General features: G+C 60.1%; 49 protein-coding genes, 4 tRNA genes and 1 pseudogene (1 of these 54 only partly in view). 22 read left to right on the forward strand and 32 right to left on the reverse strand.

Annotation, left to right across the window (positions count from 1 at the left end; translation table 11 throughout):
- Positions 1–13 precede the first annotated feature (13 nt).
- The 6 genes from TU73_RS22520 (at position 14) to TU73_RS22545 (ending at position 7,242) form a co-directional block, all read left to right on the forward strand.
- Positions 14–421, forward strand: coding sequence for an ExbD/TolR family protein (locus TU73_RS22520; protein ID WP_003237138.1), 408 nt, complete (start codon positions 14–16; stop codon positions 419–421).
- A gap of 2 nt (positions 422–423) precedes the next feature.
- Positions 424–1,152, forward strand: a complete 729-nt coding sequence (locus TU73_RS22525; RefSeq protein ID WP_057014062.1) for an energy transducer TonB family protein — start codon at positions 424–426, stop codon at positions 1,150–1,152.
- A gap of 23 nt (positions 1,153–1,175) precedes the next feature.
- Complete coding sequence (locus TU73_RS22530; protein ID WP_057014063.1) at positions 1,176–3,461, forward strand: TonB-dependent receptor; 2,286 nt, start codon at positions 1,176–1,178, stop codon at positions 3,459–3,461.
- Between the two features lie 24 nt (positions 3,462–3,485).
- Positions 3,486–4,133 (forward strand): MotA/TolQ/ExbB proton channel family protein, encoded by a 648-nt coding sequence (locus TU73_RS22535; RefSeq protein ID WP_057014064.1) that lies wholly within the window; start codon positions 3,486–3,488, stop codon positions 4,131–4,133.
- Positions 4,134–4,189: 56 nt separating this feature from the next.
- Positions 4,190–5,407 (forward strand): phospholipase D-like domain-containing protein, encoded by a 1,218-nt coding sequence (locus TU73_RS22540; protein WP_057014065.1) that lies wholly within the window; start codon positions 4,190–4,192, stop codon positions 5,405–5,407.
- A gap of 95 nt (positions 5,408–5,502) precedes the next feature.
- The gene (locus tag TU73_RS22545; protein ID WP_057014066.1) at positions 5,503–7,242 is read left to right on the forward strand and encodes a dipeptidase; all 1,740 of its coding nucleotides are present in this window, start codon (positions 5,503–5,505) and stop codon (positions 7,240–7,242) included.
- 33 nt (positions 7,243–7,275) lie between these two features.
- On the opposite strand, the gene TU73_RS22550 is transcribed toward TU73_RS22545, so the two are convergent.
- Entirely contained in the window at positions 7,276–8,937 is a 1,662-nt protein-coding gene (locus TU73_RS22550; protein WP_057014067.1) for a M24 family metallopeptidase, read from the reverse strand.
- A 77-nt stretch (positions 8,938–9,014) separates the two neighbouring features.
- On the opposite strand from TU73_RS22550, the gene pdxR reads away from it, so the two are divergent.
- Positions 9,015–10,505 (forward strand): MocR-like pyridoxine biosynthesis transcription factor PdxR, encoded by a 1,491-nt coding sequence (gene pdxR / locus TU73_RS22555; RefSeq protein WP_057014068.1) that lies wholly within the window; start codon positions 9,015–9,017, stop codon positions 10,503–10,505.
- 6 nt (positions 10,506–10,511) lie between these two features.
- On the opposite strand, the gene gltS is transcribed toward pdxR, so the two are convergent.
- The 3 genes from gltS to TU73_RS22570 form a co-directional block, all read right to left on the reverse strand.
- Positions 10,512–11,723 carry a sodium/glutamate symporter gene (gltS, locus tag TU73_RS22560; protein WP_057014069.1) on the reverse strand — a complete coding sequence of 404 codons (1,212 nt, stop codon included), beginning with the start codon at positions 11,721–11,723 and terminating at the stop codon, positions 10,512–10,514.
- A 162-nt stretch (positions 11,724–11,885) separates the two neighbouring features.
- Positions 11,886–12,173 carry a hypothetical protein gene (locus tag TU73_RS22565; RefSeq protein ID WP_056846288.1) on the reverse strand — a complete coding sequence of 96 codons (288 nt, stop codon included), beginning with the start codon at positions 12,171–12,173 and terminating at the stop codon, positions 11,886–11,888.
- A 55-nt stretch (positions 12,174–12,228) separates the two neighbouring features.
- Complete coding sequence (locus tag TU73_RS22570) at positions 12,229–13,332, reverse strand: polyamine ABC transporter substrate-binding protein (RefSeq protein WP_057014070.1); 1,104 nt, start codon at positions 13,330–13,332, stop codon at positions 12,229–12,231.
- A 138-nt stretch (positions 13,333–13,470) separates the two neighbouring features.
- Between TU73_RS22570 and TU73_RS22575 the strand changes: the two genes are divergently transcribed.
- The gene (locus tag TU73_RS22575; RefSeq protein WP_056846287.1) at positions 13,471–14,262 is read left to right on the forward strand and encodes a helix-turn-helix transcriptional regulator; all 792 of its coding nucleotides are present in this window, start codon (positions 13,471–13,473) and stop codon (positions 14,260–14,262) included.
- Positions 14,263–14,341: 79 nt separating this feature from the next.
- Here TU73_RS22575 and TU73_RS22580 read toward each other — a convergent pair.
- The 4 genes from TU73_RS22580 to TU73_RS22595 form a co-directional block, all read right to left on the reverse strand.
- Positions 14,342–14,417: transfer RNA gene (locus TU73_RS22580), tRNA-Gly, on the reverse strand.
- Between the two features lie 3 nt (positions 14,418–14,420).
- Positions 14,421–14,496 (reverse strand) — tRNA-Glu (locus TU73_RS22585).
- Between the two features lie 105 nt (positions 14,497–14,601).
- A tRNA-Gly gene (locus TU73_RS22590) sits at positions 14,602–14,677 on the reverse strand.
- 3 nt (positions 14,678–14,680) lie between these two features.
- A tRNA-Glu gene (locus TU73_RS22595) sits at positions 14,681–14,756 on the reverse strand.
- A gap of 357 nt (positions 14,757–15,113) precedes the next feature.
- On the opposite strand from TU73_RS22595, the gene TU73_RS22600 reads away from it, so the two are divergent.
- On the forward strand, positions 15,114–15,884 hold the full coding sequence (locus tag TU73_RS22600; RefSeq protein ID WP_057014071.1) for a hypothetical protein: 771 nt from the start codon (positions 15,114–15,116) through the stop codon (positions 15,882–15,884).
- Positions 15,885–16,153: 269 nt separating this feature from the next.
- Positions 16,154–16,966: an alpha/beta fold hydrolase gene (locus TU73_RS22605; RefSeq protein ID WP_057014072.1), complete on the forward strand. Its 813-nt coding sequence runs from the start codon at positions 16,154–16,156 to the stop codon at positions 16,964–16,966.
- Between the two features lie 36 nt (positions 16,967–17,002).
- Here the strand turns inward: TU73_RS22605 and TU73_RS29675 are convergent, their stop codons facing one another.
- The 4 genes and pseudogenes from TU73_RS29675 to TU73_RS22620 form a co-directional block, all read right to left on the reverse strand.
- A complete protein-coding gene (locus TU73_RS29675) occupies positions 17,003–17,884 on the reverse strand; it encodes a methyl-accepting chemotaxis protein (protein WP_414860425.1) in 882 nt (293 codons plus the stop codon).
- Positions 17,864–19,003 (reverse strand): annotated as a pseudogene (locus TU73_RS29680) (HAMP domain-containing protein); the annotation flags it as partial. The gene TU73_RS29675 and the pseudogene TU73_RS29680, both read right to left, overlap by 21 nt.
- A gap of 80 nt (positions 19,004–19,083) precedes the next feature.
- Positions 19,084–20,496 (reverse strand): aminotransferase-like domain-containing protein, encoded by a 1,413-nt coding sequence (locus TU73_RS22615; RefSeq protein ID WP_057014074.1) that lies wholly within the window; start codon positions 20,494–20,496, stop codon positions 19,084–19,086.
- A gap of 200 nt (positions 20,497–20,696) precedes the next feature.
- Positions 20,697–21,458, reverse strand: a complete 762-nt coding sequence (locus TU73_RS22620) for an SDR family oxidoreductase (protein WP_057014075.1) — start codon at positions 21,456–21,458, stop codon at positions 20,697–20,699.
- A gap of 228 nt (positions 21,459–21,686) precedes the next feature.
- On the opposite strand from TU73_RS22620, the gene TU73_RS22625 reads away from it, so the two are divergent.
- Entirely contained in the window at positions 21,687–22,694 is a 1,008-nt protein-coding gene (locus TU73_RS22625; RefSeq protein WP_057014076.1) for an NADP-dependent oxidoreductase, read from the forward strand.
- Positions 22,695–23,206: 512 nt separating this feature from the next.
- Here TU73_RS22625 and pyrF read toward each other — a convergent pair.
- The gene (pyrF, locus tag TU73_RS22630; protein WP_034118948.1) at positions 23,207–23,905 is read right to left on the reverse strand and encodes an orotidine-5'-phosphate decarboxylase; all 699 of its coding nucleotides are present in this window, start codon (positions 23,903–23,905) and stop codon (positions 23,207–23,209) included.
- A 260-nt stretch (positions 23,906–24,165) separates the two neighbouring features.
- Between pyrF and TU73_RS22635 the strand changes: the two genes are divergently transcribed.
- Positions 24,166–24,930, forward strand: a complete 765-nt coding sequence (locus tag TU73_RS22635) for a response regulator (protein ID WP_057014124.1) — start codon at positions 24,166–24,168, stop codon at positions 24,928–24,930.
- A complete protein-coding gene (locus tag TU73_RS22640) occupies positions 24,930–25,964 on the forward strand; it encodes a sensor histidine kinase (RefSeq protein ID WP_057014077.1) in 1,035 nt (344 codons plus the stop codon). Before TU73_RS22635 ends, TU73_RS22640 begins: the two co-directional genes overlap by 1 nt.
- A 5-nt stretch (positions 25,965–25,969) precedes the next feature.
- On the opposite strand, the gene TU73_RS22645 is transcribed toward TU73_RS22640, so the two are convergent.
- The 9 genes from TU73_RS22645 to TU73_RS22685 form a co-directional block, all read right to left on the reverse strand.
- Positions 25,970–27,034: an AI-2E family transporter gene (locus tag TU73_RS22645; protein ID WP_057014078.1), complete on the reverse strand. Its 1,065-nt coding sequence runs from the start codon at positions 27,032–27,034 to the stop codon at positions 25,970–25,972.
- Positions 27,035–27,106: 72 nt separating this feature from the next.
- Complete coding sequence (locus TU73_RS22650; protein WP_057014079.1) at positions 27,107–27,925, reverse strand: DUF4892 domain-containing protein; 819 nt, start codon at positions 27,923–27,925, stop codon at positions 27,107–27,109.
- 102 nt (positions 27,926–28,027) lie between these two features.
- Positions 28,028–28,882, reverse strand: coding sequence for an alpha/beta hydrolase (locus TU73_RS22655; RefSeq protein ID WP_057014080.1), 855 nt, complete (start codon positions 28,880–28,882; stop codon positions 28,028–28,030).
- A complete protein-coding gene (locus TU73_RS22660) occupies positions 28,879–29,682 on the reverse strand; it encodes an alpha/beta fold hydrolase (RefSeq protein ID WP_057014081.1) in 804 nt (267 codons plus the stop codon). Before TU73_RS22660 ends, TU73_RS22655 begins: the two co-directional genes overlap by 4 nt.
- A gap of 97 nt (positions 29,683–29,779) precedes the next feature.
- On the reverse strand, positions 29,780–30,223 hold the full coding sequence (locus TU73_RS22665) for a hotdog fold thioesterase (RefSeq protein ID WP_057014082.1): 444 nt from the start codon (positions 30,221–30,223) through the stop codon (positions 29,780–29,782).
- A gap of 30 nt (positions 30,224–30,253) precedes the next feature.
- The gene (locus TU73_RS22670) at positions 30,254–31,903 is read right to left on the reverse strand and encodes an AMP-binding protein (RefSeq protein WP_057014083.1); all 1,650 of its coding nucleotides are present in this window, start codon (positions 31,901–31,903) and stop codon (positions 30,254–30,256) included.
- 340 nt (positions 31,904–32,243) lie between these two features.
- The gene (gene sixA, locus TU73_RS22675) at positions 32,244–32,693 is read right to left on the reverse strand and encodes a phosphohistidine phosphatase SixA (protein ID WP_057014084.1); all 450 of its coding nucleotides are present in this window, start codon (positions 32,691–32,693) and stop codon (positions 32,244–32,246) included.
- The gene (locus TU73_RS22680) at positions 32,690–33,037 is read right to left on the reverse strand and encodes a DUF4389 domain-containing protein (RefSeq protein ID WP_057014085.1); all 348 of its coding nucleotides are present in this window, start codon (positions 33,035–33,037) and stop codon (positions 32,690–32,692) included. Before TU73_RS22680 ends, sixA begins: the two co-directional genes overlap by 4 nt.
- Before the next feature lie 9 nt (positions 33,038–33,046).
- Positions 33,047–34,072: an NAD(P)H-dependent glycerol-3-phosphate dehydrogenase gene (locus TU73_RS22685; protein ID WP_057014086.1), complete on the reverse strand. Its 1,026-nt coding sequence runs from the start codon at positions 34,070–34,072 to the stop codon at positions 33,047–33,049.
- Between the two features lie 195 nt (positions 34,073–34,267).
- On the opposite strand from TU73_RS22685, the gene TU73_RS22690 reads away from it, so the two are divergent.
- The 5 genes from TU73_RS22690 (at position 34,268) to fabB (ending at position 41,217) form a co-directional block, all read left to right on the forward strand.
- Positions 34,268–36,391 carry a TonB-dependent receptor plug domain-containing protein gene (locus TU73_RS22690; RefSeq protein ID WP_331714007.1) on the forward strand — a complete coding sequence of 708 codons (2,124 nt, stop codon included), beginning with the start codon at positions 34,268–34,270 and terminating at the stop codon, positions 36,389–36,391.
- Position 36,392: 1 nt separating this feature from the next.
- Positions 36,393–37,322 carry an ABC transporter substrate-binding protein gene (locus TU73_RS22695; protein ID WP_057014088.1) on the forward strand — a complete coding sequence of 310 codons (930 nt, stop codon included), beginning with the start codon at positions 36,393–36,395 and terminating at the stop codon, positions 37,320–37,322.
- Entirely contained in the window at positions 37,319–39,220 is a 1,902-nt protein-coding gene (locus TU73_RS22700; protein ID WP_057014089.1) for an ATP-binding protein, read from the forward strand. The genes TU73_RS22695 and TU73_RS22700 overlap by 4 nt, the downstream gene beginning before the upstream one ends.
- Positions 39,221–39,469: 249 nt before the next feature.
- Positions 39,470–39,985, forward strand: coding sequence for a 3-hydroxyacyl-[acyl-carrier-protein] dehydratase FabA (fabA, locus tag TU73_RS22705; RefSeq protein ID WP_003210552.1), 516 nt, complete (start codon positions 39,470–39,472; stop codon positions 39,983–39,985).
- Positions 39,986–39,996: 11 nt separating this feature from the next.
- Positions 39,997–41,217 (forward strand): beta-ketoacyl-ACP synthase I, encoded by a 1,221-nt coding sequence (fabB, locus tag TU73_RS22710; RefSeq protein WP_057014090.1) that lies wholly within the window; start codon positions 39,997–39,999, stop codon positions 41,215–41,217.
- A gap of 152 nt (positions 41,218–41,369) precedes the next feature.
- Here the strand turns inward: fabB and TU73_RS22715 are convergent, their stop codons facing one another.
- Complete coding sequence (locus TU73_RS22715) at positions 41,370–42,395, reverse strand: amidohydrolase family protein (protein WP_057014091.1); 1,026 nt, start codon at positions 42,393–42,395, stop codon at positions 41,370–41,372.
- Positions 42,396–42,532: 137 nt separating this feature from the next.
- Here TU73_RS22715 and TU73_RS22720 point away from each other — a divergent pair, with 137 nt between their 5' ends.
- Together TU73_RS22720 and TU73_RS22725 are read left to right on the forward strand one after the other, a co-directional pair.
- The gene (locus TU73_RS22720) at positions 42,533–42,949 is read left to right on the forward strand and encodes an OsmC family protein (RefSeq protein ID WP_057014092.1); all 417 of its coding nucleotides are present in this window, start codon (positions 42,533–42,535) and stop codon (positions 42,947–42,949) included.
- 64 nt (positions 42,950–43,013) lie between these two features.
- Positions 43,014–43,880 carry a pirin family protein gene (locus TU73_RS22725; protein WP_057014093.1) on the forward strand — a complete coding sequence of 289 codons (867 nt, stop codon included), beginning with the start codon at positions 43,014–43,016 and terminating at the stop codon, positions 43,878–43,880.
- A 98-nt stretch (positions 43,881–43,978) separates the two neighbouring features.
- On the opposite strand, the gene TU73_RS22730 is transcribed toward TU73_RS22725, so the two are convergent.
- From TU73_RS22730 to TU73_RS22745, 4 genes are all read right to left on the reverse strand, one after another.
- Positions 43,979–44,707: a dienelactone hydrolase family protein gene (locus TU73_RS22730; RefSeq protein ID WP_057014094.1), complete on the reverse strand. Its 729-nt coding sequence runs from the start codon at positions 44,705–44,707 to the stop codon at positions 43,979–43,981.
- A gap of 66 nt (positions 44,708–44,773) precedes the next feature.
- A complete protein-coding gene (htpG, locus tag TU73_RS22735) occupies positions 44,774–46,678 on the reverse strand; it encodes a molecular chaperone HtpG (protein WP_057014125.1) in 1,905 nt (634 codons plus the stop codon).
- Between the two features lie 89 nt (positions 46,679–46,767).
- On the reverse strand, positions 46,768–47,220 hold the full coding sequence (locus TU73_RS22740) for a PaaI family thioesterase (protein ID WP_057014095.1): 453 nt from the start codon (positions 47,218–47,220) through the stop codon (positions 46,768–46,770).
- The gene (locus tag TU73_RS22745) at positions 47,217–47,693 is read right to left on the reverse strand and encodes a PaaI family thioesterase (RefSeq protein WP_057014096.1); all 477 of its coding nucleotides are present in this window, start codon (positions 47,691–47,693) and stop codon (positions 47,217–47,219) included. The genes TU73_RS22740 and TU73_RS22745 overlap by 4 nt, the downstream gene beginning before the upstream one ends.
- A gap of 157 nt (positions 47,694–47,850) precedes the next feature.
- Here TU73_RS22745 and TU73_RS22750 point away from each other — a divergent pair, with 157 nt between their 5' ends.
- Entirely contained in the window at positions 47,851–48,108 is a 258-nt protein-coding gene (locus tag TU73_RS22750) for a hypothetical protein (protein WP_057014097.1), read from the forward strand.
- 89 nt (positions 48,109–48,197) lie between these two features.
- Here the strand turns inward: TU73_RS22750 and TU73_RS22755 are convergent, their stop codons facing one another.
- Positions 48,198–48,938, reverse strand: coding sequence for a DUF599 domain-containing protein (locus TU73_RS22755; RefSeq protein ID WP_057014098.1), 741 nt, complete (start codon positions 48,936–48,938; stop codon positions 48,198–48,200).
- Between the two features lie 517 nt (positions 48,939–49,455).
- Here TU73_RS22755 and TU73_RS22760 point away from each other — a divergent pair.
- Positions 49,456–52,920 carry a dermonecrotic toxin domain-containing protein gene (locus TU73_RS22760; RefSeq protein WP_156421245.1) on the forward strand — a complete coding sequence of 1,155 codons (3,465 nt, stop codon included), beginning with the start codon at positions 49,456–49,458 and terminating at the stop codon, positions 52,918–52,920.
- A gap of 88 nt (positions 52,921–53,008) precedes the next feature.
- Here TU73_RS22760 and brnQ read toward each other — a convergent pair whose 3' ends face one another.
- The 4 genes from brnQ to lpdA form a co-directional block, all read right to left on the reverse strand.
- Positions 53,009–54,322, reverse strand: a complete 1,314-nt coding sequence (gene brnQ / locus TU73_RS22765) for a branched-chain amino acid transport system II carrier protein (protein ID WP_057014100.1) — start codon at positions 54,320–54,322, stop codon at positions 53,009–53,011.
- A 428-nt stretch (positions 54,323–54,750) separates the two neighbouring features.
- The gene (gene sucD, locus TU73_RS22770; RefSeq protein ID WP_003190013.1) at positions 54,751–55,632 is read right to left on the reverse strand and encodes a succinate--CoA ligase subunit alpha; all 882 of its coding nucleotides are present in this window, start codon (positions 55,630–55,632) and stop codon (positions 54,751–54,753) included.
- Positions 55,632–56,798, reverse strand: a complete 1,167-nt coding sequence (sucC, locus tag TU73_RS22775; RefSeq protein WP_003190011.1) for an ADP-forming succinate--CoA ligase subunit beta — start codon at positions 56,796–56,798, stop codon at positions 55,632–55,634. The genes sucD and sucC overlap by 1 nt, the downstream gene beginning before the upstream one ends.
- A 204-nt stretch (positions 56,799–57,002) precedes the next feature.
- Positions 57,003–57,225, reverse strand: the 3' portion of a protein-coding gene (lpdA, locus tag TU73_RS22780) for a dihydrolipoyl dehydrogenase (protein ID WP_014717733.1). It continues 1,214 nt past the right edge of the window; only the last 223 of its 1,437 coding nucleotides appear in the window; the start codon falls outside the window, past its right edge; the stop codon is at positions 57,003–57,005.

The raw sequence follows: 57,225 nt of genomic DNA on the forward strand, positions 1-57,225 counted from the left end.
ACGGGGTAACGGAATGAGAACCTGGGACGAACCCAAGAAACGCAAGGCGCACATCGAGCTGATCCCGATGATCGACGTGATGATGTTCCTGCTGGTGTTTTTCGTACTGGTGAGCTTGAACGTGATTCCCGCGCTCGGCATGAAGACGCAATTGCCCAGCGCCAGCAGTTCACAGCAGCTCAAACCGCAAAACAAATTCATCCTCACCCTGGGCCTGGAAGGCCAGTTGCAACTCGATGGCAAGGACCTGACGGTGGATGCCTTGGTGCCGGCGTTGAAGGCCGCCGAAAAGCCCGATAGCAAGTCGACGATCATCGTCAACAGTGACAAAGGCGTGGAAGTCTCGCGCCTGGTGGAAGTGATGGACACCCTGCGCCTGGGTGGCTTCACCTCCGTATCCATCGCTACGCGTAAGTCCTGATCATGTACGTGCTGTTTCGTGCGCGTCAGCTGCTGGGCAGTGTCCCCGCCGTGATCGCCCTGGTGCTGATTGCACTGGGTATCCAGTCCCAGACCTTGAAGGTCGAGCCGGTGTATGACGAGTCGGCGGTCGAGTTGGCATTGGTCGAACCGGAGCCGGAAGTCGTCTCGGAACCGGTGGTGGAGCAAGAGCCGCCACCGCCGGTGATCGAAGACGAGGAGGCCGAGCCAGCGCCACCGCCACCGCCACCCAAGCCGCTGCCCAAACCCGAACCCAAGCCCAAGCCAAAACCGCTGCCCAAGCCGGTGGTTGCCAAGGCCGTGCCCACGCCGCCGGTGGCCGCAGCCAAACCCGTTGCGCCCGTGGCAGCCCCGACAGCGCCTGTGGCGCCGCCAGCCCCGCCTGCGCCGCCGAAAGTCGATGGCCAGGCCCTGGAAGGTGGTTACCTCAAAGGCTTGCGCAACGAACTGGACACCTACAAGCAGTACCCCACCGGGCGCCAGGCGTCCCTCGAACGCCCGAGTGGCGAGGTGGTGGTGTGGTTGCTGGTAGATCGCCAGGGTCGCGTTCTCGACTCCGGCGTACAAAGCCCGGCCTCAAGCATGCTGCTCAACCGGGCTGCCACCAACAGCTTGCGGCGCATCAAGCAAGTCAAGCCGTTCCCCGAGCAAGCCTTCGGGGGGCGCAACGAGCAACGCTTCACCGCCACCTTCAACTACAGCGTGCAATAAGCACCCGACCCAGGACGACAGTGATGAAGTTCACCCGTATTCATCTGGCACTCGTTGCCGCGACCAGCATGACCCAGGGAATGGTCATGGCAGATACCAGCGACAGTGACGTCGGCACCATTGGCGTACAAGGCAAGGCGACCGCCGGCGGCGGCTATATGGTCCCGGAGGAGAGCATCAAGGGCCGCTCCACGGTAACCAAGGAGGCCCTGGACAAGCAGGCCGCGACGGGCAACGCCATCGACAAGCTCAAGTACACCCCGGGCTTGAACATCTCCAGTGAAGACAACACCGGTCTCTCGGGTTTTCGCTTCACCATGCGCGGCATGAACTCCGACCAGGTGGGCATGTCGGTGGACGGCATGCCGATCAACGACTCCGGCAACTATGCGCTGTACTCCAACCTGCTGGGCGACCCGGAGAATATCGACCAGATCTTCGTCACCCAGGGCGCATCGGAAGCCGACGGCCCGCACATCGGTTCCAGCGGCGGCAACATCGGCATCGTGACCATTCGCCCGACCAAGGAAACCGGCGCCTTCGTCAAGCAAGTCGTCGGCAGCAACGCCACGCGCAAGACCTTCGCCCGCCTCAATACCGGCGAGATCAATGGCCTGAGCAACTGGCTGTCGGTGTCCCATACCGAAGGGGAAATGTGGCGTGGCTCAGGCGCGGTGCGCGCTGACAAGGTGGAGTGGAACAGCTTCTTCGACGCCGGCAACGGCAACACCGCCAACCTGATCCTCAAGTACCACGAGCAGGACAACAACAGTTACAGCCAGTTGACCAAGGCGCAGTTCCAGCAGAACGGCCGCAAGTACGATCCCTACCCGGCGACGCCGAGCGTGGGCAGCAATGGCAAGTACAACAGCTACTACGCCCTGGCGCAGAACCCGTTCCAGACCTTTACCGCCGTGCTCAACACCCAGTTCAAACTGGCCGACAACCTGGCCCTGTCGGTGATCCCGTATTACTACTGGGGCAACGGCAGCGGCGTCGGCTCGTCCGCCTATGCGCTCAACCGCGGCTCGAACCAGGGCGGTGTGTTCGACCTCGGCAACCTGCCCACCGCCGCGCAATACAACGCCGATGGCACGCCGAACAGCGGCGTGTATTACCGCCCTTCGCGCACCCAGACCTGGCGTCCGGGCATCACCACCAAGCTGACCTGGGACCTGGGCGACCACAGCCTGCAGTTCGGCTACTGGTACGAGCGCGCACGCCAGAGCCAGACCCAGCCGTTCATTCCGCTCAAGAGCAATGGCAAGCCGGTCGATACCTGGCCCGACTCCAACAGTGCCATCGTCGATGCCAACGGCAACCAGATCCAGGGGCGCGACCGCTTCACTGTCACCCCGGCGCAAAAAGTCTGGGCCCAGGACACCTGGTACATCAACCCGGACTGGACCTTCATTGCCGGCCTTGCGTACATGAACGTCGAGCGTGACGGCACCAACCACGGCAGCCTCACCGAGCAGCCGGAAAAACGTAACCAGACCTATAATAAACTGCTGCCCAACGTCGGTCTCAAATACCAGCTGGACGAGCGTGACCAGCTGTTCTACAGCCTCTCGCGCAACATGCGCGTACCGCAGAACTACGCGCTCTATGACAAGGGCGCCGACTCTATCAACCTCGAGCCGGAAACCAGCTGGAACCACGAGTTGGGCTGGCGCTACAGCGGCGACGACATGAGCCTGGCCGCCACCCTGTTCTACATGGACTTCAAGAACCGCCAGGTCTCATCCAAAGACATCAACGGCGACGCCGCCGACATCAACGTCGGTGCGGTCACCAACAAAGGGTTGGAGCTGGAATGGAGCGGCCAGTTGCCTCACCACTTCAACTACTACACCTCCTACACCTACACCAAAGCCGAGCAGCAAGACGACATGACCGTCTACAACGCCGGCAAAGCCATCGTCTTGCCCACCAGCGGCAAGCAGTTCGCCAACGTGCCCAAGAACATGCTGGCGGCCAACATCGGTTATGACGACGGGCGCTTCTACGGCACCTTCGGCGGCAAGTACACCAGCAAGCTCTACGGCGACCTGACCAACGACGAAGCCATTTCCGGACGCACCGTATTCAACCTCGGCGCCGGTATCTACCTGCCGGTGGACAAGAAGGTGGTCAAGGACGCAACCCTGCGCCTGAACGTCGACAACCTGTTCGACAAGAAGTACCTGGACGGCGTGTACACCACCAAGACCAACGCGGCCAGCTACAGCGGCTTTCGCGATGGCGACCCGGCGTACATCGTCGGCCTGGACCGCACCGTAACGGTTTCGCTGGAAGCGAATTTCTAAGACTGACCCAAGAGGAACACCATCATGGATATGAACCTGCTCCACGACGTCACCTTCTATGTGATGTATGCGGCGATGGCCATCGCGATCTTTATCGCCATCGAACGCGGCATCTACTTCGCCTATGTGCGCCGCCAGGCCCGCGCCCTCACCGACGCCCTGGGCCCCCAGGTACACAGCGAACGCGACTTGCCGGACAGCCTGACCCGCCGCCACAGCCTGCCGCTGAACATGGTGTTGCCGGTGCTGGCGCAGAAGGCATCGAATGGCTCGCGCAAAGACCTCGATGATGAAATCGAAACCCAATACCTGAAGACCCGCGCCCCCTTGGCCCGTAGCCTGTGGATCATCGAGACCATCACCACTGCCGCCCCGCTTCTCGGCTTGCTGGGTACCATTCTGGGCATCATCGACACCTTCAAGGCATTGGCGACGGCAGGGGTTTCCGACCCAGGGCAGATATCCGGTGGTATCGGCACGGCCTTGTTCGCCACCGGCCTGGGCATCGCCATCGCGCTGTTCTGCGTGGTGTTCCACAACTTCTTCCAGGACAGCCTGGAACGCATCAACGACCAGTTGAAGATCCTGCTGATCCGCGCCGCCAGCGGCGCCCGCGAGCAGGCCGAAGCGCCACACCGTGTGCCGACCCCGTTGCACAGCCGCACGGCATGACCCGCCGGGCGGGCGCGTCATGCACCCGCCCCTTCTTTTTGTCCGATGAGACGCTTATGTCCCTTTCGATGAAGTTGCGTATCACAAGCCTCGCCGGCTTGCTCCTTAGTCCGCTGGCCCAGGCGGACTTTTCCATTCCAGGGTTTGAATTGGTGCATACCGTGCCGGTGGACACCACCCTGGACACTGGCGATCTGCGCCAGACCGGCGCGGTATGGATCGAGTTGTTCGACGGTGCGAAAAGCCGCATTGATATCGGCCAGTTCTACGCCGCCGATCATCCCGGCTCGGTCATGGACAAGGTCATCGAGCACCTTGAGGCTGCCGGCAAGCGCGGTGTGAAAATCCGTTTCCTGCTGGAAGAAAAAGGCCTCAAGTTATCGGAAGCCGCCACCCTGGAACGCCTGCGTGCGATTCCCAACCTGACCTTCCGTGTGCTGCCCTACGGGCAACTGAGCGGCGGCATCATCCACGCCAAATACCTTGTGGTGGATGGCAAGCAGGCATTTATCGGTAGCCAGAATTTCGACTGGCGCTCCCTGGAACATATCCACGAAACCGGGCTGCGGATCACGGACGAGACGGTGGTGAGCCAGGTCCAGGCGATCTTCGATCAGGACTGGCAAGCCCAGGCCGCCCTCGCCGATAAACAACCGGTGCCGCTGCCGGCCACCGGCCAAGAGCCTGCACGTGTCGGCAATTACCTGGTGGCCAGCCCGCAACGCTACAACCCGCCCGGAGTAGGCGACTCACAGCTGGAACTGCCACGCCTGCTGGGCGAAGCAAAAAAAGAAGTGCGCGTGCAATTGCTCGACTATGCGCCGCTGTCCTACGGCCCGGATCGGACCCGGCCGTACTACGCGGTGATCGACAACGCCGTGCGCGCCGCAGCTGCCCGTGGGGTATCGATCAAACTGATGGTGTCCAACTGGAACACTGACAAGCTGGAATTGCCCTACCTCAAGAGCCTGGCGGTGCTGCCCAACGTCGAGATCAAGATCGTCACGCTGCCTGAGGCCAAGCAAGGCTTTATCCCCTACGCGCGGGTGATCCACAGCAAGACCATGGAGATCGACGGGCAAGTGGCGTGGATCGGCACCAGCAACTGGCTGGGCGGTTATCTGGATAACTCGCGCAACCTGGAGGTGGTGATGCGCAGTGAAGCGATGGCCAAGCGTGTGGGAGCGTTGCATGAACAATTGTGGGATGGGCCCTACGCTAGAGCCTTGAACGTGACTGATGAGTACCCAGCGCCTCATCCTGGCCAGCATTGACCTTGGGCACCTGAGTGATGGTAGTGTGTGGAAATGTTTCTGCCTTATCCGTCAGAAACGCCCTATTCACTACCTGCAAAGGAATGCCTCTAGCCATGCACTTTCCATTGAAAAAACTGGTGGCTGCCACCCTGTTCGCTACCAGCCTTGTGGCGGTCACCACCCCTGCGCTCGCCAACATAAGCGCCGAACAAAGCGCGGCGATCCTGAAGAGCTTTAGCGACACCTCAGTCACCGATTTCCGCAGTTTCCTCGGCACCCTGGCCAAGGGCGATCTGGGCAAGAGCAGTGACGTCGGCCCGGCCATCAGCACCTTTCTCGACAACAAGCCCCTGAACGCCGAGCAGCAGAACGAAATCAACCGCCTGCTCGGCATCTACACCCGGGCGAAGTACGGCAAGGCGGCCCTGGAAACCCTGCGTGAACTGGTGGAGATCCCGACGTTCAATGTAGACGGCCTGCCACAGTACAAAAACCCGGAATTCCTCAAGATCGCCGACAAGATCCAGGCCCTGGCCAAGTCCTTCAACCTGAACTTCCGTAACGTCGATAACCGTGTGTACGAAATCTCCCTGGAAGGCAGCGGCGACGAAGTCGTCGGTGTCCATGCCCACGCCGATGTGGTGCCGGTGACCCCGGAGAATTGGGTACTGCAAGACGGCACCAAGCTCGACCCGTTCAAGGTCACGCTGATCGGCGATCGCATGTATGGCCGTGGTACCGAGGATGACAAGAACGGCATCGTCGTGGCGATGTACGCCATGAAGGTGATCAAGGAAGAAAAGTTGCCGCTGGCGCGCACGTTCAAGCTGCTGGTGGACACCACCGAGGAAACCTCCGGTGACGCCATTCCTTACTATTTCGAACGCAATCCCGTGCCGCAATACAACCTGGCGCTGGATGGCGGCTATCCGGTAGTGATCGCCGAAAAAGGCTCGGGCACCGTCATGGCCACCTTCCCGGTGCGCAAGGGCGAAGGCCAAGGCGCAGAAATCATTTCGATGACTGGCGGCAAGGCCACCAACCAGATCCCTTCGGCCTCGGTTGCCACGCTGGTCAGCGATAATCCCGCTGAGTTGGCCGCCAGCCTGCAACAGGCCGGGGCTGACTATGCCAAGCGAAATGGCGGCAATTTCAAGGTGACCGCCCAGGTCGACGGCAAGGACGTCAAACTCACCGTCACTGGCGTATCTGCCCACTCCTCCGAACCTGAATCCGGGATCAACCCGGTGGCACGCATGCTGGAGTTGATCCACAGCGTCGACGGCAAGATCGCCCTCAAGCACAACCACATCACCGACGCCGCCCACTATGCGGCGGACAACTGGGGCCTGGACTACCTGGGCGGCAAACTGGGCGTGGGCTTTGCCGATGACTTCATGGGGCCGCTGACCACCTCGCCGACCTTTGTCGGCCTGGATGACAAAGCCTTCAAGCTGGCGGTCAACCTGCGTGCGCCGAAGGGCAAATCGCCGGAAAAACTCAAAGCCGAAATCGCCGAGAAGTTGAACGCCTGGGACAAACGCACCCAGGTCAAGGTGGACTTTACCTACTCGCTGGATACGCCGATGTACCGTAACCCTGAAGGTGAATGGGTCAAAGCCTTGCTGGCGGTCGCCACGGAAAACCTCGGCATGACGCACAAGTTCGGCACCTCGGCCGGCGCGACCTCTGTGCATGACCTGCCCAATGGTGTGCAGTTTGGCCTGGCGCGACCTGAAGAGAAATACACCGGGCATACCGACGGTGAGTTCAAGACCGTCGAGCAGTTTTTGCTGGACCTGCAGATTGTCACTGAAATGATGGGCCGAGTTGGTCAACTGCCCAAGCTCTGAGCGCAGCGGGAGCCCGCCGCAATGGCGGGCTCGTCAGGCTTGCAGCATCAGCATATCCTCAAAAAAACCACCGACCGGCTCCGTGGGATGGCACAGCTGGATTTCCAGCACCCAGGCCATCTCACTCGGTGGGATTTCCAGCTCCGCCAGCACCTTGCTTTCGAACAGCGCATGGGGAAAATCCGCAAGGCGGTGCCCTGCGAGGTTGCGCGCCAGCCTCCAGCCCTTGGACTCGGCGCTCTGCTCGGCGAAGTCATAGAGTTCACGTCCGGTCAGCCCGCGTAGCCAGGCTTCACGGGTTTCATCAAATACTTCATGCAGGGCTTTTTTACAGGCCAGGTGCAACGGCAAATCACCGAACACAAAGGTGTCGCCGTAGTCGCCTTCGTAGCCATCCCACACCGGGCCCAGGTCAACCACGGCGATGTCCGTGGCGCGCAGCCTGCGTTGACGGTCAATGCCTTCACGGGGTGGGCGCACCGTGTCGGCGCCAAAGCGAATGTAGGTTGGATGCCAGGTGTGGGACGCGCCCATGGCGTGCAGTTGCTCGGCAGCCATATCGAGGGCTTCGCCCGTGGTCATACCCACCTTCAATTGGCTGGCGATCGCCGCCAGGGCACGGATGGACTGCTCACGTGCCGCGAGCATGCCGTCCAGCGAGTAACGTGGGCCGACTTTTTCCCAAATCGGGTCCAATGGCTTGGAGGGCACTCCCGCACTCGAACGGCCACTGGGCACAAAGGCTTCCGCGACAAACCGGTGGCTGGGCAAGCCCGCTTCCAGACAAGCCGCACGTGTCTGGCTGATCATCGCGCCGTTACCGCAGGCATAGACCTGGGCAGCCTGCCAGTGATGACCATGACCCAGTGCAACTTCCTGCACCCGGCCCTCTGAGGCCAGTACCGGATGCCAGCGAAAACGCGGGTGGTCCATGATCATCCTGTCCAAAAACACACGGTCATAAAAATCTGCCGGCTGCGCACCGCCCCAGTACAACGTCACCTCCACATCGCGTTTCAAGGCGGTCAGCAGAATCGGCTTGATACCCGCGTAACCTGTGCCCGTGGCGAACAGCACGACCGGCGCACCGTCATCGTCCTGCCAGGTGCAGGCACCAAAAGGCCCTTCCAGTTGCAACAGGTCGCCGGCTTCAACGGCGCCCAGGAAGGTCTCGGAAAACAGCCCGCCGCTCACCCGACGAATCTGGAACCCCAGGCGCCCATCGCTTTCGGCCGGCAGGTTGGCGATCGAGAAACAACGCGAATCACCGTCGACCAGGCGGAACTTGACGTACTGTCCCGCTCGCACCGCCAGCGGCATATCCGGCATCACGATCAACTCGATGACATCCGGACTGAGCGCACGCTTGCCCAGCACCGTTGCCTCGACCACGAGCGCGGGCGTGTCCAGCGACCAGCCGGGAATTTCCAGGCGCATGTTGGAGCAGGCATGGCTCTGGCACAGCAGCATTTCATTGGCTGCCAGCGGGTAGGACGGCGCCGGCCCCCCCGGGTCCAGTTGCTTGGCACGGTACGCACCGTCGGCCACTACCACCTTGCACGATCCGCACGCGCCACGCCGGCATGAAAACGGCACGGTCAAGCCGCTGGCGAGCATTGCATCCAGCAACAGTTCATCGCCGGCTTCAAAGGTTTTCCCCGAGGGGGCGAGTTCGATGACATGGCGCGTGTTCATAAGGACCTCGGGATAAGTGAGACCTGATTGTTGCGCTAGACTAGGCCCATTAGAACCTCCAGATTTGGATAATTCAGATGGTCCAGATGCGCAAATGGCGCCCCTTGCTCAAGCTCGACGAAGATACCCACCAGGCGTCCTACCGCAAGATTGCCGAGGGCCTGGTCAGCGCGATCCTCGAAGGCCGCCTGGCGCCTGGAACCTTGCTGCCGGGCACGCGGGAAATGGCGCAGTTGCTCAACGTCAACCGCAAGACCGTGATCCTGGCCTACGAAGAAGCCATGACCAAAGGCTGGCTGATCAGCGAGCCGCGCCGTGGCACCTTCGTCAATGCGCAACTGACGCCCAAACCCATGCCCAGTGCTGCGCAACCGTCCTTCGCGCCGCCGCTGCTGGAGCAGCCGGTAGTGCCGTATTTCACCCACAACGCCCAAGTGGTCGCTCTCCAGCATCGACAGGGTGCGCTGTTTTTCGACAATGGCACCAGCGATCACCGTTTGCTGCCCCAGGCCGTTTTGCATCGCTACTATCGTCATGCATTGCGCAACAGTTTTGCCTCCAACACCTTGCGCTACGGCAGTGAGGGCACCGGCTACCATTTGCGTTGCGCCCTGGCCGACATGCTGCGAAATAATCGCGGGTTGGCGGTGAATGCCGAGAATATCTGTCTGACCCAGGGCACCCAGATGTCGCTGTACCTGAGCGCAAGCCTGCTGCTCAAGCCCGGCGACGTGGTGCTGGTAGAGCGTTTGAGTTACCCGCCGGCGTGGGAAATTTTTCGAAAACTCGGCGCACAACTGGTCACGGTCGACATCGATGATGAAGGTTGCCGCACCGACCAGATCGACCGTTTATGCCGCGAGCATGACGTGCGCATGATCTACCTCACGCCCCACCACCAGTTCCCCACCACCGTGAGCTTGCATGCAGCACGCCGGCAACACTTGCTGGCACTGGCGGCGCAACATGACTTTTGCGTGATCGAGGAAGACTACGATCACGAATACCATTTCAGCGGCCGCCCTTACCTGCCGCTGGCCAGTGACCGCGCCCAGCGCCATGTGATCTACATCGGTTCTTTATCCAAGGTGCTGGGCTCAACGTTTCGTTGCAGCTACATCGTGGCGCCCGCCCAGGTGATTGAGGTTTTGCAGCGCAATGGCGCATTGATGGTGGGCGATGCCGATGGGGTGGCGCAGGCCATGCTGGCGGACTTGATCAATGATGGTGAGTTGAAAAAGCACCTGCGCCGCGTCTCGAAAGAATACCTGGCGCGCCGAACTGTGCTGCGCGATTGCCTCGACCAGGCATTCGGCGATCGCATACAGGTGCGCGAGCCTGAGGGTGGCCTGGCGCTCTGGGTACGCTTCGAGGAAGGAATCGACGTGGATGGCTTGGTAACCACCGCCCTGGACCATGGGCTGGTGGTGCGCAGCGGTCGCCAGTTTTCACCCAACGACCGTCCGGAAAATGCGCTGCGCCTGGGCTTTGCATCCCTGGACCGGGATGAAATCGCGCAAGCCATGCAGCGCTTGGCCCAGGCAATGAAAGCGATGGGCATGGGGTGAAGCGACTTACCCCGCGGCCCCCAGGAACGGCAGTGCCAAGTACAGCTTGATCACCACAGCATTGGTGATATCGATGAAGAATGCCCCGACCATCGGCACCACCAGGAACGCAATCTGCGACGGCCCGAAGCGCTGGGTCACAGCCTGCATATTGGCAATCGCCGTGGGGGTGGCGCCAAGCCCGAACCCGCAATGACCGGCCGCCAATACCGCCGCGTCGTAATTACGGCCCATCACCCGGAACGTCACGAAAATCGCAAACAACGCCATCAACAGTGCCTGCGCAGCCAAAAGGATGACGATCGGCAAGGCCAGCGCCGCCAGGTCCCAGAGCTTGAGAGACATCAGCGCAATCGCCAGGAACAACGACAAACTGACATTGCCCAGTACCGACACTTCGCGCTCGAACACCTGGTGCCAGCCGAGGATCGACAGCCCATTGCGCAGCACTACACCGACGAACAATACGCAGACGAAGGTCGGCAATTCGAAGGCAGTGCCTTGGATGGCACTGTTGAGCAAGGTGCCGGCCTTCAGGCTGATCGCCACCAACGCCAGGGTCTCGATAAACGAAAACGCCGTGATCAGACGCTCCTGGTTGGGCTGTTCGAAGCCCTTTGGCAAGCGCGGCTGCGGTTGCCCGACACCTGGCACTTCGACCCGCTTGATCAGCAAGCGCGCCACGGGGCCACCAATCAGGCCACCGAGTACCAAGCCAAACGTCGCCGACGCAATGGCCAACTCAGATGCAGAAGCTACGCCATATTGCTCACTGAACACCGCGCCCCAGGCCGCACCAGTGCCATGCCCACCGGATAATGTCACCGAGCCGGCCAGCAAGCCCATCAGCGGATCCAGGCCAAGCGCCGTGGCCAGTGCGATACCCATGGCGTTTTGCAACACCAGCAGCGCGGTTACCACCAGCAGGAATATGGCGACTATGCGCCCGCCCTTCTTCAGGCTGGCGAAGTCTGCGTTAAGGCCGATAGTGGCGAAAAACGCCAACATCAAGGGGGTTTGCAAAGAGGGGTCGAAGCGTACCTCGATATCGGCCAGGCCGCGCAATGCCAGGAGTAGCAGGGCGACCAACAAACCACCGGCGACCGGTTCGGGAATATTGTAGGTGCGCAAGAAGCCGATCCGCGCCACCAGCCATCGCCCCAGCAATAGCACCAGCGAAGCGGCCACCAATGTTGAATAAAAATCGAGTTGAACCATCTGGGCAGTTCTCTGAAGTGAGCAAGGAGAATGGGGTGGCCAGAGTAGAGAGCACGACAGAGAAACGCACCTCCTCCACAAAAAGTACAGACTATCCCTACAAGTTTTACAAGAATGCCCTACGACGAGCTGCGCTTCTGAAAGGAAAGACGGCCCATGAGGCTATCCACGATAGCGTCGCAACAAGGGCCAGTTGGAGGCGAGGGCTCCGGGCTCATAGTCGCGCCCCTCGACCCGCACAAGGTCAGGGAACTCGAGCAACAATGCACGGTTGCCCCTGCCGATGTGCTCCATCACTGCCAGGGTAATGTTCTCGCGCACCATGCCCGTCGAGACGTAATACATGGCCCAGGCCTGTTCGGGCGTACAAAGGCCGATCTGCTCTTCAATCTCTTTGTATGCCTTATAGTCGTCTGACTCCAGATAGCCCTGATCAACACCTTGGCGCATGCTGTCTCCCTCCTCCGGCCCCCGCCCTGTGGTCAGCCGGCCAATAGTTCTACCCTCACGTACCACTCTTGACCTTGGTCCACACACGGGTGCGGATGCGCTCGGCCTTCAGCGGCAGGGGCTCGAGCGGGACCAACGTTGCCATGGTCTTTTTATCGGGATAAATCCACGGGTTATCCCGCAGCTTCTGCTCGACGAACTGGGTGGCATCTTTATTGGCGTTGGGATAGAGCATGTAGTTGGATGTCTTGGCGATCACCTGTGGCCGCAACATGTAATTGATAAATTCCAGGGCGGCCTTGGGGTGCCGGGCATCCTTGAGCAGCACCCAGTTTTCAGACCAGACCAATGCCCCTTCCCGGGGCAGGCTGTAGGCAATCTTGCGTCCGCTGTTGGACTTTTCATTGATCGCCTGCGCCGCCAGGGCACCGTTGGCCCAGCCTACGACGGCGCAGATATTGCCATCGGCCAGGTCGGTGTCGATGCGAGAGGAGTCGAAATAAAGGACGTAGGGGCGGATTTTCAACAGCAGGGCCTGGGCCTTCTGATAATCCTCGGGGTTGGTGCTGTTGCTGGGCAGCCCGAGGTAGTGCAAGGCAATCGAAATGATCTCGCTGGGCGAGTCGAGCATGGCCACGCCACACGCCTTGAGCTTGCTGATGTTCTCTTCCTTGAAGATCAGGTCCCAGCTGTCCACCGGGGCATCCTCACCCAGTGCCGCCTTGACCTTATCCACGTCGTAGCCAATGCCGGTGGTGCCCCATACGTAGGGTACGGCGTAGCGATTACCGGGATCATTGACCGCCAGCAGAGCGAGGATATCGGGATCGATGTGCGACAGATTGCTCAATTGCGAGCGATCCAGCGGCTGCAACACGCCGGCCTTGATCAGCCCGGGCAGCACATTGGAGGTGGCCACCACCAGGTCATACCCGGTGCGTCCGGCCATCACCTTGCTCTGCATGATTTCTGCGCTGTCGAAGGCGTCCATGTGCAACTTGATGCCGGTTTCCTGCTGGAATTCCCTCGGGGTCTGCGGCTCAAGAAACCCGAACCAGTTATACAGATACAACGAAGATTGGGCGGCGCCTGCCGGTGTACTGATTGCGGCTCCCAGCAGCGAGGCTAAAAAAATAGCTCGCAAGTGTGATCGACTCATATGACTATTCCCTGTCCACCCGACATGCCTTCATGGCTATCGTTAGTTCGGGGTGAATATACCGGGCATGGTTGAATAGTAAATACCTAGAAATACTTAGCCCTGGCCTGCCAATCCCTAACCCTAAAGGGGTAGAACATGTCGCTTGACCTTCATAGCCTGGCCTGGCATCGATCCGTTGGGAAACTGATCATGCAGCTCAATCGGCCAGAATTCTGGAGCTCATTGATTCGTGTATTGAATGAATACGTGCAGATAGACAATTGGGTTGTACTGGTTTTCGGCGATCACTCTGTACGCGTGATCAGCCTGCCTGAGGTAGCTGACAGCGAAGAGGTTGACGCCTTTATTCATCGCTATGTGAAAGGTCTTTATCTACTGGACCCGTTTTATATCGCTGATCGAGAAAACCCGCAGAGCGGCTTCTTCCATCTGCTCGATATTGCGCCGGAACACTTTCTTGAGACCGAGTACTACCATCAGTATTTCGCGCAATTCATCTCGGTCGATGAGGCGCAATACAACGTACGCCTCGATGCCGACAGAACCTTGTGCATGTCGTTTGGCAGCAACGTGCGGTTCACACAGGCGCAAGTTACCATGCTCGACATGATCAAGCCGTGGGTGACGGCGATGATGCACCAACGCATGTGCTTTGAAAGCGACCAGGAAAAGAACATCGCCGAGCCAGCGCCATGGGCTGAAGCCATAGCCCAGTTGGAGGCCCAGATAACCACTCGCGAAAAAGATGTACTCAAGTTGCTGCTCAGCGGTTTTTCCAACAAGGAGATTGCCGGGAAGCTGTCGCTGTCAACGGAAACCATCAAAGTCCACCGCCGCAACATCTATAGCAAGTTGAATATAAAGTCGCAGTCCGAACTGTTTGCGCGATTTTTTATGCCAAGACAGGACGCGCCTGCGGCCACTTGAGTGCTGACAGTGCGCGGGTGAGTTAAATTCAGCACACACAAAAACGCCGATCATTACTGATCGGCGTTTTTGTTAAATATGGAGCGGGAAACGAGACTCGAACTCGCGACCCCGACCTTGGCAAGGTCGTGCTCTACCAACTGAGCTATTCCCGCAAATGGCGTCCCCTAGGGGACTCGAACCCCTGTTACCGCCGTGAAAGGGCGGTGTCCTAGGCCACTAGACGAAGGGGACACGCTACTGAAACACATGGTGTGTATTTCAGTGCCCAGAGGCCTCATCCGAAGACTTGGTCCTGGTTTCACTCAATGCCGCCCGAGGGCAACACTGCTTAAAAATTGGAGCGGGAAACGAGACTCGAACTCGCGACCCCGACCTTGGCAAGGTCGTGCTCTACCAACTGAGCTATTCCCGCATATGGCGTCCCCTAGGGGACTCGAACCCCTGTTACCGCCGTGAAAGGGCGGTGTCCTAGGCCACTAGACGAAGGGGACACACGTACAACATTCACTCCCTACCGCGTTTCGCTGTGTGCTTTACGCTGTAAGTGGCGCGCATTCTATGGATGGATTGAAAGGTCGTCAACCCCCATGGATAAATTTATTTAAATCAATGACTTCGCCATCGTTTACCGGCCTTCCCGGGCTTTGTCGGCGTCCGAGCCTTGGCGCCTATATTCTGGCGCCCGCCAAGACGTTATAGTTCACCCGGGCAAGTGATGGCAATGTGCAGCCATACGGGCACGCCTACCTATATAGAAGAAAGTACCTGGGCAATTGGTCGATCAATCCTATCCGCCGGCTGACCCAGTCACTACACTCAACAGCAAACCCTATAAAGAGGTCACACCGGTGACACCACTCATGATCACCCTGCTGGTAATAGCCGGGATCGCAATACTGATCGCCATTGGCTACATGAACCACGTGGTGGAAAACAATAAGCTGGAAAAGAAGCGCACCGAGATCGAGCTTAACGATCGGCTGCGCCGCTGCGGTGAAATCACCGAGACCTTTCCTGGCCAACTGATGACCCCGGCGCTCAAACTGTTGCTGGCCCGCCTGGAGCTGAACGTCAACCAGCGCCTGTTGAACCTCAATAAATCCAGCGCGCCACTCAAGGCACGTATCGCCGAGCTGAATGCGCTGATCGCCCAGGGCGAGTCTATTCCGGTAGCGAACCCACCGGCACCGATCCAGACCGAAGCCAAGGCCAAGGACGTACGCTTTTTGCTGGAAGCCTTGCACGGCCAAGTCACCCGTGCAGCCCAGGATGGCTTCCTGCCGACCAACGAGGCCAAGCACTGGATCAAGGAAATCCGCCATATCCTGGTGCTGCTGCATATCGAGTTCTTCAACAACCTCGGCCAGCATGCCCTGCAGCAAGGCCAACCGGGCCAGGCGCGCCTGGCGTTCGAGCGTGGTGTGCAGTACTTGCGCAAACAACCGGAGCCGGTGCTCTACAGCGCACAGTTGCAGCTGCTGGAATCACAACTGGCGCGCGCCAACTCCACGGTACTGACCAACAGCCAGCCCGCCGAGGACGAAGTCAACGAGTTGACCGAGGGGCTGAAGGTCGTCGACGCCGATGCCGAGTGGAAGAAGAAAGCTATCTACGACTGACAGCCCAGGCAACAACGCGGAGCAAAGGCGATTTACCTGGTGTAAGACGATCCAAATGTGGGAGGGGCTTGCTCCCGGTTGCAGTGGTTGAGTCAACAGATGTATCGACTGACGCCCAGCTATCGAGAGCAAGCCTCCCTCCCACATTTGGATCGCGGGACATTAGTTGGATAGCACCCTCACTCCACAGGCCATCACTTTGCACCTATCCCCCCACCCACAACTAGCGTAAAAAAGTGCCCCTCACTCCGTGAAGTTAGAGGCCTGTTATGCCTGTTGCCGTGATTGATGGACAACCGCTGCACTATCTCGACCAGGGCACCGGCCCGGTCGTCCTGTTAGGTTCGAGCTACCTGTGGGCCAGCGACATGTGGGCGCCGCAGATTGAAGCGCTGTCGCAGCAATACCGGGTGATCGTCCCCGAGCTGTGGGGCCATGGCGAGTCGGGCAAGCTGCCGACGCAAACCGAGTCCCTCGATGGTCTGGCTCGCCAGGCCCTGGCACTGCTCGATCACCTGGAGATCGAGCGGATCAACCTGGTGGGCCTGTCGGTCGGTGGCATGTGGGGCGCACGCCTGGCATTGCAGGCTCCCGAGCGCGTCAACAGCGTGGTGCTGATGGACACCTACCTCGGCGCCGAACCCGAAGCGACGCGCCAGTACTATTTCTCGCTGTTCAAGATGATTGAAGACGCTGGCGTGATCCCTGAACCGTTGCTGGATGTGATCGCACCGATCTTCTTCCGCCCGGGCATAGACCGCGAATCGGCGCTGTACCAGGATTTTCGCACGTCCCTGCAAAGCTATTCCAAGGAGCAACTGCTGGAAAGCATCGTGCCCCTGGGCCGCTTGATCTTTAGTCGCGAAGACATCCTGGCGCAACTGCCACGCCTGGACTCCGACACCACCCTGGCGATGTGCGGCGAGCAGGACAAACCCCGGCCGCCCGAAGAGTCCAAGGAGATGGCCGACCTGATTGGCTGCGACCTGATCCTGATCCCCGAGGCCGGGCATATTTCCAGCCGCGAGAACCCGGAATTCGTCAATGAAGCCCTGCTGACCTTCCTCGCCAACCACGCCTGATCGTCCTGCCTATTGATCGCAGTGCCGTCGCTGCGATCAAAGGCGGAAATGCCCCACCATCCCCTTGAGCTCTACCCCCAACTGCGCCAGCTGCAGACTCGATGCGGCGTTGCCTTGCATGCTCAACGCCGAGTGGTCGGCACTGGCACGAATACAGGTGACGCTGCGGTTGATCTCTTCGGCCACCGAGCTTTGCTCCTCGGCGGCGGCCGCGATCTGTTGGTTCATCTGCTGGATCAGTGACACGGCAGCGGCAATGCTACCCAAGGCGCTTTCGGTTTGCAGGGCATCACCGACCGCCTGCTTCACCAGTTCGCCACTGTGCTGGATCTGCTGCACCGACGCCTGCGCCGCATTGCGCAAGGTGTTGACCAGCCGCTCGATTTCCTCGGTCGATTGCTGGGTGCGCTTGGCCAGTGCCCGCACCTCATCGGCCACCACGGCAAAGCCACGGCCCTGTTCACCGGCACGCGCCGCTTCAATGGCGGCGTTCAAGGCCAGCAGGTTGGTCTGTTCGGCCACGCTGTTGATGACGCTCAATACAGTGCCGATATTCTGGATCTCTGCACTGAGGCCCTCGATGCTGGCGCTGGCGCTGCTGCTCGACGCCGCCAGTAATTCGATACGCTGCAAACTCATGCGCACCACCTGCTGGCCGCTGTCGACCTTGTCATCCGCCGTCTGCGCCGCTTGGGCGGCCTGCTCGGCGTTGCGCGCCACATCATGCACGGTGGCGGTCATCTGATTCATCGCGGTGGCGACCTGCTCGGTTTCTTCCTTCTGGCTGCTGACCTCGAGATTGGTCTGCTCGGTGACACTGGACAACGAATGCGCGGAACTGGCGAGTTGTTCGATACCGGCCTGCAACCCGCGCACGATCTGGCTCAAACCACTGCCCATCTGCTGCATCGCCTGCATCAATTGGCCGATTTCATCACGGCGGCTGACCTCCATGCGCCCACTCAGGTCACCTGCGGCAATTTGCTGGGCCACGGCGATCACGCTGCGCAAGGGGGTTACGATCAACCGGGTGATCACCCATGCAGCAATCAAGCCCACCAGCAAGGCCAGGGCGGATGAGCCGATAATCAGCATCGCGCTGTGCTGCAATTGCGCCTGCATGGACTGGTCTTCGGCGGCATACGCCTGGTTGACGCGGCTGACCACGTGCTCGGCGCGGTCGTGCAGTTGCGTATAGACGACTTTCTCCTGGGCCAGCAGCCCGGTGTACTCGCTGAGTTTTTCACCGAATGACGCGATGTGCCCGGAGACTTCGTTGAGGACGGTCTGGTAGCCGGGGTCCTTGACGCTGGTCTTGAGCTTCTCGACTTCAGCCAGCGCCTGGTCGGCCTGCTCGATCTTGCCCTGCTCAGCGTTATCTGCGTCAGCCTTGCGGCTCTGGTCCAGGCGCACCCGCGCCTCGTCCATGGCTTGCATCATCAAGCGCGACACCTGGCTGACCTGCCCCGCCTGCTCGATAAATTCGGCACCCTCCTTGCCTTGGCTTTCCTTGAGAGCATAGGCACCGTCGTCCGCCAGGCCAGCCTGCAACACATCCAGGTTGTTCGCCACGCTGGACACTGACCAACTGGCCATTTCCAGCGCCAGGTCCTTGGTCTGGTTCAGTTCGACGAACTCATCGAACGCCTTGCGGTACGCTGCCAAGGCTTGCTCAACATCACTCATCACTTGCTCGCTGGCCGCAGACCGGGCCTTGAGACTGGCGGCCTGCGCCGCCAGAGCCTCGACACCGGCATGCAGCTCGTCAACGGCCTTGGAGTCGGCATGCAGTGCGTAGTCCTGCTCGATCAAGCGCACCTTGAGCAAGCCGCTGTTGAGCGAAGACATGCTCGTGAGCCCGTCAAAACGCTGGCCGACGGTGTGCAGCGACCACACACCTATCGCCGCCACCAGCGCCGTAAGCAGGAGTACCAAGGTGAAGCCCAAGCCCAGTTTTTTTGCCATGCCAAGGTTGGCGAAACGTCGTTGCACGCCCGAAATCATTGCCTTGAATCCTCTTGCGATGGCAGATGCCATAAGCCAGGTTTACAAGCAGTGAGATTGGCAACCCATGGGTACTGAGCACAAGCGGCTGGCGCCGGAATAATGGCAAAAAGCTACATGCTCGTCGTTTTCAGAATGGTCGAGGTCGGCCTGGTTGCGCCCATGGCACGGAACAATGCCAATGCCCGCTGATCAGCCGCAAAGGCCACATTAATGCGCAGCCACTCGCTGCGCTCACCCGTCGGGCTGAACAACCCTCCCGGTGAGAGCAACACCCCCAGCCGTCGGGCGCACACCTGCAAGCGTGAGGGGTCTGCCGAGCCAGGTCGCGCCCACAGGAACATACCGCCAGCGGGCACGGAAAATACCTGCCACTCTTCATCTTCCAACACTTGCAAGGTCGCGGCCATCTGCGCGTTCAGCCGCTTGCGCAGGCGCTGCACCCACTTGCGGTAAGTGCCGTTGCTCAACAACGTCGCCACCATGGCTTCGGCAAAGCGTGAGGTGCCGATTCCCGTCAGGGTCTTGAGATGGGTCAATTGGGTAATGATCGTGGCACTGGCACAGAGGTAGCCCACGCGCAAGGCGCTGCTCAGGGTCTTGGAAAAACTCGAGACATAGATCACCCGGTCACCGTGGGGCAACGCCGACAAGCGCGTGCAACTGGCATGTTGCAGGTCGCCGTAGACGTCCTCCTCGATGATCAGGAAGTCGTGATCCCGGGCCAGCTCCAGCAAACGCTCCGCGACCCGGCGGCACAGACTGGTGCCGGTGGGGTTGTGGTACAGGCTGCTGATAAACAGGCACTTGGGGCGATGAGTTTGCAGCAGCACTTCCAACGCGGTGATATCCGGGCCGCCTCTGGTACGTGGTACCTCGAGTAGCCTGACACCCTGAAAGGCCAATTGACGATAGAGGTTGCCGTATCCCGGCGTCTCGACCACCACCTCATCACCAGCCTTGAGCAGCGTGCGTATCAACAGATCCTGGGCATGACTGGCGCCATGGGTGGTGAGGATACGGTCCAGGCTGGCGGGCACATGGATCTGGGTCAGGCGCTTGAGCAGTTGCTCGCGCAGCGCCGGCAGCCCCAAAGGCGTGCTGTAGTTGAACAGGGCAGCGGTGTCGGTACGGCTGACTTCGCGGATCGCATAGCTGATGTCATCGCTTTCACGCCAAGCGTCGGGCAACCAGCCGCACCCCAGCTTCAGCTCGCCCAAGGGGCTGTCGGTAAAGGCGCCCCAGACCTGTTCCGCACCTTCGTACCAGTGGTTTTCATCGGCCGCCGGCGGTTGCGCCACCACAAACCCCGAACCGTGCCGCGAGGCCAGCAGGCCCTGGGACACCAACCGTTCGAATGCCTCCATCACGCTGGACTGGCTCAACAGGTTGTCGAGGGCCAATTGCCGAATGGACGGCAAGCGCGTTCCGGGGCTCACCCCATTCTTGCGAATCCATTCCGCCACTGCGCTGACGATTTGCTGAACCACCGGTACCAGGGCTTGTCGATCGATCCCTAAATCCATGAGCCACTCACTTCAACTGTCTGTAAACCTAAAACAGTTAAGCACAGAAGCCGGTTCAACCCCGTCGCCAAAATTTATTAAAGTATTGATTTTATTGAATTATTTACCTGCCGATACATATTCGGACAAGGCACTTTGCCAGCCCTGGAAACCCCTCACAACAGCCCACTCACTTTTCGAATAGTCCATGAGGTGAAGTCCTAGATCGCCGTGGCACCACCGTCCACCGCCAGGGCCTGGCCGGTGGTAAACGCCGCACCATCACTGCACAGGTACAATACCGCGCTGGCGATTTCCTCGACCTTGCCAATGCGGCCGACCGGGTGCATCGCCGCAGCAAATTCGGCCTTGCGCGGGTCAGCCTCGTAGGCGCGACGAAACATGTCGGTATCAATGACGGCCGGGCAGACCGCGTTGACGCGAATCTTCTTTTTCGCGTACTCAATGGCCGCCGACTTGGTCAGGCCGATCACCGCATGCTTGGACGCGGCATAGATGCTCATCTTCGGCGCCGCCCCCAACCCCGCTACCGACGCCGTGTTGACGATTACCCCGCCGCCCTGGGCCAGCAGCAACGGCAATTGATACTTCATGCACAACCACACGCCCTTGACGTTAACCCCCATGATGGCGTCGAACTCGTCCAGACTGCCGTCGGCCAGCTTGCCCTTCTCGATCTCGATCCCGGCGTTGTTGAAGGCGTAGTCAAGTCTCCCGTAGCTGACGACAGTCTGCTCCATCAGTTGCTTCACGTCGGCTTCAAGCCTGACGTCGCAGCGTACAAAAAGCGCGTCGCCACCGGCCTCTCGAATCAGCGCAACCGTGCTCTCGCCGCCCGCCACATCAAGGTCGGAGACCACCACCTTCAAGCCCTCGGCGGCGAACGCCAGCGCGGTGGCACGGCCAATACCAGCGGCGGCGCCGGTCACCAGGGCGACCTGGCCGGAAAACGTCATGCTCATGGAAAGCGTCCTATGGGAGGAGTAGCGATGGAGCGAGTCTAGCCAACACTGGGAGCAACGCGTCAGCACTATCAGAAGGCCGGTTGGCGCTGCATGGATCGCAGTGATAACGTCACCTGGCGGATTATCAGTGAGGCCTATCGACGGGCATTCGTCCCCCACGGACAACCTTGCCCTCCAGCCACTGAAGGTCTATCACTCATGATTCATTTCTAAAGAGTCCTTGCCATGACCGCCCAGACCAACCGCCAATTTCTTCTCGCCAAACGCCCGGTCGGCGCGGCCACGCGGGAAACCTTCACCTACCAGGAAGTGCCGGTGGGTACGCCCGCCGATGGCCAGGTGCTGGTGCGCAATGAATACCTGTCCCTCGACCCGGCGATGCGTGGCTGGATGAATGAGGGCAAGTCCTACATCCCACCGGTCGGCATCGGTGAAGTGATGCGTGCCCTGGGCGTCGGCAAAGTGATCGCCTCCAACAACCCGAAGTTTGCCGTGGGTGACTACGTGAACGGCGCCCTCGGCGTGCAGGATTATTTCCTCGGCGAACCCCGTGGCTTCTATAAGGTTGACCCCAAGCTGGCGCCCCTGCCCCGCTACCTGTCTGCCCTGGGCATGACCGGCATGACCGCATACTTCGCGTTGCTGGAGACCGGTGCGCCGAAAGCCGGCGACACCGTGGTGATCTCCGGCGCCGCGGGCGCCGTAGGCAGCATCGCTGGGCAAATCGCCAAGATCAAAGGTTGCCACGTGGTGGGGATTGCCGGTGGCGCCGACAAGTGCAAGTTCCTGGTGGATGAACTGGGCTTTGATGCCGCCATCGACTACAAAAGCGAAGACGTGCCCGCGGCTCTCAAACGCGAGTGCCCCAAAGGGGTGGACGTGTATTTCGATAACGTCGGCGGCGACATTCTCGACGCCGTGCTCAGCCGCCTGGCGCTGAAAGCCCGCGTAGTGATTTGCGGTGCCATCAGCCAGTACAACAACAAGGAAGCCGTCAAAGGGCCGGCCAACTATTTGTCATTGCTGGTCAATCGCGCGCGCATGGAAGGCTTCGTGGTGATGGATCATGCGGCAAACTTCCCGGCGGCCGGGCAGGAAATGGCCGGCTGGATGGCCCAGGGCAAGCTCAAGAGCAAGGAAGATATTGTCGAAGGGCTGGAGACATTCCCGGAAACGCTGATGAAGCTGTTCAACGGCGAGAACTTTGGCAAGTTGGTTCTAAAAGTCAGCTGACACACTGCAGATCGAAATGTGGGAGGGGGCTTGCTTCCGATGGCGGCCTGACAGCCGACCAGAATGTTGGATCAGACCGAGTACATATCCGTTATTTGGGCAACGGCCACTTAGGGTTCCGCTTTTACAGCGGGTCACTTTGGAAAAGAGCCCCAAAGTAACCAAAGGGCTCTTGCCCCACCACTCGGCACCTCGCTTAGGCTCGGTGTGCCCGTAATCCGCCATGGATTTGGAGGGTCGCCGCCACGCGCCATCCATGGCGCGGGGCGGCTAAACCGGCATCCCTGCCGGTTTACCCCCCAAATCCCTGTCGGATTCCGGCCAGCGTGGTTTAACGGGGCGCCTAAGATCAAAATCAAAAGCAGATCAAGATCAAGATCAAGATCAAGATCAAGATCAAGAGCGGCTCGCTTCGCATCGTGGTTACCGGCGGCCACTACAAGGCGATGTAAATACCCATGGCTATCGGGGGCAAGCCCCCTCCCACAATTTTTACAGTGCTCACTTGAGTATCAGGCTATTTCGGCAACCACTGCGGCCAACGCCTTGGCAGGATCCGCCGCCTGGCTGATCGGACGGCCGATCACCAGGTAATCGGAGCCCGCATCCAACGCCTGGCGCGGGGTCAGGATACGGCGCTGGTCATCCTGGGCACTGCCCGCTGGGCGAATACCCGGCGTTACCAGTTGCAACGACGGGTGGGCACTCTTCAGGGCCTGGGCCTCCAGGGCCGAGCACACCAAGCCGTCCAGGCCGGCTTTCTGCGCCAGGGCCGCCAGGCGCAAGACCTGCTCCTGGGGCTCGATATCCAGGCCGATGCCGGCCAGGTCCTCGCGCTCCATACTGGTCAGCACCGTCACGCCGATCAGCAGCGGTTTCGGGCCGCTGCGCTGTTCCAGCACTTCGCGGCACGCACTCATCATGCGCAGGCCACCGGAGCAGTGCACATTGACCATCCACACGCCCATCTCGGCCGCAGCCTTCACCGCCATCGCAGTGGTATTGGGAATGTCATGGAATTTCAAGTCGAGGAACACTTCGAAGCCTTTGTCGCGCAAGGTGCCGACAATTTCAGCCGCGCAACTGGTGAACAGTTCCTTGCCGACCTTGACCCGGCAAAGCTTGGGGTCCAACTGGTCAGCCAGCTTCAGTGCGGCGTCACGGGTGGGGTAATCCAGGGCGACGATGATAGGAGTCTGGCAGACGGACATTGGAATGGGCTCTCAGGCAAGTCGAAATCGGCGCGGATTGTAGCGCAAGCAGCGCCGTTGCGGGATCCGATGATCGGTAAATACTGATCAAACGCCCGAGAGACGCCATTTCGGGCAATTGTTTCAAAGCTGATACAGACACGACACGCCCTCAACACGCCGTGGGCCTAGCCTCGCGCACGTGACCGCCCGCCCGGTACTTCCAGGCTTGGAACCGGGCGCCTATGCTGACCGCAACAACCCAGGCAGATGATCGCACTATGCATACCCCTTCCGCCCCCGTAAACGAAGAGCCAAAAGGCGCGGTGATCGCCGAAGACAAGCGCTGGAATACCCGTGCGCTGATTGTCGACGATGACGTGCCGATCCGCGAACTGCTGATCGACTACCTGGCGCGCTTCAATATCCTCGCCTCGGGTGTCACCGACGGCACCGCCATGCGCCAAGCCATGCAAGCCGAGACCTTTGATGTGGTGGTACTCGACCTGATGCTGCCGGGCGAGGACGGGCTGTCGCTGTGCCGCTGGTTGCGCGCCGAGTCGGACATTCCGATCCTGATGCTCACCGCCCGTTGCGAACCCACCGACCGCATCATCGGCCTGGAATTGGGCGCCGATGACTACATGTCCAAACCCTTCGAGCCCCGGGAGCTGGTCGCGCGTATCCAGACCATCCTGCGCCGGGTGCGCGATGACCGCAGCGAGCAACGCACCAACATTCGCTTCGACAATTGGCGCCTCAACAGTGTGCTGCGCCAGTTGGTGGCCGATGACGGCCTGGTGGTGCCGCTGTCCAACGCCGAGTTTCGCTTGCTGTGGGTCTTCATCGAACGCCCGCGCCGTGTGCTGAGTCGCGAACGATTGCTGGATGCCGCCCGCGGCCGCTCCATCGAAGCCTTTGATCGCAGCATCGACTTGCTGGTGTCGCGCCTGCGCCAGAAGCTGGGAGATGATCCGAGGGCGCCACAACTGATCAAGACCGTGCGCGGCGAAGGCTACCTGTTCGATGCCAGGGATATCGGCTGATGCGTGCCACCCTCAATACGCTGTTCGGGCGATTGTTCGGCCTATTGCTGGTGGCCATTGTGCTGGCCCACGTGCTGGCGATCTTCTGGTTCCACCACTACGGCCGGCCACCGCCCCCGCCTCCCGAGGTGTTCGTCGAACAACCGGATGGCACCCTCAAGCCACTTCGCAAGGAACCTCGCCCTTGGTTTGGTGGCCCGCTGGTACCGCTGACGTTTCAATTTATCTCGTTGATCATCGCCGCCTGGTACGGCGCCAAGCTGCTGAGTCGGCCGATCCAACGCCTGAGCGCGGCGGCCGAGCGCTTGAGTGTCGACCTCGACAGCCCGCCTCTGGTGGAGTCCGGCCCGCGCGAAGCACGGCAAGCAGCGTCGACTTTCAACCTCATGCAAAAGCGCATCCGCGAACAAGTCAGCCAACGCGCACGTATGCTCGGTGCAGTTTCCCACGACCTGCGCACCCCGCTGTCGCGCCTCAAGCTGCGCCTGGAACAGATCGAGGATCCCCAGCTGCAAGGCCAGATGCGCCAGGACCTGGACGACATGATCGGCATGCTGGATGCCACCCTGAGCTACCTGCACGAACAACGCACCAGCGAGACACGGCACTGGCTCGATGTGCAGGCGCTGGTGGAATCCCTCAGCGAAAACGCCCAGGACCAAGGCAGCGACGTGCAATTTTCCGGTACCTGTGCACCGTTGCAAGTGCAGCCGATGGCCTTGCGCTCATGCCTCAACAACCTGATCGACAATGCCCTGCGCTATGCCGGCACGGCACATATCGAACTGACGGACAGCCGCGACGCGCTGGTCATCCGCGTGATTGACCACGGCCCGGGCATTGCGGCCGACAAGCGTGAGGCGGTGTTCGAGCCGTTTTACCGACTCGAAGGCTCACGCAACCGCAACTCCGGCGGCGTCGGCCTGGGCATGACGATTTCCAAGGAAGCGGCGGAGCGCCTGGGCGGCAATTTGAGCCTGGAAGAAACAGCTGGTGGCGGATTGACCGCCGTCATGTGGCTGCCCCGCGCCTGAACGCCTCAGTTACAGGGTTTGTCCTCGCGGCGGACTTGCGCCTGAGTGGCACTCCAGTCTGTCAGCAAGCTGTAGGCCACCGCCAGTAAGGTCGGGCCGATAAACAGGCCGATAAAGCCGAACGCTATCAAACCGCCAAACACGCCCAGCAGCACAATCACCAGCGGCAGATTGCCGCCACGGCTGATCAGGTACGGCTTGAGCACGTTATCCACGCCACTGATCACGAACGTGCCCCATACACCCAGGAACACGGCATAGGTGTAGTCGCCCTTCCACGCCAGCCAAGCCGTGGCCGGAATCCACACCAGCGGCGGGCCCATGGGGATCAGGCTGAGCAGGAAAGTGACGATGCCCAGCACCAGCGCACCCGGCACGCCGGCGATCAGGAAGCCGATCAGCGCCAACAAGGCTTGGGCGGCAGCGGTGCCGATTACACCGTTGACCACCCGCTGCACAGTGCCGGCCACCAGTTCGATGTAATAGCCGGCGCGCTCGCCGATCAGGCGCTCCAGCAAGCGATGCACAAACATCGCCAGGCGCGGCCCGTCACGGTAGAAAAAGAACACGAAGACCAGGCTCAGGGTCAGCTCGAGAATGCCGCCGCCAATTTGCGCACTGCGCGCCAGCAGCCAATTGCCGACCTGGCCGAGGTACGGCTTGATGGTGACCATCAGCGCCGCGCCTTGTTGATCGATGCTGTCCCACATTCCCGCCAGGCGCTCGCCAACCAACGGAATCGAACCCAGCCAGGACGGCGCCTCGGGCAAGCCGTCGACCTGGATATCCTTGATCAGCGCCACGGCATCGCGCACATGGTCGGCGAGGTTGAACCCCAGCCATACCAGCGGCACTGCCACCAGCAACATCCAGCCCAGGGTCAGGATGCCGGCGGCCAGGGATTCCCGGCCGCCCAGCCAGCGCGTGAGCAAACGCATCAGCGGCCAACTGGCAAACGCCAGCACCGCGCCCCAGAACAGCGCTGACCAGAACGGCGCCATGACCCAGAAGCTGGCACCGAACAGCACCAGCAGCAGGATTTGCACCAGCAGGCGATCGTTATTGAGCATCGGGTATCTCGAGAATAAGGCTATTGGAAGAGAGCTTAGGCGAACGGCGCGGGTCCGTTCGCCTGATGACGGTCAGCGTATCAGATGCAGGTGCAATCCCTTAGCGTCACCGGTGCCGGTTTCCAGGCGTGCAGCGCGCACGCCGGCATCGACCAGGCCCTGGCGCCAGGCTTCAGCGGTGGGCCCGGTCAGGCTGATGCGCAAGGTGGTATCGAGGTTCAGGCCGCGGGAAATCAAGGTCAGCCACGTGGCGTCAGGTTCGGCACCCAGCGTCGGGAAGTCCAGCTCGCCGGTGCTTTTGAGTTCACGCAACAGGGTGGCGGAGGTCGGCAACAGATCACCCAAAGGCGCGCCGGCGTCGAGTTGCTCGACATGCAGGTAAGCGCGACGGTTACCGCGGGTGATGCCGTACAGCGCGACCAGGGAATTGTCCTGCGGGGCGGCCAGGCGCAGCAGCAAGTATTCCTGCTGGCCATCGGCCCCCACCAGCTTGGCGTTGCCGAACACTTCATTGGCCCACAGGCTGCTTTCGCCGCAATCGCGGGCCTGGCACCAGAACAGCAATTGCGCGCCGTTGGCCTGCAAGGCTTCGCGCGTTGCCGTGAAGGCCGCACTGGAACTGTGCTCGGCGGGCATTTCATAGGTGATTGCAGTGGCTTGGCCGCGTGCGGTGGCCTGGCCCTCGTAGCGCAACTGGCCGCTGATCTTGCGGATCGCGCCCATGGGGTAGATGCGTTCTTTTTCCTCAGCGGGGCGATAATCGACGATCTGCGCGTCAACCTGGCGGGCCACGGCAGGCAGATCCTGGCTGCCCGGCACGTCAGCGGCGAACACCAGGGGGCTGAAACAGCAAAGGCCAAGGGCACGGAGACATCCTTTACCCAGGCTCATCGGATCAATGGGCCCTGGCCGATGGGGGTGACAGCGGTATTGAGTGTGTACATGGTTGACTCCCTTTCAATCCGCCCAGCCTCGGCAGTTGACCGCGCCAAGTCAAGGCGCGGAGAAGAACCGATTGAAACAGTCTGCAACAAGAGCGGCGCCGGGCTCGTCATTCAGGTGTAAATGATGGCCACCTGGCAGCGTGGTGACGGTGAAGGGCAGTTGGGAAAGCAATTCGGCATGTTTCGCCAGCATGCCGTCAGCCGCGACCACCAACTGCGTAGGGCAACCTACGCGCCTTACGAAAGCCATGGCCTGCTCATCGGTCAGGCGCGTCGGCGATGCCAAGGTCAGGCGGCTGTCGCTGCGCCAGGTGTAACCGCCAGGCACTGGCATCAGGCCGCGCTGGGCCAGCAGTTCGGCGGCTTCACGACTGACCGCCACCACGCCCTTCATCCGCGCCTCAACCGCTCGATCGAGCGTGCCGTAGACAGGCTTGCGCTTGTCTTGCAGGCTCATTTGCGCCTGCAAGGCCATGCCCAGGCGCTCGGCCGCGTTCTCGGCACTGGCAGTCGGAGGGATCACGCCATCGATCAAACCCAGGTGCGTCACACGCTCCGGCAAGGCTCCGGCCAGCACCAGGGAGACGATGGCACCCAGGGAATGGCCAAGTAATGCAAAACGTTGCCAGCCCAATTGCTCGGCGACCTGCAGCGCGTCATAGACATAATCCCACAAGGCATAACCGGCCCCTGCCGGACGATGGTCCGAGTGCCCGTGCCCCGCCAGATCCAGCGCGACAATACGCAAGCCGTGCAGCTTGGGCGCCAGGCGCGCAAAACTGTTGGCGTTGTCCAGCCAGCCATGCAGGGCGATCACCGGCAGGCCATCCTCGGGGCCGAACAGATGAGCCGCCAACTCGATGTGCGGCAGGCTCAGGCGAACTTCTTCGACAGGTATGCTCATGCGCAACTGCGCTCGCGGGCTTGCCAACGGGCGAACAGGTTCTTGATCAAGGTGGCGGTGTCCTGAGGGCGTTCCAGGGGAAACATATGGCCGCCCGGCATGGTGAGCATTTCGCCCATGGGCAGGCGGTCGACGCCACTGGCATGGTGGCGCATCACCACACGGCTCTGGCGCCCACGCACCACCGCCAGCGGCACCTTCAATTGGCGCACCTGGCCCGGGCTGGTATGGGGTACGCCGCGATAGATGCTGATTTCGGTGGCCGGATCGAAACGCAGGCGCAGGCGGTCGCCCACTTGCTGCAGGCCATGTTGCAGGTACGCGTCAAAACAATCGGGGTCGAAGCCACGAAACAGGGTCTTGCCGGCAAAATAGCTGCGTGCGGCGTCAAGGTCGGTGAACTCTTCACGGCGGCCGAGGGTGCGCCCAGCCGGCGTCAGGCGGTCGATAAAGCCAAAACGCTTGGCGGCACGGATCACCCAGCGGTCCGCCCGGGTCAGCACCGGCGAATCCAGCATTACCACGCCCCGGTACAACTGCGGGCAACGCATGGCTGCGTGCAAGTGCAGCACGCCCCCGAGGGAATGGCCCACGCCCCACACCGGCTCTGGCTGCTGTTCCAGATGGTGGATCAACTCATCCACCAGGTTCTGCCAGTTATCATCCACCGGGAACCTGGGGTCGTGACCGTGCTGCGGCAGGTGCGCCACCGTATATTCCGGGGCCAAGGCGGCAAACAGCTTGCCGTAGGTGGCCGATGGGAAGCCATTGGCGTGGGTAAAAAACACATGCTGCGGCATACAGGTTCCATCGACGAAAACAGAGGTGGATTGTCACCATGCCGGCGTCCTGCGGCAATGACTGTAACTGCCAGGAATGATGACACTCACGCCACGCCTATCGCGCCGGCAGTTTTTCGCCCAGCGGCACCACGGCCATGGTCAGGCGCGAGATACAACTGGCCTTGCCGTCGTCGCTGCTCAGGCGGATGTCCCACACCTGGGTCGTGCGTCCGATATGAATGGCCTTGGCCACCGCCGTCACCCGCCCGCTGCGCACGCCACGCAGGTGGTTGGCGTTGACTTCCAGGCCCACGCAATAGAACTTGCTCGCGTCGATGCACAGGTAAGCCGCCATGGAACCGACACTCTCGGCCAGCACCACCGAGGCGCCGCCGTGCAACAGCCCGTAAGGCTGATGGGTGCGGTGATCGACCACCATGCTGGCGGTGAGGGATTCGTCGTCGAAGCTTTCGAAACGAATATCCAGCAACTCGCCGATGGTGTTTTTCTGCATCGCATTGAGTTGTTCGATATTCGGTTGGGTGCGCCACAGGCTCATAGGATTGTCCTTGTTGATTTTATTACGTGCCTAATCCTGCCACAGAATGGTTTCGGTGCGCGCGCTCCATGCCTGCAATTGTGGCCCGTACGTCGACTCGATCACGTTGCGCTTGATCTTCAAGGTCGGGGTCAGGAAGCCGTTTTCCACCGCCCAACTGTCTTTCACCACTACCAGTTGGCGCAGGCGCTCATGTTTATCCAGGACAGCGTTGATCTGTTCCAGCCAGCGTTCAAGACCGGCGCCAAGGGTTCGGTGGTCCTCATGCGGCGCCGACAACACACAAAGCCCTATCGGCGCGCCGAGCCCCTCCCCGACCACACAGACCTGTTCGATGCGCGCATGTTCGGCCAGGCGATTTTCGATCGGTGCCGGGGCCACGTATTTGCCTTTGCTCGTCTTGAAGATCTCCTTGAGGCGCCCGGTCAGGCGCAGGCGGCCGTCAGGGTCCTGCTCACCCTTGTCACCGGTACGCAGGAAGCCGTCCTCGGTGAGCGTTTCAGCGGTTTTCTGCGGGTCCTTGAAATAGCCCAGCATGGTCGCGCCGCTGCGCACCTGCACCTCGCCCGCCGGATCGATGCGCACTTCCACGCCAGGGCATGGCAGGCCGATCCAGCCTAGCTTCTGTGCACCCGGGGTACACACATGGGAATAGCCACAGTTTTCGCTCATGCCATACACCTCCAGCACGTCCAGGCCCAGGCGCTGATACCAGCGCAACAGCGCCTCGGGCACCGGTGCTGCGCCGGACAGGGCGATGCGCAGCGCATCCAGCCCCAGGCCCGCCAGCACTTTATGGCCGACACGCTTGCCGATGAACGGCAGGCGCAGCAGGGTCTCGAGGCGCTTTTCCGGGAGCTTGGCGTAGACCCCCAGTTGGAATCTGGTCCAGATGCGGGGCACGCCAAACAACGCCGTCGGCCGTGCCCTGCGCAAATCGGTCAGGAAGGTCTCCAGGCTTTGCGCAAAAAACACGGTTTGCCCGGTGTAGATCGAGGCCATTTCCACAAACATGCGTTCGGCCACATGGCACAGCGGCAGGTAGGACAGCAGCCGGTCTTCTTCCCCCAGGCCAAACAACTCGGTGCCGCGGGTAGCGGCAAAGCCCAGGGCACCGAACGTGTGCATCACGCCTTTGGGCAGCCCGGTCGTCCCGGAGGTATAGACAATGGTGGCCAGTGTCGAGGCAAGGGGTTCGGGGTTGTCCTGGATCGGTGAGCAGGCTTGCAGGTCCGCCCAGCTGAAATCGAACGTCCCCGCCGGGCACAGCGGCAGGCCGATGGTCGGCACACCCGCTGGAATACCCGGCGCCATCGCCGGCCAGTCATCCAGCTTGCCGATCAACGCCAACGCCGCCTCGGAATGGGTCAGAACGTGGGTAACGGAGTCGGCGGTGAGATTGGGATAGAGCGGCACCGAGACATGCCCGGCCATCCAGATGGCCAGGTCGGCGATGATCCAATGCGCACAGTTTTTTGAGATCAAGGCGATGTGCGAGCCCTGGGGCAACTCCCGGGCACGCAGCCAATGGGCGGCGCACCGGGCCTGGTGGCCAACATCGCCCCAGGTGAGGGTCTGCACCTCGCCGCCATCGAGGGGCTGCACCAGGAAGACCTTGCGCGGGTGCCGCGCTTCACGCTCGAAGAAAACCTGCAACGGCAAACGAAAAGCGACAGGCATGGGACGCGCTCCTTTGTGATCCGCCAAACAGTCAACCAAGCACTTGCTTGGTTGACTGTATAGCACATACAAAGGCAACGGCCTGCTGGAGCAATAGGTTATAAGGCCGCTATCGGGCTTAGGCATCTACGTGATTTTGGCGCGGCCCCGGTCAGTCAAGCGAACGAAATGGTCAAGATAGCGAAGATCCAATGTGGGAGGGGGCTTGCTCCCGATGAGGGAGTGTCAGCAAATGCATCTGGATGCTGACCCACCGCCATCGGGGGCAAGCCCCATCCCACATTTAGATCGTCGTCAGGCCACAAGTCCAGCGTCGCACCAACGCTGTGTAAATACCTATCTACGGATTCTTCACATCGACCAGGCTCATCAAGCCGGCCAGCGGAAAGTCCCCCTCAAGCTCTGCGAGGCTGGCCGTGTACATCGGCTGTGGCTGGCGCTGATGCCCGTGCAGCAGGAAGCTGATCAGGCTACCCACCAGGGGTTGGTGGCTGACCAGCAGCACGTTGTCGTCGGTGTCGAGTTTTTCCAGCACCTGCTGCGGGTTACCATCGGGCGTCAGCCACGGCACCGTACGGATCTGCGGCTTGAACCCCAACGCTTCCTGCACCAGATGCGCCGTCTGCTGCGCCCGCACATAGGGGCTCGCGATGATGGCGCTGAGGGGCTGGCCAATCAGGTGCGCAGCGCTGCGCAATACTTCGGCGCGCCCATGCTCGGTGAGGTTGCGTTCGACGTCGGTACGGGCATGCGCTTGGGCCTCACCGTGGCGCAGAATCCACAACTTCATAGTTTTGGCTCTTCATCACGCACGGGGTGCGGAGTCGGTGGCACGCTGTGAGCGGCTTCGCCTTCCGGGGCACGCGGGGCTGGCCAATCGGCGAACGGCCAGGGCTTTTGCTCAGTGTGGAAGCAGCCGAAGCGACCGATCTGCGCGAGGAACTGGCTGAGGCTGTCACCAAAGTTCATCAGGCCCAGGTTAGGCGCGCCGTAGATCAGACGGTAAACCAGCTGCACCACCACCAGCGCGCCGAGCAGCAATTGCGCCACCTGCCACACCAGCGCGAATACCAGCATCCACAGGACGCGCAAGGCAATCGACTCGTATTTGGGCGGGGCTTTCGGATCGTTCATGATGCGTCCTCAGTTGAAACCACTGGTGGAAATAAAGTCGACATCGGTCTTGGGCTCGGCCCGCATTAGCAGCTCGATGACCTGGTCCAAGGTGCGCCCTTCGAACAGGATCGCGTGCAGCCCGGCGACCAGCGGCATATACACGCCGACTTCCTGGGCCTTGGCTTTGAGTACCTTGAGGGTGTTAACCCCTTCGGCCACTTCGCCCAGGCGCGTCACCGCCTCCTCCAGGCTCAGGCCCTGGCCCAGGGCAAACCCGACCTGATAGTTACGGCTCTTGGGCGATGAGCAGGTGACGATCAAGTCGCCCACGCCTGCCAGGCCGAGGAACGTCATCGGGTTGGCGCCCTGGTTCACCGCAAAGCGGGTCATCTCGGCCAGGGCGCGGGTGATCAACATGCTCTTGGTGTTTTCCCCCATGCCCAGGGCCACGGCCATGCCGGCAATGATCGCGTAGACGTTTTTCAGTGCCCCACCCAATTCGACGCCAAAACGGTCGGCGCTGGCATAGACCCGGAAAGTACGGCCATGCAACACCGCCTGCACACGCTCGCACAAGGCTTCGTCTTCGCTGGCGACCACCGTGGCCGTCAGGGCGTGCTCGGCGACTTCCCGCGCCAGGTTCGGCCCGGACAGCACGCCAATGCGTGCCTGAGGCGCGATCTCTGTGAGGATTTCACTCATCAGCTTGAAGGTCTGGGCCTCGATCCCCTTGGTCAGGCTGACCAGCAGCTTGCCTGCCAGGCGTTCGGCATGGGGGGCCAGCACCGAGCGCAAAGCGCTGGAGGGCAGCGCGACAAAGCACAGGTCGCAGGCCGTGAGGGTGTCCAGCAGGTCGGTGACCGGCTCGACCGCCGGATGAATCTTGATGCCTTTAAGGTAACGGGGGTTTTCACGATGCACGCGAATCGCTTCGGCCTGCTCGGGGTCGCGCATCCACTGACGCACCGTCTGGCCGTTCTCGGCCAGCAGGTTAGCCACGGCGGTACCAAAACTTCCGCCTCCCAGGACCGCGATAGGGCGCTGTTCTGTCATATGCAATCCGTTAATCCATACCAGTGGCGATGGCGGCATTATACGGGGCGCCCCGCTTGCGGCCAGCCCCCGTATCAATTCGCACGCCTGTCGGAAAATGCCACGGCTGTGCTAAGTAATTGCAAATCCGACGACTGGCAAATAGCCCCGCCTCAGTTAACATGGGCGGCTATCCGTCATTAACAAGGCCGTGCCGTGTATCTGGGCCCTCCTCCTCGCTCATCTCTATTGTTGATGCTGTTGTGCAGCCTGCCTGCACTGGCTGACGATCTGTTTCTCGACGGGCAACCGCTGCCGCAGGTCTTGACCGCCACGCGCCTCAAGCAATCGGCCGCCGCCGTGCCCGGCAGCATGACGGTGATCGACAGCGAGCTGATCAAGGCCAGCGGCGCCCGGGACATCTCGGAACTGCTGCGGCTGGTGCCCGGGATGATGCTCGGCTACACCACTGGCAACCAGGCGTCGGTGAACTACCACGGCACCAGCGCCAGTGATGCACGGCGCATGCAGGTGTTGATCGATGGTCGCTCGGTGTATCGCGCCGGCCTGGCCACGGTGGATTGGAGCGATATCCCGGTAGCCATGGAGGATATCGAGCGCATCGAGGTATTTCGCGGCCCCAACACCGTCAGCTATGGCGCCAACGCGCTGATGGCGGTGGTGAATATCCTCACCCGCTCGCCGGCCAACAGCCAGGGTTCGCGCATGAAGGTCACCCGTGGCGAACGCGGGATCAACGACTTCTATGCCAGCCAGGGTGTGGGGTGGGAGACCGGCGATTTGCGCCTGTCCCTGTCCGGGCAACAGGACGATGGTTTTGACAGTAACGCCGTCGGCGCCGACCGCCGTGATGGACGGCGCCTCAACCGTTTCAGCCTGGCGGTAAGCCAGACCCTGAACGCGCAACAGAGCCTCGACTGGCAGCTGAACGTCAAGGAAGGCACCAACCAGCGCCCTTATACCTACACGCCGGTATTTGATGGCATTACCGAAGGTGGCAACAATTCCGACGTCACCGCCAAGGACTACGCAGGCTCACTGCGCTGGAACTTCGATTTCAACCCCGACCACAGCCTGTACATCCAGGGATCGGCGCAGCAGTGGGATCGCCGGCAAATCTGGAAAGCCTGTGACGCGAAGGTCTCATTCAGCCCGCAGCTGACCCAGTTATGGCAGCTCAACCCCAACTACGCCGAACGGCTGGCTCGCAACATGGAGACCTACAGCCAAGGCTCCGCCCCACCCGGCAGCGCCGCTGAACAGGCTCTGGCCAACCAGGTGCTCGATCAGTGGAAACATCAGGGTGGCAAGGACCCTGTCTGCGGCGATATCGACCAAAGTACCCGGGAAAGCCGCTACGACCTGGAACTGCAAGACACCCTCAGCCTGTCCGACGGCCTGCGCCTGCTCAGCGGTTTCAATTACCGCTACGACCGCGCCGACTCGGACACCTACTTCAACGGCACACTCGATGACACCACCTGGCGCCTGTTCGGCCAGCTGGAATGGCGGGCCAGCGAACACTGGCTGCTGCAGGGCGGTGCCATGTACGAGGACACCCACCTGAGCGGCCACTCCCTGACGCCGCGGGTGGCGGTCAATTACCTGATCAACCCACGCCATGGCTTGCGGGCGGTTTACTCCGAGGCGGTCCGCTCGCCGGACATGTTCGAGAACAACGTCAACTGGAGCTACCGCGTCACCAATCTCAGCTCCCCGGCCTATGGGCAAGACTCCGGGCAATATTTTGTCGTGACGCGCGGCCCCGGCAACCTCGACAAAGAATTGATGCGCTCACGAGAGCTGGGCTACAACGGTTTCTTTGCCGACCTGGGGCTGAATGTCGACGTGAAGCTGTTCTATGACGAAATCACCGACATGATCAGCTCGCCACTGCGCAACAACCAATACATCGCCAGCAACGCCAACAGCTCGCGCTTTACCGGGGCAGAATCACAGTTGGACTGGCGCGTGAGCAACGCCGACCGCCTGCGCCTGACCTATGCTTATGTCGACGCCTCCTCCAGCAACCCGTTGGACAAGGCGCAAACCGCCCGCAACAGCGGCTCGGCCGGATGGCTGCGTGAATGGGGCCAGGGTTGGTCCAGCGCAGTGTTCTACTATGGCGACGACGCACTCAATCAATATCGCTTCCAACGGGTCGACCTGCGGGTGGCCAAGCGCATTGCAGTGGCCAAAACCAATGTGGAGCTGGCCGGCATGCTGCAACAGCGCCTTGATAACCAGCCCACCACCTGGGCCGACAATAACTACGATCATCGTCACGTCCTCTACTTCAGCGCGCAGCTGGACTTCTGACATGGGCGATCAGTCACGGATGACCCTCTTCTTGATTCCACTGCGCTGGTGCCGCGGCGTGCTGCTGGCGGCCCTGCTGCTGGCGACCCCGGCGTGGAGCGCCGACATCCTGCTGACCGCAGCCCAAGACAGTGCCGGCATACAAGCCTTCACCCAGGCCCTTGCGCAACAGCGCCCCGAAGACCAGGTCACCTTCACCCCGCTCAAGGACTTGCCAGCGCCGAGCCGTTTGCCCGCCAGCACCCGCTTGATCCTCCTCGACCTGCCCGGCCTGGATTGGCGCCTGCAGGACGCTCAAGGCCCGCCGACCCTGGTGCTGCGCATCAGCCGCCTGCAGGCCCGACAACGCCTGGGCAACACGCACCCGGCGAAGATCAGCCTGCTGTGGAGTGACCCGCCGCTGGAACGTCAGTTGCACCTGATCGCCAGCATCCTGCCCCAGGCCCACCGCATCGGCGTGCTTTACGGTGCCGACAGCGAGTTCCTGCTTCGCGAACTGATGCAGTTCGCCAAACCCATGGGCCTGGAAATCGTGCCGCAACGATGGGACAACACCAATGACAGCCGTGCGCTGCAAACCCTGTTCAAGAACAGCGACGTGCTGCTCGGTCTCGACGACCCACAACTGTACAACCCCAAAACCGCAAAAAACCTGTTGCTGAGCAGCTACGCCCAACAACTGCCACTGGTGGGCCCCAACGCCGGGTTTGTCAGGGCCGGTAGCCTGGCCAGCACCTACAGTGACCAGCCCGACTGGCTCGCCGTGCTGGACAGCCTGCTGGACCACGCGCCGGCCAATTGGCCGCACACCTTGTATCCGGAACACTTCAAAGTCGTGGGCAACCCGCAAGTCGCGCGCTCACTGGGCATCGAACAGGTCGATGAAGCAGCCGTCGCCACCCGCTTGGCCGAAGGAGAGAAACGCCCATGACCTTGCGTCGTCGTTGGGATATCAACACCCGCACCCAGCTCATTACCCTGGGCCCCGCGTTGTTGCTGACCCTGCTGTTGATCAGTTTCTTTACCTTCGTGCGTATCCAGGATTTGCGCCAGGAACTGGATCACACCGGTCAACTGATCGCCAACCAGCTGGCGCCCGCCACCGAGTACGGGGTGATTTCCGGCAACAACGATGTGCTCGAATCCCTGCTGCGCGCGACCTTGGCCACGCCCCACGTACGCTTCCTGGAGATTCAGGACAGCGCTGAAAACATCCTGGTGTATGTCGAGCAACCGTCGGAGAAGCATGACCGCTCACTGTCGGTGAAGGTGTTCCAGGCGCCGATCCGCCTGCAACATATCGAGCTGGGCAATGACTTCTTCCAGGACAACCTCAAGGGTCCCATGGCACCCCGCGCAGATTACCTGGGCCGAGTGATCGTCGGCATGTCCAACGACGCGTTCAGCCAGCGCCAGCAACAGATCCTGTTCAAGGCCGGGGTCCTGGCGCTGTTCGCCCTGCTGTTCACTTTCCTGCTGGCGCGACGCCTGGCGGCGAGCCTGTCGCAGCCGATCAGCGCCATGGGCAACGCGGTCAAGGCCATCCAGCAGGGCGACTACAAGACCCCACTGCCGATTGTCGATGATTCGGAGCTCGGCGACCTGTCGCGGCATATCAACAACCTGGCCGAGGGCCTCAACCAAGCCAGTCGCGAACAGCAACAAGCCATCGCCCAGTTGATCCAGACCCGCGAGGAAGCCGAGCGTGCGAACAACGCCAAATCGGAATTCCTGGCGATGATGAGTCACGAACTGCGCACGCCCATGAACGGCGTGCTGGGTATGCTGCAGCTGCTGGAAACCACCGAGATGACCGAAGAACAGACCGAGTACGCGGCGCTGGCTTCCGAGTCCACCGAGCACTTGCTCAAGGTGATCAACGATATCCTCGACTTCTCACGCATTGAGCGCGCCGCACTGGAACTGGAACATATTTCCTTCAACCTGGCGGACCTGATCAACAGTTGCGCCCAGGCCTTCCAGCACAGCGCCCAGCAGCGCGGGCTGACCCTGGAGTTGTCGATTCCCGCCGGCATGGAAGCCCTGCAAGTGCGGGGCGACCCGACACGTATCCGGCAGGTGCTGGTCAACCTGATCGGCAACGCGTTGAAATTTACCGAACATGGCAGCGTGACCGTCGAGCCCCATTGGCAAACCCTGGACCACGAACTGGTCTGGTTCACCTGCACGGTGCGCGACAGCGGTATTGGCATTTCTGCCGAACGCCTGGAGCTGATGTTCGATGCGTTCCAGCAGGCCGACAGTTCCATTTCAAGACGTTACGGCGGCACCGGCCTGGGGCTGCCAATTGCGCGCACCCTGGCCGAGCGCATGGGCGGCACCCTGCGGGCCCGGAGCGAAGAAGGCCGAGGCTCGGTGTTTACCCTGGAAATTCCGCTGGCCATCGACCAGCAACAGGTGCAGGCCATTGCTCCAGACGCCGTGGGCAAAACCAGCGCCGGCGACGGACGCCACGTGTTGCTGGTGGAAGACAACCCGGTCAATCGCACAGTGGTCGAAGCCATGTTGCGCAGCCTGGGTTTTGAAGTCAGCCTGGCCACCGATGGCGCCGAGGCGATCCGCAGCGCCGAGAGCCTGATTTTCACCGCTATCCTGATGGATTGCCGCTTGCCGTTGATCGACGGCTACGAAGCCACGCGACAGATTCGCCAACTGCCCGGCTGTGCCGATCTGCCGATCATCGCCCTGACAGCCAACGCATTGCAGGGTGACCGCGAAGCGTGCCTGGCAGCCGGAATGAACGATTACTTGGCCAAGCCGTTCAAACGCACGGATTTGCAGGAAATCCTGCAGCGCTGGGTGCAATAGCGCCGCGCCATCAGCCAACTCTGACTGGCGTGAAAGACGAAAGTGCGGCAGTCTTAGGCACCCGAACGGGCCGATAAACAGGCCCGGTTTAAAATTTCAGTGAACAAGTGTACATTCAGTGCCTTGCCGCTGTGACTTTCACTACAACGCAATAGTCTATGTGTAGGCTGCCGCTATGAGGCATGAACGCTTCATTCGGTTCGGGAAGATTTACCCTACCCTGCCGCATGGGATTATTGAGGAGCTCGCATGACCAAACAAAACGCCTTTACTCGGGAAGACCTGCTGCGCTGCAGTCGCGGTGAGCTGTTCGGCCCAGGTAACGCGCAACTGCCCGCCCCGAACATGCTGATGGTGGATCGCATCACCCATATCAGCGAAGAGGGTGGCAAGTACGGCAAAGGTGAATTGGTCGCCGAGCTGGATATCACCCCGGACCTCTGGTTCTTCGCCTGCCACTTCGAAGGCGACCCGGTGATGCCAGGCTGCCTGGGCCTCGATGCCATGTGGCAACTGGTCGGCTTCTACCTGGGCTGGCAAGGCCTGCCGGGCCGCGGCCGCGCCCTGGGTTCGGGCGAAGTGAAGTTCTTTGGCCAGGTCCTGCCGACCGCCAAGAAAGTCACCTACAACATTCAAATCAAGCGCGTCCTCAAGGGCAAGCTGAACCTGGCCATCGCCGACGGTTCGGTGACTGTCGACGGACGCGAGATCTATACTGCCGAAGGCCTTCGGGTCGGCGTATTCACTTCCACTGACAACTTTTAAGGGTTATCCGCATGCGCCGCGTCGTTATCACTGGTCTGGGCATCGTTTCTTGCCTGGGCAATGACAAAGAGACCGTCACCGCTAACCTGCGTGCAAGTCGCCCTGGCATCCGCTTCAACCCGGAATATGCCGAAATGGGTCTGCGTAGCCAGGTTTCCGGCTCCATCGACCTGCCCCTCGAAGAGCTGATCGATCGCAAGATCTATCGCTTCGTCGGCCACGCTGCCGCCTACGCCTACCTGGCCATGAAAGACGCGATCGCCGACTCCGGCCTGAGCGAAGACCAGGTATCGAACGTACGTACCGGCCTGATCGCCGGCTCAGGCGGCGCATCCACCCTCAACCAGATGGAAGCGCTGGACATCCTGCGCGAAAAAGGCGTGAAGCGCGTTGGCCCTTACCGTGTCACGCGGACCATGGGTAGCACCGTTTCCGCCTGCCTGGCCACGCCGTTCGCCATCAAGGGCGTGAACTACTCGATCTCCTCCGCGTGCGCCACCAGCGCCCACTGCATCGGGACTGCCGTTGAGCAGATCCAGCTGGGCAAGCAGGACATCGTATTCGCCGGCGGCGGTGAAGAAGAACATTGGAGCCAGTCGTTCCTGTTCGACGCCATGGGCGCACTGTCCACCCAGTACAACGAAACCCCGGAAAAAGCCTCCCGTGCCTACGACGCCAAGCGTGACGGATTCGTCATCGCCGGCGGTGGCGGCATGGTGGTGGTCGAGGAGCTGGAACACGCCCTGGCCCGTGGCGCCAAGATCTACGCGGAAATCGTCGGCTACGGCGCGACGTCCGACGGCTACGACATGGTTGCCCCAAGCGGCGAAGGTGCCATCCGTTGCATGCAGATGGCGATGGCCACCGTGGATACCCCAATCGACTATCTGAACACCCACGGCACCTCGACTCCGGTCGGTGACGCCAAGGAAATGGAAGGCGTACGTGCGGTATTCGGCGACAAGGCTCCGAAAATCAGCTCCACCAAGAGCCTGTCCGGTCACTCCCTGGGCGCCGCCGGCGTTCACGAAGCGATCTACTGCCTGCTGATGATGGAAGGCAACTTCATGGCCGGCTCGGCCAACATCGACGAGATCGACCCGGTCGTCGCCGATATGCCGATCCTGACCAAGACCGTCGAGAACGTGAAAATCGACACCGTGATGAGCAACAGCTTCGGCTTCGGTGGCACTAACGCCACTCTGGTGCTGAAACGCTGGCAGGGCAAGTAAGCCCCGCCACCGAGGCGCCTGCTTCGCGAGCAAGCCCGCTCCCACACTTAACCGTGTACTTCCTGAAGGAATCCGGTCAAGTGTGGGAGCGGGCTTGCTCGCGAATGGGCCAACGCAATTCCCAGCCCTCCCCTCAAAACCACGCCACCCGCCTATTCAGACCCATCGCCAACCGCTGCCTCTTTAGGCAGGACGGCCAGAAAGTTATCGCGTGCCACTTTGCGCGCAACCTCTTCAGGCAAGGCATCCAAAAAGGGGTCAAAGCGCTGCATTTTCTTGCCCAGCTTATTGAATCGCCCTACCACATCCGACCCCAACATAAACCGCTCCGGAAAGCGCTCCACCAGCTCTACCCACTCCGCCCGAGGCTTGCCCACCTCATCCAGCAAATACGGCGTGAGCATACTCCAGGACAGGTCGATGTACAGATTGGGGTAAGCCTCCAGCAGCCGGGTCAAGGTGGGCAGCAAGAAGTCCATCTGCACCTGATGCCGGTGGATCTCCTTGCTGGTGCCCGCATGGGCCCAGATAAACCGGGTGTGCGGGTGGTTGCGCAGCGGCTCTTCGATTTCAGCCAGATACAGCGGATTACGCTCGCGCTTGGAGGTGATGTTGGAATGCAGCATCACCGGCAGGTCGTTTTCGGCGGCCAGGTGATAGATACGCGTCATCGCTTCGTTGTTGGCGCGGGGCGTATCACCGGAAGTCAGGGCGGTGAGGTCGTCGTGGCGGGTGAATACTTCACCGATGCCCTGCCATAGCCCTGGATTGAGGTCGAGCATGCGCTGGATATGGGCAGCGGAGTTCTTGTCGTTGGGATTGAAGCCGGCCAGGAACGGATGAAAGTGCTGGCGTTGCTCGGGGGTCAGCTTATTGACCGCTGCCGCGACAATCACATCGGTGGCACTGTACCAATAGGCATCGGCGTCATCACCGGCGTAGTAGCGCGGGCGCTTGGGCTCGTCTTCGTGCCATTTTTTGGCCACGGGGATACCGGAAATCATCACATGCTCGATGCGGTTTTCGGCCATCGCCTTGAGCAGTTTGTCCATGCCTGCCGTTTCCTGGAAAAAATCCACGTAGTGCAGGTGCGCGTCGCTGTAGGCATAGTCGCGGGCCTGCGCGGCAAGGCTGCCGGCAACGAGCAACAAGGCAAGACTCAGGCGGGTCCGAAGCACGGTAACACCTCAATTAGGCTAATACGGGTAGACCTTGCGCCAGTCATCCAGGTTCAGCACGGAAAAACGGGAACACTCGAGCGCCAGCATGCTCTATAACTGCATGACCTTCATCCTGCCCTCTTGTGAGGTTCGCCATGCCTGTTACCGTCAATACACTGAACGCTGAAAACTTCCGTCACAGCGTCAATATCAACAACCATGAGCTGTTTACCGACCTGCCCAAGAGCCTGGGTGGCGATGACTCGGCGCCCTCTCCCCACGATTATTTCGATGCTGCGCTGGCATCATGCAAAGCCTTGACGGTCAGACTCTATGCGCAGAAGAAAGATATCCCGCTCACCGGCGTGACCGTTGAGGTGACCCACGACGCCGCCGAAGAGCAAAAAGGCAAATATAAACTCAGCGTCAAATTGACCCTCAAGGGTGTATTGAGCGATGAGCAGCGCGAGGAGTTGCATCGCGTCGCAGACAAGTGCCCGGTACACAAGCTGATGACCACCGCCGAAATCAGCATCGAGACGACATTATCGGAAGGTGCCTTCAGCGCATAGCGCCAACTTCCTATCGAGCGGGTTATGCTCAGCCCCATCCAACCCGCTCAGACAGGGATGCGCCATGACCACCCTCACCGTGATCCGCCCCCGCGCCGAAGATGTCGAAGGCCAGCCGATCCTGCGCCCGCTGCCCTCCCGTGAATGCCGCAGCGTCGGGCCCTTTGTGTTTTTCGACCATATGCTGCCGACCCGCTATGCACCAGGCACGGGCATGAATATCCGCCAGCACCCGCATATCGGCCTGTCCACCCTCACCTATCTGTTTGAAGGCGCCTTGCAGCACAAGGATAGCCTCGGCTCGGACCAAGTGGTGCAGGCCGGCGATGTCAGCTGGATGACCGCAGGTAGTGCAATTGCCCATGTTGAGCGTACCCCCGAAGCGCTCAAGACCAGTGGTTTCAGCCTGCACGGCCTGCAAGTGTGGCTGGCCTCACCCAAGGACCACGAGACCGGGCCTGGCCACTACAGCCATCACCCGGCGGCGAGCTTGCCGGTGAGCGATAACCTCGGCGTGCAGGTGCGCTTGATTGCCGGTGATGGTTTTTGCCTCAAATCCCCCGTACCCGTACTGTCACCGACGCTGTATGCCGAGGTACAGATGCAAACCGCCACTACCCTGCTGATTCCGGATGAACATGAGGAACGTGCGGTGTATGTGCTGGAGGGTGAGGCGCAGTTGGACGGTGAAGCGCTGGAGGTCAACAGCTTGGTGGTATTGCCGACTGGGCAGGAGCTGGCCCTGTATGCCGAGACTGATTGCCACCTGATGGTGTTTGGCGGGGCGCCGCTGGATGGGCCACGGCGGATCAACTGGAATTTTGTGGCGAGCGATCCGGCGGTGATCGAGCAGGCGAGACAGCGTTGGGCGGCTGGGGATTGGCCGACTGTGCCGGGGGAGTCAGAAAGAATCGAGTTGCCTGTTAGATAGCATTCGCGAGCAAGCCCGCTCCCACATTTCGGTCTGTGAACGCAGTCATATGTGGGAGCGGGCTTGCTCGCGAAGAGGCCCGAACAGGCGCCGAAGCATCAGCCCTTGAACACTTCATCCAACAAGTTATGCATCGACTGGAACGCCCGTGCAGCGGTCTTGGCGTCGTACATCATCTTGCCCGGCACATTGGCCTCGGGGTCGGTGAAGGAATGCACCGCGCCTCCGTAGCTGAGTAACTGCCAATCCACACCCGCCGCGTTCATTTCATCTTCGAACGCCGGCAGTTGTTCTTTGGGCACCAACGGATCGCAAGCACCGTGCAAGACCAGCACTGAGCCCTTGATGTTATTCGCATCCGCCGGATTTGGCGTGTCGAGGGTGCCGTGGAACGAGATCGCCGCCTTGAGCGGCGCCCCAGTACGCGCCAACTCCAGGGAGCAGCAACCGCCGAAGCAGAAACCGAAGGTCGCCAGCTTCGACGTATCGACGGCCGCCTCGGTCTGGCCTTGCAGTTGCTCAAGGGCCGCCTGCATGCGTTTGTTCAGCAACGGGCGATCGTTCTTCAACGGCATCATCGCCGCGCCGGCTTCATCGCCATTCGACGGGCGCACGGTTTGCCCGTACAGGTCGGCGATCAGCACCACGTAGCCCTGGCTGGCCACGCTCTTGGCGATCTCTTCAGCACCTGCACTCACACCCATCCAGTTCGGTGCCATCAGCAGGCCCGGCAAGGGGCCCTTATGGCTCGCATCGAACGCCAGGCGGCTCTCATAAGACTGGCCATCAATCTGATAGACCACGGAACGCACAGTGACTTGGCTCATCATTCTCTCCAGTTGAGGTGCACTAGAACGAAAAAACCCGCCGAAGCGGGTTTTTCTACAACGGTGTTAAACCGACAGTTCAACCAACAGCTTGTTCAGTCGGCGCACATAGGCGGCCGGATCTTTGAGGCTGTCGCCAGCGGCCAGGGCCGCCTGGTCGAAGAGGATGTGCGACAGGTCGCCAAAACGCTCTTCGCTCTGCTCGCCATCGAGTTTCTCGATCAGCGGGTGAGCCGGGTTGAATTCGAAGATCGGCTTCGAATCCGGCACTTTCTGACCGCTGGCCTCGAGGATCTGGCGCATTTGCATGCCCAGGTCCTGCTCGCCAATGGCCAGGATCGCCGGGGAGTCGGTCAGGCGATGGGAAACCCGTACTTCACTGACCGCATCCCCCAGGGACGCCTTGATCCGCTCAACCAGGCCTTCTTTGGACTTGGCGACTTCCTCGGCTTCTTTCTTCTCTTCCTCGGAGTCCAGGTTACCCAGGTCCAGGTCGCCACGGGCGACGTCGACGAAGGATTTGCCGTCGAACTCGGTGAGGTAGCTCATCAGCCACTCATCGATACGGTCGGTCAGCAGCAGCACTTCGATGCCTTTCTTGCGGAAGACTTCCAGGTGCGGGCTATCCTTGACGGCTTCGTACTTCTCGCCGGTCAGGTAGTAGATCTTGTCCTGACCTTCCTTGGCACGGGCCAGGTATTCGGCCAGTGACACGACCTGCTCTGCATCGCTGCCTTGAGTCGAGGCGAAACGCAGCAAGCCGGCGATTTTTTCCTTGTTGGCGAAGTCTTCCGCCGGGCCTTCCTTCATCACCTGACCGAAGTTCTTCCAGAAGCTCTTGTATTGCTCAGGTTCGTTCTTCGCCAGTTTTTCCAGCATGTCGAGCACACGCTTGGTCAGCGCCGACTTCATGGAATCGATGATCGGGTCTTTCTGCAGGATTTCCCGCGACACGTTCAACGACAAGTCGTTGGAGTCGACCACACCTTTGATAAAGCGCAGGTACAGCGGCAGGAAGGATTCGGCCTGGTCCATCACGAACACGCGCTGCACATACAGCTTCAGGCCTTTGGGCGCTTCACGCTGGTACAGGTCGAACGGAGCACGAGCCGGCACGTAGAGCAACGAGCTGTATTCCAGCTTGCCTTCGACCTTGTTGTGGCTCCAGCTCAGCGGGTTTTCGTAGTCGTGACCGATGTGCTTGTAGAACTCCTGGTATTCCTCGTCCTTGATCTCGGTACGCGGACGGGTCCACAGGGCGCTGGCACGGTTGACGGTTTCCCATTCCTCGGCCGGCTTCTCTTCGCCTTCGGCAGCGGTCTGCTCCTTGGGCAACTCAATCGGCAACGCGATGTGGTCGGAGTATTTCTTGATGATGTTGCGCAGGCGCCAGCCATCGGCGAATTCGTCTTCACCGGATTTCAGGTGCAGCACGATGCGGGTACCGCGGTCAGCCTTATCAATGGTGGCGATTTCGAACTCGCCCTCACCTTTGGAAGCCCAGTGCACGCCTTCGCTGGCGTCGAGCCCGGCACGGCGGCTGAACACTTCAACCTTGTCGGCAACGATGAAGGCCGAGTAGAAGCCCACGCCGAACTGGCCGATCAGGTGCGAATCTTTTTTCTGGTCGCCCGAGAGGTTCTTCATGAAATCCGCAGTGCCGGATTTGGCGATGGTACCCAGGTGGGTAACCGCCTCTTCACGGCTCATGCCGATACCGTTGTCTTCGAGGGTGACGGTCTTGGCGTCTTTGTCGTAGCTCACGCGGATTTTCAGTTCCGCGCCACCTTCCAGCAACTCCGGCTTGGATAGGGCTTCGAAACGTAATTTGTCGACAGCGTCAGAGGCGTTCGAGATCAATTCGCGAAGGAAGATTTCCTTGTTGGAATACAGCGAATGGATCATGAGGTGCAGCAGCTGCTTCACCTCGGTCTGGAAGCCCAGGGTTTCCTTTTGAGTTTCCACACTCATGGTCATCAAACTCCAATTGGATGGCAATGGCCGCGCCCTTGAGGGTTGGCGGCGGGTTGTCATCAAAGTTGGGGGCTAAGACCAGGATTTCAAGGGCGGGCCAGATCCTCAATCTTGAAATGTGCACGGGCGGTGGCAATCGGTTCGGCCGGGGTGCTCTGCCAGGCGGTGATCGCCACATTCGCCACACGGCGACCCTGGCGCCATACCTGGCATTTGGCGTAAGTGTCGCGAAACTGGCCGGCGCGCAGGTAATCCAGGGAGAAGTCGATAATCTTCGGCAGGCTCGCAGCGCCGGTAGACACCAGCAGATGCATCGCCGCCGACAGCTCCATAAAGCCGGCGATCACCCCGCCATGCAACGCCGGCAATATCGGGTTACCAATATTGTCTTTGCTGGCCGGCAGGCGAAACAGCAGCTCATCCCCCAACCGGGTGCATTCGACACCGATCAGCTTGGCATAGGGCACCAAGTCCAGAAGTACGTCGTAATTGCCGCGAGCGAGGGCCTGCTCCAGGCGGGTCTTGAACCGATGGGTCATGCCTGCTCTCCCCTGACCGTGCTGCCCAGCCCCTGCGTGCCTTTGAGGCGCTTGCCCATGCGCATGAACGTGCCCACCACGTGGGCGATGGGCTGTTGCGGATCGTCCTGATAGGCCACCCCCCGGGTAAAGATCACATCAGTGGTGACCCGGTAGCATTGGGCAAAGCCATAGACCGGTTTATGGGGCTGGGCGGGGTGCATGTAATCGATGCGCAGGTCCAGGGTCGGGCACACCTCGAATTCGGCTAATACGCACAGGGTGGCCATGCCGCAGGCCGTGTCCATCAAGGAAGTCAGCGCGCCACCATGGATCACTCCGGTCAGGGGATCACCGACGATATGCGGGCCGTAAGGCAGCACGAGGGTCATGCCCTCCTCACTGGCCGCATGCACGGCAACACCCAGCACCTGGCAGTGGCGCAGCGCCGAAACAAAGCGTGCGGCACGCTCTAACAAGGGGTTTTCGGTCATTGGTTTTAGACTCTTATTAGTGTGAATCCGGCGGACTAAAAACGCCGAAAAAAGTTTCTGTGCGAAAACGTATATATATCTGTGGGATAAAAGGAACTAATGCTGGCCCATTAGGCTCGAAAGGCCAGTAGATATCTTCAATAAGGAGAAACACCCCATGCGCAAGACATTAGCTATTTCCATGATGCTGGCCGCTGCCCTCGGCCTGGCTGCCTGCGACAAGAAATCCGAAGACAAAGCCCAAGACGCTGCTGCCCATAAAGAGCAAGCTCAGCAAGACATGGCTAAAGCACAGGATAAAGTGAACGACGCTGCGAAAGAAAACGCCGATGCTGCCAAAGCTCAGGCTGAAGCTAACGAAGCTGCCACAAAAGAAGCTGCACCTGCAACGCAGGCACCAGAACCAACCAAGTAAGATAGCTTGGTCTGATTCCGCAAAAGAAAGCCCGCTTTAGATAGCGGGCTTTTTTTTGCCTGCGTATTTTGCACAGGCCCCAGGCGCAATCAGAGTGCGGCCTCTTTGACCGACTCCGGCGCAGACATATCGGTCGGGGTATAGACCATCACTTGCAGCACCGCGGAATGAAACTCCCGGTGATAGAGCACCAAGACTACCCCGCTGCTCATCAACATGAACAGCCAAGGGCTGACAAACCAGGCCAGCATGGTCATGCCGAAATAATAAGAACGCAGCCCAAGGTTGAATTGGTTGGCCGCCATGGAAATCACCCGTGCCGCCCGGGACGCGAACGCTTTGCGCTCCTGTTCCGAGACTTGTCGCTCACCGATCATCGGCGCCGACCCCACCAGCACCGCCGCAAAGTTGTACTGGCGCATGCACCAGCTGAAGGTAAAAAACGCATAGACAAATACCAGTGCCAGACAAAGCAATTTGATCTCCGACATCCCACGGGATGCCTGCTGCACTATGGGAATGTCCGCCAGCAACGACACCGCCCGTTCGGAAGCGCCGAGCACAGTGAGAATACCGGCGAGGATGATCAAGGTGCTGGAGGCAAAGAACGAGGCATTGCGTTCCAGGTTGCCGATCACGCTGGCGTCGGCGATGCGGTTATCGCGCAATAGCATACGGCGCATCCAGTCTTCGCGGTACAGATGCAGCACGCTGGCCAGACACGCGGTGTCACGGGCTTTCCAAGTGGCGTAACGGGTATAGCCGCCCCAGCAGATCACAAACCAGAGTGCGGCGAGCAGGTGGATTTGGTTGGTTTCAACGAATGACATGCGGGTCCTTCTAAAATGTGAGCCCGTGAATCCAATGGGATCACCAGCGAGCGTACGACCGCGGCACCCAATCCACCGTCAACACAACAGGGACTGCGGTGTCCTGAAAAATCTGGAACAAATATCAAAAACACGGCCGCACTGCCTGTTCTTTATGAAAAATTCTGTTTCGCAATGTACATAAGTTCGGCCTGGGAACCAGCAGGACGCCGTTAATCACTTAGTTGAGCCCTGGGGCACGAAGCCCTGGTCATTCATTCTCAAACAGAAGGACCTGCTATCTATCCACAGGACTTCAATGCGCTCAACGTCTCTCTCTCCCCGCCAAACGCCTTCGCCACAGGAGGTCCAACTGTCCGTCAGTACAGCCTCTGAATCGACGACGCCTTTATCGAGTAACGATCAGCCCAGACCGCTCGGATCAGACTCGGATGATCGAATAAAACTCAAAGTCGGTGGCATAACGCCGGTCGTTGCCGATAGGACTGGGCCAAACGCAGCCGCCCCGCAGCTCCAATTGATTGAGCAGCATCAGACGTACAACCAGAAAATTACTGATTTGCTCAGTCACCAGATGACGCTCCAACGTTTTATCCAGGCTCAGTTGAAAAAAACCTTTCCCCAGCTCAAGTCAATCGATCCCAACATCATCCTCGTCAACACCTATCGACAGCAGCCGCCGGCAGAGCCTGTGTTGATTTCCACGCAAACCTTATCAGAGGCATTACTCCACAAGGTCGTGCAAGTCTACAGAGACGCCATCACCGGCACACCGAATGCTGAAGAACACGGTGCAGATACGCAAACCGACTTTTACATTAACGGACCTGCAGGTGATGCCCAAACCAAGCTGGAACATCAGGGTTCCCTGCTGACCCTTGCCAAAAATATCGCAACCCGCTTTCCCGAGGCGTTGAGTAGCTACTGGAACAGACCTCCCGAAGGCTCCTTCAAGCAGCCATCACGCCTCGCACAATTATCCGCCCTGCACCGGCAAATGCTCTCCACCGAGGCAGCACTACGGTTTGAAGACGGAACTCTCAGCGAGACTGGCAAAAAGCTGATCGACACCGCCTTTCAGTACCCGACACTTGAAGCACGCGAACGCGAACTTCCCGCTGGGGATCGTCCCGGGGTGTATCCCATCCGGGTAGATGACAACTCCCCCAACGGAGCCCTTTTAGCCGGTTGCTTTCTTATCACCCGCAGTGACGGGTCGTCGGCCGAGGCGCCTTACACCGCCAGTGACACCAGGAGTATCGGGCTGGATGACACCACTGGGCCTGTAGTGCTTTATACGCCCGGAGAAGGTTTTGAGGAGTTTGCGAGCCCTGGCGACGCCCGCGAAGCACTGATGCAGAGGATCAATAACGATGACGAGAAGGCCACCCAATTACTCAAAAGTTTGCCGCTGTCGGTAGAGCACAGTCGCGACTCTGAATGGGGAGATGACTTGCTGCTGGGGTTCGCCCCCGTCTCCGGCGACGTTGTGGCGCAGACCTTTCCCCAGTTGCTGCGGCGCCAGGCAGACGAGGTCAATGAAACCATGCAGTCCGGCTTCGCCGAAGCGCAAGCCGAAACCGGATCCTCTCGCACACCCGCGCTGCTTTCTGCCGAAACTGCCGCAGCCGTCGATGATGCCGCGGATCTTTCACTGCATTTCGATGGCAGTAATGCCCTGCTCGCACGCAATGAACAACTGCACAACAAACTACAGCCGCAATGGCTCAAAGAACTGCCCCCCGAACAGGAAACGAATTATCGGAAACTGGAGGAAGCGGAACACGAAAGTCTCATGCACTTGCAGCCATTATTGAAAAACATCCCTCCCCTGGATATTTTCGCCAAACAATTGCTGGCCCAGGCGCTGAAAGCCAAACTGCAGGACCGCTACCCGAATGAGGAAATAAATCCCGACAACGTGATGGTTCAGATAATTACACAGCAGTCGGGGAATATCGGTCTTTCAGGCGTCCATAATGCCCACAAGCAGCAGGTCGACACCAAGTCGCTGACCGAGCTGGCCCTTATGAACACAGCGCCATGGACTGAAAACTCGCCGACAAGCACCTGGACCGCTCACGTGGTCGGCGCCAATGGAAACTACCTGCTGACATTGGATAAGCCGTTCCTTGAGGAACTGATCAGTCAAACCGATGTGGGCGGCCGATACCTTAATCTACTGGATGACAAACTCAGCCCCACCGCCACTTCCGACGAAGCCAGGGCGCTACCCAACGCCTGTAAAGACCTTCAAAAAGCAAGGATGGCCAAGGACGCGTTCATCACCAGCCTGGATCCCGACGCCTACCTGAACAAGCAAAAAATCGCCGAACAGTGGATCAAAGCGACACTTGAGCATGACGACGCAACAACATGGCCAATCGTAAATGGTGCATCCATTGTCTCGCACAGCGTGGCCGTGAACGGCAAACCCATCCAGGGCATGCTGGTCATCAAACCGACCAACCATCCTTCCCTTGTCCTGTACAGCCCGGATGCTCCCGACGGACGCCCGTTCAGAGAAATTGTGGACGAGGATCAACTCAACAAGCTGCTGGACACCCCCCAGTGGAAGACCTACATGGACCAGCGGGAATCACCTGTTGATAGGTATGGTATTCACGACGACCTGTTTTTGCCTGGAATCAGCAGATGGCTTAAGACATTCGCGGCCGATCATGAAGCGGGCATCAGGCTAAAGCCAATCAAAGGGGGCATCAGTGACAGCCTTTACATGCAGGAGCTAGGGTTGCTCAGAGGAAAAGCCTTGGTTCGGATGACAACCAGCGCCGAGGTTTCGGCCCGATCCACAGTCAACAAACTAATGTTCGCCACAGATATGGCCCAACTGGTGCTGAGCCCCACCCCGGTCAGCGCTGGTACATCAGCCATCAACAGGCTCTCCAAGGCTGCGTTAAGGGAATTGCGTGCACCCGGACGAAGCCTGCCCAGGCTCCTCACCCAACCGGGGCGATGGGGTGCGGTGTATAACGACTTCGCCATGGCTGCGTCGGGTGTTCCTTTACTCAAAAGGGCCCCGTTGCGCCCGGTGTTCAAAGCCCCTGCGGGTACGTCGATATCCGCGGGCCGCCCCTCAAGCATCCCTGCCCAGTTGCCAAACCCGGCCCATCCTGTACAGACGTTGAACCGAGGGGATCTAGCCGCTCATGCACTGGATAATCACCTATTGGTCGGAAAACCGCTCAGCGCCACCGGGCCACAGCAAGTCGGTGACAAATGGTTGATCCGTTACACCGATAATTCAGGCATGAGCAAGGTCTACCAAATAAGTCCGGTGTTCAAATTCGAATCAGGGTTTGTAAACGTTATAAACCCGCAGACGGGACGTCGGGTGGCTACGCTTTTGAATAAAGGGAACGGCGAATGGGCGCCAACCGGTTTACCGGGTGGCGCCAGACTACCTGCAACGTTAGAACCCCTCCCGCAGCCCCCTTCTGCCACCTCGACTAAAAACCTATTGCCTTCAAGCAGCTCTTCCGACGCCGGCAGTTGGCGAATAGAGTCGCCGGGGCAAAAACCACTTCCAGTGCTGGTCAATACCAGGGCTCGTGACCTGAACGCCGAGATGCATCTGGCAGGAGCGGCATTGAACCCCAGAGCTGCCCGAGCGGAACTGATGCGGATCACCACGTCGCAGGACCTGAACGTTGTGTTGAAAACCAATACAGTCAGCAAGTTCGTCTTCACGCAAGACAACCAACTGATCATCGGCACTATCGACAAAAGTGCGCCACCAAAATGGTTATCGCATCCTGCTATCGCGGAAATCGGCGCCGGCAGTGGTCAATCAGAAAAAGTGGTCAGCGCAGGCTATATAAGGAAAGACGCCCTGGGGAAATTCCACCTTTCCAACGTCTCTGGACACTATCAACCTCGACGAAGCGATCTGAGGCCTGTCCAGGAATACCTGAGGAACATGGGAGTGGATTCGACAAAGAGCAAGTTCCCGATACCCTGAAACAGGCAGCCTGTCTTAACACTGCATATAAAAAAGCCCCGGAGCATTTGATCCGGGGCTTTTCGATTACAGCATATGACCAGAGGCGTTAAGCGATCGCTTCGCTACGCTTGCCCAGAAGGCGATCAACCACTACAGCAACAACCAGCGTCATCACCGACGGCACCAGCCACGCCAGGCCCTGCTCGCTCAGCGGCAGATGCGTCAACTGCGCTGGCATCCAATCCGCCAGGCCCGCCCCCTTGAGAGCGTCGATGCAGCCAAAGATGAACGACACCAGCATTACTGGTCCGACAATACGCCCTTGCTCCTGCCAGAAATCCTTACAGAAGCTCAGCGCCACCAACACGATGCACGGTGGGTAGATGGCGGTGAGTACCGGAATCGAGAAGGCGATCAGCTTGGTCAGGCCCAGGTTGGACACGAACAGCGAGAACAGCGCCAGGATCACCACCAGGGTCTTATAGGACAGCGGCAGGATCTTGCTGAAGTATTCGGCGCAGGCGCAGGTCAGGCCCACGGCGGTGACCAGGCACGCCAGGGAGATCAATACGGCGAGGAAGCCGCTGCCCAGGGAGCCGAACGTATGTTGCACATAGGCGTGCAGTACCGCTGCGCCGTTGCTGGCGCCGGCTGCCACGGCATGGCTGCCCGAGCCCAGGCGGAACAGGCTGACGTACACCAGTGCCAGGCCCACGCCGGCAATCAGCCCGGCAATGATCGCGTAGCGGGTGATCAGCTTGGGCGACTCGACACCCCGGGAGCGGATCGCGTTGACGATCACGATGCCGAACACCAGGGCGCCCAGGGTATCCATGGTCAGGTAGCCATTGATAAAACCTTGGGAGAATGGCGCGGCGACGTATTCCGTGGTGGCAACCCCTACTTCACCGGCCGGCAAGGCAAACGCGGCGATACCGAGGATGGCCAGGGCAATGATCTTCAGCGGTGCGAGGAAACGACCTACGGTGTCCAGCAACCGGCCTGGATACAGCGAGACGAAGAACACCACCAGGAAGTACACCGAGCTGTAGAGGAACAGCGCCAACGGACTTTCACCGGTCAACGGCGCAAGGCCCACTTCAAATGACACCGTCGCAGTACGCGGGGTCGCGAACAGCGGCCCTACCGCCAGGTACGCCGCCGCCGCCAGGAGGCCACCGGCGATCTTGCCGATCGGGCTGCTCAGCGCATCCATGCCACCACCGACCTTGGCCAGGGCAATTACAGTGACCACCGGCAAACCGACCGCGGTGATCAAGAAGCCCAGCGCCGCCATCCAGACATGGGGTCCGGACTGCAAGCCGACGATAGGCGGGAAGATGATGTTGCCGGCGCCCACGAACAGGGCAAATGTCATAAAGCCCAACGCCAGGATATCCTGGCTTTTCAACACTTTCATTTGAGGAAATACCACACTACTGAATCGGAATTTAGAGAGGGCTTCCCTATGGATGAGGGAAATGCTGCCGGCCCTGATGGGGGCTGACCGTACCAGCGCGCAGCTTCCTTTTGGGATGCGGACGCATAAAGAGGCGGCTAGGGTACAGAATTAGGCTGACAAACGCACTGTTGCGGGGCGCACTGTCCGATAAGCGACATTCAAATGTCGCGTTTTCATACTTAATTGGGCAATACGGAACCCTGTGGGAGCTGGCTTGCCTGCGATGGCATCGACTCGGTTTGGCTGATGCACCCAGTTGTCTGCATCGCAGGCAAGCCAGCTCCCACATTGAACCGAGCACATTCTCCAATCTGGCTATACCCGGAATGCACAAAGGCCACCCGAAGGTGGCCTTTGTGTGGTGAAGCGTCAGCTAAGCGCGAGGCTTACTTGACAGCCCAACCAGTCAGCTCGGCCAGGGCCTTGCCGATGTCTGCCAGCGAACGCACGGTTTTAACCCCTGCGTCTTGCAGAGCAGCGAATTTCTCGTCTGCAGTGCCTTTGCCGCCAGAGATGATTGCGCCAGCATGGCCCATGCGCTTGCCCGCAGGAGCAGTCACACCAGCGATGTAGGAAACAACCGGCTTGGTCACGTGTGCCTTGATGTAGGCAGCCGCTTCTTCTTCAGCCGAACCGCCGATCTCACCGATCATGACGATCGCTTCGGTCTTCGGGTCTTCCTGGAACAGCTTCAGGATATCGATGAAGTTCGAGCCTGGGATCGGGTCACCGCCGATGCCGACGCAAGTCGACTGACCGAAACCGGCGTCAGTGGTCTGCTTCACAGCTTCGTAGGTCAGGGTGCCGGAACGGGAAACGATACCGACTTTACCTGGCAAGTGAATGTGACCTGGCATGATGCCGATCTTGCATTCGCCTGGGGTGATCACACCTGGGCAGTTAGGGCCGATCAGGACTACGCCCAGCTCGTCGCATTTAACTTTAGCGTCCAGCATGTCCAGGGTAGGAATGCCTTCGGTGATGCAGACGATCAGCTTGATGCCGCCGAATGCCGCTTCCAGGATCGAGTCCTTGCAGAAAGGAGCTGGAACGTAGATTACGCTGGCGGTGGCGCCAGTGGCTTCTACAGCTTCTTTCACGGTGTTGAACACTGGCAGGCCCAGGTGCTCGGTGCCGCCTTTGCCTGGCGTTACGCCGCCAACCATCTGGGTGCCGTACTCGATGGCTTGCTGGGTGTGGAAACTACCTTGCGAACCGGTAATACCCTGGCAGATAACTTTGGTGTCTTTATTGATCAGGACGCTCATTACTTGCCCTCCGCAGCTTTGACAACTTGTTGAGCAGCGTCGGTCAGGCTGGTAGCCGCGATGATGTTCAAACCGCTTTCTGCCAGTACTTTAGCGCCCAGTTCAGCGTTGTTACCTTCAAGGCGCACAACAACCGGGATTTTGACGCCGACTTCTTTCACTGCACCGATGATGCCTTCGGCGATCATGTCGCAACGAACGATGCCGCCGAAGATGTTGACCAGTACTGCAGCGACGTTCGAGTCGGACAGGATGATCTTGAACGCTTCGGTAACGCGCTCTTTGGTAGCGCCACCACCTACGTCGAGGAAGTTGGCTGGCTTGCCGCCATGCAGGTTGACGATGTCCATGGTACCCATGGCCAGGCCAGCACCGTTGACCATGCAACCGATGTTACCTTCCAGGGCTACGTAGTTCAGTTCGAACTTGGCAGCGTGCGCTTCGCGCGGATCGTCTTGCGACGGATCGTGGAAAGTCTTCAGCTTAGGCTGACGGTACATGGCGTTGGCGTCGATGTTGATCTTGGCGTCGAGGCAATGCAGATCGCCGTCAGCCTTGATCACCAGCGGGTTCACTTCCAGCAGGGCCAGATCGTGATCCTGGAACAGTTTGGCCAGACCTACGAAGATCTTGGCGAACTGGGCAACTTGCTTGCCTTCCAGACCCAGCTGGAAAGCCAGTTCACGACCCTGGAATGGCTGGGCGCCAACCAGTGGATCGATAGTGGCCTTCAGAATTTTTTCTGGGGTTTCGTGAGCGATCTTCTCGATGTCCACGCCACCTTCGGTGGAAGCCATGAATACGATGCGACGGCTCGAACGGTCAACGACAGCGCCCAGGTACAGCTCTTTAGCGATATCAGTGCACGATTCAACCAGGATCTTGGTGACTGGCTGGCCATTGGCATCAGTCTGGTAAGTCACCAGACGCTTGCCCAGCCACTGCTGTGCGAAGGCCTTGGCGTCTTCTTTGCTGCGAACCAGCTTGACGCCGCCCGCTTTACCGCGACCACCGGCGTGGACCTGGGCTTTGACCACCCACTCACTGCCGCCGATTTTGTCGCAAGCTTCTGCTGCTGCTTCCGGGGTGTCTACTGCGTAGCCCTTGGAAACTGGCAGGCCGTATTCAGCGAACAGCTGCTTACCCTGATACTCGTGAAGATTCATGCTTTTTACCGTCTTCGTTAGGTACTGCGCATTCGGCGCTGCGCTCATTATGAGTGCCGCGCCACCTGTGACTGCTGCTTGCGCAACTTGCGAGGCTCAAGGCCCGTAAAGCTGCGCAAGGCTGCGTCCAGCGGATATTCCGCGGTGAGTCTTGCGCGCAAGGCTCACGACGGGCAACTCCGCCGTGGTTTCTTATTATCTCGCTTAACGCTTCTTCTTGTTGGCGATGTGGATGGCTCCGCCATTCACTGCCAACGCGGCTTCGTGCAGCGCTTCGGACAGGGTCGGATGGGAGAAGACCATCATGCCCAGATCCTCGGCACTGGTGCCGAATTCCATGCCGATCGCGCCTTGCTGAACCAGTTCTGCAGCGCTTGGGCCAATCACGTGGACGCCCAATACGCGGTCAGTCTTGGCATCAGCGATG

The organism is Pseudomonas libanensis, from assembly GCF_001439685.1.
GTDB classification, from domain to species: domain Bacteria; phylum Pseudomonadota; class Gammaproteobacteria; order Pseudomonadales; family Pseudomonadaceae; genus Aquipseudomonas; species Aquipseudomonas libanensis.

What these genes read in the sequence shown, in the direction of transcription:
- TU73_RS22520 (WP_003237138.1), top strand. Translation starts at nt 14, where the DNA reads ATGAGAACCTGGGACGAACCCAAGAAACGCAAGGCGCACATCGAGCTG.
- TU73_RS22525 (WP_057014062.1), top strand. Translation starts at nt 424, where the DNA reads ATGTACGTGCTGTTTCGTGCGCGTCAGCTGCTGGGCAGTGTCCCCGCC.
- TU73_RS22530 (WP_057014063.1), top strand. Translation starts at nt 1,176, where the DNA reads ATGAAGTTCACCCGTATTCATCTGGCACTCGTTGCCGCGACCAGCATG.
- TU73_RS22535 (WP_057014064.1), top strand. Translation starts at nt 3,486, where the DNA reads ATGGATATGAACCTGCTCCACGACGTCACCTTCTATGTGATGTATGCG.
- TU73_RS22540 (WP_057014065.1), top strand. Translation starts at nt 4,190, where the DNA reads ATGTCCCTTTCGATGAAGTTGCGTATCACAAGCCTCGCCGGCTTGCTC.
- TU73_RS22545 (WP_057014066.1), top strand. Translation starts at nt 5,503, where the DNA reads ATGCACTTTCCATTGAAAAAACTGGTGGCTGCCACCCTGTTCGCTACC.
- TU73_RS22550 (WP_057014067.1), bottom strand. Translation starts at nt 8,937, where the DNA reads ATGAACACGCGCCATGTCATCGAACTCGCCCCCTCGGGGAAAACCTTT.
- pdxR (WP_057014068.1), top strand. Translation starts at nt 9,015, where the DNA reads ATGGTCCAGATGCGCAAATGGCGCCCCTTGCTCAAGCTCGACGAAGAT.
- gltS (WP_057014069.1), bottom strand. Translation starts at nt 11,723, where the DNA reads ATGGTTCAACTCGATTTTTATTCAACATTGGTGGCCGCTTCGCTGGTG.
- TU73_RS22565 (WP_056846288.1), bottom strand. Translation starts at nt 12,173, where the DNA reads ATGCGCCAAGGTGTTGATCAGGGCTATCTGGAGTCAGACGACTATAAG.
- TU73_RS22570 (WP_057014070.1), bottom strand. Translation starts at nt 13,332, where the DNA reads ATGAGTCGATCACACTTGCGAGCTATTTTTTTAGCCTCGCTGCTGGGA.
- TU73_RS22575 (WP_056846287.1), top strand. Translation starts at nt 13,471, where the DNA reads ATGTCGCTTGACCTTCATAGCCTGGCCTGGCATCGATCCGTTGGGAAA.
- TU73_RS22605 (WP_057014072.1), top strand. Translation starts at nt 16,154, where the DNA reads ATGCCTGTTGCCGTGATTGATGGACAACCGCTGCACTATCTCGACCAG.
- TU73_RS29675 (WP_414860425.1), bottom strand. Translation starts at nt 17,884, where the DNA reads ATGCAGGCGATGCAGCAGATGGGCAGTGGTTTGAGCCAGATCGTGCGC.
- TU73_RS22615 (WP_057014074.1), bottom strand. Translation starts at nt 20,496, where the DNA reads ATGGATTTAGGGATCGATCGACAAGCCCTGGTACCGGTGGTTCAGCAA.
- TU73_RS22620 (WP_057014075.1), bottom strand. Translation starts at nt 21,458, where the DNA reads ATGAGCATGACGTTTTCCGGCCAGGTCGCCCTGGTGACCGGCGCCGCC.
- TU73_RS22625 (WP_057014076.1), top strand. Translation starts at nt 21,687, where the DNA reads ATGACCGCCCAGACCAACCGCCAATTTCTTCTCGCCAAACGCCCGGTC.
- pyrF (WP_034118948.1), bottom strand. Translation starts at nt 23,905, where the DNA reads ATGTCCGTCTGCCAGACTCCTATCATCGTCGCCCTGGATTACCCCACC.
- TU73_RS22635 (WP_057014124.1), top strand. Translation starts at nt 24,166, where the DNA reads ATGCATACCCCTTCCGCCCCCGTAAACGAAGAGCCAAAAGGCGCGGTG.
- TU73_RS22640 (WP_057014077.1), top strand. Translation starts at nt 24,930, where the DNA reads ATGCGTGCCACCCTCAATACGCTGTTCGGGCGATTGTTCGGCCTATTG.
- TU73_RS22645 (WP_057014078.1), bottom strand. Translation starts at nt 27,034, where the DNA reads ATGCTCAATAACGATCGCCTGCTGGTGCAAATCCTGCTGCTGGTGCTG.
- TU73_RS22650 (WP_057014079.1), bottom strand. Translation starts at nt 27,925, where the DNA reads ATGAGCCTGGGTAAAGGATGTCTCCGTGCCCTTGGCCTTTGCTGTTTC.
- TU73_RS22655 (WP_057014080.1), bottom strand. Translation starts at nt 28,882, where the DNA reads ATGAGCATACCTGTCGAAGAAGTTCGCCTGAGCCTGCCGCACATCGAG.
- TU73_RS22660 (WP_057014081.1), bottom strand. Translation starts at nt 29,682, where the DNA reads ATGCCGCAGCATGTGTTTTTTACCCACGCCAATGGCTTCCCATCGGCC.
- TU73_RS22665 (WP_057014082.1), bottom strand. Translation starts at nt 30,223, where the DNA reads ATGAGCCTGTGGCGCACCCAACCGAATATCGAACAACTCAATGCGATG.
- TU73_RS22670 (WP_057014083.1), bottom strand. Translation starts at nt 31,903, where the DNA reads ATGCCTGTCGCTTTTCGTTTGCCGTTGCAGGTTTTCTTCGAGCGTGAA.
- sixA (WP_057014084.1), bottom strand. Translation starts at nt 32,693, where the DNA reads ATGAAGTTGTGGATTCTGCGCCACGGTGAGGCCCAAGCGCATGCCCGT.
- TU73_RS22680 (WP_057014085.1), bottom strand. Translation starts at nt 33,037, where the DNA reads ATGAACGATCCGAAAGCCCCGCCCAAATACGAGTCGATTGCCTTGCGC.
- TU73_RS22685 (WP_057014086.1), bottom strand. Translation starts at nt 34,072, where the DNA reads ATGACAGAACAGCGCCCTATCGCGGTCCTGGGAGGCGGAAGTTTTGGT.
- TU73_RS22695 (WP_057014088.1), top strand. Translation starts at nt 36,393, where the DNA reads ATGGGCGATCAGTCACGGATGACCCTCTTCTTGATTCCACTGCGCTGG.
- TU73_RS22700 (WP_057014089.1), top strand. Translation starts at nt 37,319, where the DNA reads ATGACCTTGCGTCGTCGTTGGGATATCAACACCCGCACCCAGCTCATT.
- fabA (WP_003210552.1), top strand. Translation starts at nt 39,470, where the DNA reads ATGACCAAACAAAACGCCTTTACTCGGGAAGACCTGCTGCGCTGCAGT.
- fabB (WP_057014090.1), top strand. Translation starts at nt 39,997, where the DNA reads ATGCGCCGCGTCGTTATCACTGGTCTGGGCATCGTTTCTTGCCTGGGC.
- TU73_RS22720 (WP_057014092.1), top strand. Translation starts at nt 42,533, where the DNA reads ATGCCTGTTACCGTCAATACACTGAACGCTGAAAACTTCCGTCACAGC.
- TU73_RS22725 (WP_057014093.1), top strand. Translation starts at nt 43,014, where the DNA reads ATGACCACCCTCACCGTGATCCGCCCCCGCGCCGAAGATGTCGAAGGC.
- TU73_RS22730 (WP_057014094.1), bottom strand. Translation starts at nt 44,707, where the DNA reads ATGAGCCAAGTCACTGTGCGTTCCGTGGTCTATCAGATTGATGGCCAG.
- htpG (WP_057014125.1), bottom strand. Translation starts at nt 46,678, where the DNA reads ATGAGTGTGGAAACTCAAAAGGAAACCCTGGGCTTCCAGACCGAGGTG.
- TU73_RS22740 (WP_057014095.1), bottom strand. Translation starts at nt 47,220, where the DNA reads ATGACCCATCGGTTCAAGACCCGCCTGGAGCAGGCCCTCGCTCGCGGC.
- TU73_RS22745 (WP_057014096.1), bottom strand. Translation starts at nt 47,693, where the DNA reads ATGACCGAAAACCCCTTGTTAGAGCGTGCCGCACGCTTTGTTTCGGCG.
- TU73_RS22750 (WP_057014097.1), top strand. Translation starts at nt 47,851, where the DNA reads ATGCGCAAGACATTAGCTATTTCCATGATGCTGGCCGCTGCCCTCGGC.
- TU73_RS22755 (WP_057014098.1), bottom strand. Translation starts at nt 48,938, where the DNA reads ATGTCATTCGTTGAAACCAACCAAATCCACCTGCTCGCCGCACTCTGG.
- brnQ (WP_057014100.1), bottom strand. Translation starts at nt 54,322, where the DNA reads ATGAAAGTGTTGAAAAGCCAGGATATCCTGGCGTTGGGCTTTATGACA.
- sucD (WP_003190013.1), bottom strand. Translation starts at nt 55,632, where the DNA reads ATGAGCGTCCTGATCAATAAAGACACCAAAGTTATCTGCCAGGGTATT.
- sucC (WP_003190011.1), bottom strand. Translation starts at nt 56,798, where the DNA reads ATGAATCTTCACGAGTATCAGGGTAAGCAGCTGTTCGCTGAATACGGC.